This is a genomic window from Ruegeria sp. BE9 (assembly GCF_056538765.1).
Window position 1 is genome coordinate 1 of the sequence record NZ_JBQFTS010000011.1, and the last position, 55612, is coordinate 55612.

At 54.4% G+C, this 55612-nt stretch carries 61 protein-coding genes and 1 tRNA gene (1 of these 62 cut by a window edge); 38 read left to right on the forward strand and 24 right to left on the reverse strand.

Annotated features, from left to right (window positions below):
- The first annotated feature begins 233 nt into the window (after window positions 1-233).
- The 4 genes from ACR0EO_RS20620 to ACR0EO_RS20635 all read left to right on the forward strand — a co-directional run bounded on the left by ACR0EO_RS20620 (window position 234) and on the right by ACR0EO_RS20635 (window position 3122).
- Entirely contained in the window at window positions 234-1844 is a 1611-nt protein-coding gene (locus ACR0EO_RS20620; protein ID WP_480692754.1) for an FAD-dependent oxidoreductase, read from the forward strand.
- A gap of 5 nt (window positions 1845-1849) precedes the next feature.
- Window positions 1850-2047 carry a DUF2783 domain-containing protein gene (locus ACR0EO_RS20625; RefSeq protein WP_480692756.1) on the forward strand — a complete coding sequence of 66 codons (198 nt, stop codon included), beginning with the start codon at window positions 1850-1852 and terminating at the stop codon, window positions 2045-2047.
- Between the two features lie 4 nt (window positions 2048-2051).
- Entirely contained in the window at window positions 2052-2690 is a 639-nt protein-coding gene (gene maiA, locus ACR0EO_RS20630; RefSeq protein WP_480692757.1) for a maleylacetoacetate isomerase, read from the forward strand.
- Window positions 2691-2777: 87 nt separating this feature from the next.
- Window positions 2778-3122, forward strand: a complete 345-nt coding sequence (locus ACR0EO_RS20635) for a DOPA 4,5-dioxygenase family protein (RefSeq protein WP_480692759.1) — start codon at window positions 2778-2780, stop codon at window positions 3120-3122.
- A gap of 26 nt (window positions 3123-3148) precedes the next feature.
- On the opposite strand, the gene ACR0EO_RS20640 is transcribed toward ACR0EO_RS20635, so the two are convergent.
- From ACR0EO_RS20640 to ACR0EO_RS20650, 3 genes are all read right to left on the reverse strand, one after another.
- Window positions 3149-3529 carry a hypothetical protein gene (locus ACR0EO_RS20640; protein ID WP_480692761.1) on the reverse strand — a complete coding sequence of 127 codons (381 nt, stop codon included), beginning with the start codon at window positions 3527-3529 and terminating at the stop codon, window positions 3149-3151.
- 164 nt (window positions 3530-3693) lie between these two features.
- On the reverse strand, window positions 3694-4281 hold the full coding sequence (locus ACR0EO_RS20645; RefSeq protein WP_480692763.1) for a class I SAM-dependent methyltransferase: 588 nt from the start codon (window positions 4279-4281) through the stop codon (window positions 3694-3696).
- Window positions 4282-4448: 167 nt separating this feature from the next.
- Entirely contained in the window at window positions 4449-6077 is a 1629-nt protein-coding gene (locus tag ACR0EO_RS20650; RefSeq protein WP_480692764.1) for an acyl-CoA synthetase, read from the reverse strand.
- 223 nt (window positions 6078-6300) lie between these two features.
- Here ACR0EO_RS20650 and ACR0EO_RS20655 point away from each other — a divergent pair, with 223 nt between their 5' ends.
- Complete coding sequence (locus ACR0EO_RS20655; RefSeq protein WP_480692765.1) at window positions 6301-7692, forward strand: aminotransferase family protein; 1392 nt, start codon at window positions 6301-6303, stop codon at window positions 7690-7692.
- A gap of 104 nt (window positions 7693-7796) precedes the next feature.
- Here ACR0EO_RS20655 and ACR0EO_RS20660 read toward each other — a convergent pair whose 3' ends face one another.
- Window positions 7797-8480, reverse strand: coding sequence for a sulfotransferase family 2 domain-containing protein (locus ACR0EO_RS20660; protein ID WP_480692767.1), 684 nt, complete (start codon window positions 8478-8480; stop codon window positions 7797-7799).
- 282 nt (window positions 8481-8762) lie between these two features.
- Here ACR0EO_RS20660 and ACR0EO_RS20665 point away from each other — a divergent pair, with 282 nt between their 5' ends.
- On the forward strand, window positions 8763-9533 hold the full coding sequence (locus ACR0EO_RS20665) for a hypothetical protein (RefSeq protein WP_480692769.1): 771 nt from the start codon (window positions 8763-8765) through the stop codon (window positions 9531-9533).
- A gap of 74 nt (window positions 9534-9607) precedes the next feature.
- On the opposite strand, the gene rplT is transcribed toward ACR0EO_RS20665, so the two are convergent.
- From rplT to pyk, 5 genes are all read right to left on the reverse strand, one after another.
- Window positions 9608-9973 carry a 50S ribosomal protein L20 gene (rplT, locus tag ACR0EO_RS20670; protein WP_008756009.1) on the reverse strand — a complete coding sequence of 122 codons (366 nt, stop codon included), beginning with the start codon at window positions 9971-9973 and terminating at the stop codon, window positions 9608-9610.
- A 14-nt stretch (window positions 9974-9987) separates the two neighbouring features.
- Window positions 9988-10188, reverse strand: a complete 201-nt coding sequence (gene rpmI / locus ACR0EO_RS20675) for a 50S ribosomal protein L35 (RefSeq protein WP_010443552.1) — start codon at window positions 10186-10188, stop codon at window positions 9988-9990.
- 181 nt (window positions 10189-10369) lie between these two features.
- Window positions 10370-11920, reverse strand: a complete 1551-nt coding sequence (locus ACR0EO_RS20680; protein ID WP_480692770.1) for an alanine/glycine:cation symporter family protein — start codon at window positions 11918-11920, stop codon at window positions 10370-10372.
- Between the two features lie 14 nt (window positions 11921-11934).
- Window positions 11935-12372: a universal stress protein gene (locus tag ACR0EO_RS20685; RefSeq protein WP_480692772.1), complete on the reverse strand. Its 438-nt coding sequence runs from the start codon at window positions 12370-12372 to the stop codon at window positions 11935-11937.
- Window positions 12373-12618: 246 nt separating this feature from the next.
- Window positions 12619-14064 (reverse strand): pyruvate kinase, encoded by a 1446-nt coding sequence (gene pyk, locus ACR0EO_RS20690; protein WP_480692773.1) that lies wholly within the window; start codon window positions 14062-14064, stop codon window positions 12619-12621.
- 118 nt (window positions 14065-14182) lie between these two features.
- Between pyk and ACR0EO_RS20695 the strand changes: the two genes are divergently transcribed.
- The 3 genes from ACR0EO_RS20695 to ACR0EO_RS20705 all read left to right on the forward strand — a co-directional run bounded on the left by ACR0EO_RS20695 (window position 14183) and on the right by ACR0EO_RS20705 (window position 15607).
- Window positions 14183-14920, forward strand: a complete 738-nt coding sequence (locus ACR0EO_RS20695; RefSeq protein WP_480692775.1) for an N-formylglutamate amidohydrolase — start codon at window positions 14183-14185, stop codon at window positions 14918-14920.
- Between the two features lie 59 nt (window positions 14921-14979).
- Window positions 14980-15219 (forward strand): DUF6868 family protein, encoded by a 240-nt coding sequence (locus ACR0EO_RS20700; protein WP_480692776.1) that lies wholly within the window; start codon window positions 14980-14982, stop codon window positions 15217-15219.
- 73 nt (window positions 15220-15292) lie between these two features.
- On the forward strand, window positions 15293-15607 hold the full coding sequence (locus ACR0EO_RS20705) for a DUF1244 domain-containing protein (protein ID WP_480655916.1): 315 nt from the start codon (window positions 15293-15295) through the stop codon (window positions 15605-15607).
- A gap of 44 nt (window positions 15608-15651) precedes the next feature.
- Here the strand turns inward: ACR0EO_RS20705 and ACR0EO_RS20710 are convergent, their stop codons facing one another.
- The 3 genes from ACR0EO_RS20710 to dgcN all read right to left on the reverse strand — a co-directional run bounded on the left by ACR0EO_RS20710 (window position 15652) and on the right by dgcN (window position 18561).
- Window positions 15652-16512, reverse strand: coding sequence for a D-amino-acid transaminase (locus ACR0EO_RS20710; protein WP_480692778.1), 861 nt, complete (start codon window positions 16510-16512; stop codon window positions 15652-15654).
- A gap of 11 nt (window positions 16513-16523) precedes the next feature.
- Window positions 16524-17489, reverse strand: coding sequence for an N-acetyl-D-Glu racemase DgcA (gene dgcA, locus ACR0EO_RS20715; protein WP_480692780.1), 966 nt, complete (start codon window positions 17487-17489; stop codon window positions 16524-16526).
- A gap of 70 nt (window positions 17490-17559) precedes the next feature.
- Window positions 17560-18561, reverse strand: a complete 1002-nt coding sequence (gene dgcN / locus ACR0EO_RS20720) for an N-acetyltransferase DgcN (RefSeq protein ID WP_480692782.1) — start codon at window positions 18559-18561, stop codon at window positions 17560-17562.
- Window positions 18562-18856: 295 nt separating this feature from the next.
- On the opposite strand from dgcN, the gene ACR0EO_RS20725 reads away from it, so the two are divergent.
- Entirely contained in the window at window positions 18857-19819 is a 963-nt protein-coding gene (locus ACR0EO_RS20725; protein WP_480692784.1) for an L-malyl-CoA/beta-methylmalyl-CoA lyase, read from the forward strand.
- A gap of 32 nt (window positions 19820-19851) precedes the next feature.
- Here ACR0EO_RS20725 and ACR0EO_RS20730 read toward each other — a convergent pair whose 3' ends face one another.
- Both ACR0EO_RS20730 and ACR0EO_RS20735 read right to left on the reverse strand, forming a co-directional pair.
- A complete protein-coding gene (locus ACR0EO_RS20730) occupies window positions 19852-20427 on the reverse strand; it encodes a PA14 domain-containing protein (protein WP_480692786.1) in 576 nt (191 codons plus the stop codon).
- 121 nt (window positions 20428-20548) lie between these two features.
- Window positions 20549-21001, reverse strand: coding sequence for an Lrp/AsnC family transcriptional regulator (locus ACR0EO_RS20735; protein ID WP_480692787.1), 453 nt, complete (start codon window positions 20999-21001; stop codon window positions 20549-20551).
- A gap of 72 nt (window positions 21002-21073) precedes the next feature.
- Between ACR0EO_RS20735 and ACR0EO_RS20740 the strand changes: the two genes are divergently transcribed.
- Entirely contained in the window at window positions 21074-21670 is a 597-nt protein-coding gene (locus ACR0EO_RS20740) for a LysE family translocator (RefSeq protein WP_480692789.1), read from the forward strand.
- 1 nt (window position 21671) lies between these two features.
- On the opposite strand, the gene ACR0EO_RS20745 is transcribed toward ACR0EO_RS20740, so the two are convergent.
- Window positions 21672-22505: an AraC family transcriptional regulator gene (locus ACR0EO_RS20745; protein ID WP_480692791.1), complete on the reverse strand. Its 834-nt coding sequence runs from the start codon at window positions 22503-22505 to the stop codon at window positions 21672-21674.
- Window positions 22506-22628: 123 nt separating this feature from the next.
- On the opposite strand from ACR0EO_RS20745, the gene ACR0EO_RS20750 reads away from it, so the two are divergent.
- Window positions 22629-23591: an acetyl-CoA carboxylase carboxyltransferase subunit alpha gene (locus ACR0EO_RS20750; RefSeq protein WP_480692793.1), complete on the forward strand. Its 963-nt coding sequence runs from the start codon at window positions 22629-22631 to the stop codon at window positions 23589-23591.
- A 3-nt stretch (window positions 23592-23594) separates the two neighbouring features.
- Here the strand turns inward: ACR0EO_RS20750 and ACR0EO_RS20755 are convergent, their stop codons facing one another.
- From ACR0EO_RS20755 to ACR0EO_RS20765, 3 genes are all read right to left on the reverse strand, one after another.
- The gene (locus tag ACR0EO_RS20755) at window positions 23595-24722 is read right to left on the reverse strand and encodes a lytic murein transglycosylase (protein WP_480692794.1); all 1128 of its coding nucleotides are present in this window, start codon (window positions 24720-24722) and stop codon (window positions 23595-23597) included.
- 111 nt (window positions 24723-24833) lie between these two features.
- On the reverse strand, window positions 24834-25481 hold the full coding sequence (locus ACR0EO_RS20760) for a GntR family transcriptional regulator (RefSeq protein WP_480692795.1): 648 nt from the start codon (window positions 25479-25481) through the stop codon (window positions 24834-24836).
- 30 nt (window positions 25482-25511) lie between these two features.
- The gene (locus ACR0EO_RS20765; protein ID WP_480692797.1) at window positions 25512-26207 is read right to left on the reverse strand and encodes a M48 family metallopeptidase; all 696 of its coding nucleotides are present in this window, start codon (window positions 26205-26207) and stop codon (window positions 25512-25514) included.
- 100 nt (window positions 26208-26307) lie between these two features.
- Between ACR0EO_RS20765 and ACR0EO_RS20770 the strand changes: the two genes are divergently transcribed.
- From ACR0EO_RS20770 to ACR0EO_RS20780, 3 genes are all read left to right on the forward strand, one after another.
- Window positions 26308-26634 (forward strand): TIGR02300 family protein, encoded by a 327-nt coding sequence (locus ACR0EO_RS20770; RefSeq protein WP_480692798.1) that lies wholly within the window; start codon window positions 26308-26310, stop codon window positions 26632-26634.
- A 142-nt stretch (window positions 26635-26776) separates the two neighbouring features.
- Window positions 26777-26852, forward strand: a tRNA-Ala gene (locus ACR0EO_RS20775).
- A gap of 100 nt (window positions 26853-26952) precedes the next feature.
- Complete coding sequence (locus tag ACR0EO_RS20780) at window positions 26953-28698, forward strand: DUF6538 domain-containing protein (protein ID WP_480692799.1); 1746 nt, start codon at window positions 26953-26955, stop codon at window positions 28696-28698.
- Window positions 28699-28873: 175 nt separating this feature from the next.
- Here the strand turns inward: ACR0EO_RS20780 and ACR0EO_RS20785 are convergent, their stop codons facing one another.
- Window positions 28874-29035: a hypothetical protein gene (locus ACR0EO_RS20785; protein ID WP_480692800.1), complete on the reverse strand. Its 162-nt coding sequence runs from the start codon at window positions 29033-29035 to the stop codon at window positions 28874-28876.
- Window positions 29036-29245: 210 nt separating this feature from the next.
- Between ACR0EO_RS20785 and ACR0EO_RS20790 the strand changes: the two genes are divergently transcribed.
- From ACR0EO_RS20790 to ACR0EO_RS20845, 12 genes are all read left to right on the forward strand, one after another.
- Entirely contained in the window at window positions 29246-29911 is a 666-nt protein-coding gene (locus tag ACR0EO_RS20790) for a recombinase family protein (protein ID WP_480692801.1), read from the forward strand.
- Window positions 29912-30153: 242 nt separating this feature from the next.
- A complete protein-coding gene (locus tag ACR0EO_RS20795) occupies window positions 30154-30393 on the forward strand; it encodes a hypothetical protein (protein ID WP_480692802.1) in 240 nt (79 codons plus the stop codon).
- Window positions 30390-30605, forward strand: a complete 216-nt coding sequence (locus tag ACR0EO_RS20800; RefSeq protein ID WP_480692803.1) for a hypothetical protein — start codon at window positions 30390-30392, stop codon at window positions 30603-30605. The genes ACR0EO_RS20795 and ACR0EO_RS20800 overlap by 4 nt, the downstream gene beginning before the upstream one ends.
- 657 nt (window positions 30606-31262) lie before the next feature.
- The gene (locus ACR0EO_RS20805; RefSeq protein WP_480692805.1) at window positions 31263-32207 is read left to right on the forward strand and encodes a hypothetical protein; all 945 of its coding nucleotides are present in this window, start codon (window positions 31263-31265) and stop codon (window positions 32205-32207) included.
- Window positions 32208-32218: 11 nt separating this feature from the next.
- Complete coding sequence (locus tag ACR0EO_RS20810) at window positions 32219-32893, forward strand: hypothetical protein (RefSeq protein ID WP_480692807.1); 675 nt, start codon at window positions 32219-32221, stop codon at window positions 32891-32893.
- A gap of 28 nt (window positions 32894-32921) precedes the next feature.
- Window positions 32922-33686, forward strand: a complete 765-nt coding sequence (locus ACR0EO_RS20815; RefSeq protein WP_480692809.1) for a hypothetical protein — start codon at window positions 32922-32924, stop codon at window positions 33684-33686.
- Between the two features lie 12 nt (window positions 33687-33698).
- On the forward strand, window positions 33699-34016 hold the full coding sequence (locus tag ACR0EO_RS20820; RefSeq protein WP_480692811.1) for a hypothetical protein: 318 nt from the start codon (window positions 33699-33701) through the stop codon (window positions 34014-34016).
- Window positions 33910-34425, forward strand: coding sequence for a peptidoglycan recognition protein family protein (locus tag ACR0EO_RS20825; protein ID WP_480692812.1), 516 nt, complete (start codon window positions 33910-33912; stop codon window positions 34423-34425). Before ACR0EO_RS20820 ends, ACR0EO_RS20825 begins: the two co-directional genes overlap by 107 nt.
- Before the next feature lie 153 nt (window positions 34426-34578).
- The gene (locus ACR0EO_RS20830; RefSeq protein ID WP_480692814.1) at window positions 34579-34992 is read left to right on the forward strand and encodes a hypothetical protein; all 414 of its coding nucleotides are present in this window, start codon (window positions 34579-34581) and stop codon (window positions 34990-34992) included.
- Window positions 34993-35016: 24 nt separating this feature from the next.
- On the forward strand, window positions 35017-35298 hold the full coding sequence (locus ACR0EO_RS20835; RefSeq protein ID WP_480692816.1) for a hypothetical protein: 282 nt from the start codon (window positions 35017-35019) through the stop codon (window positions 35296-35298).
- A gap of 297 nt (window positions 35299-35595) precedes the next feature.
- Entirely contained in the window at window positions 35596-35967 is a 372-nt protein-coding gene (locus ACR0EO_RS20840) for a cupin domain-containing protein (protein WP_480692817.1), read from the forward strand.
- Between the two features lie 321 nt (window positions 35968-36288).
- On the forward strand, window positions 36289-37197 hold the full coding sequence (locus tag ACR0EO_RS20845; RefSeq protein ID WP_480692819.1) for a COG3904 family protein: 909 nt from the start codon (window positions 36289-36291) through the stop codon (window positions 37195-37197).
- A 191-nt stretch (window positions 37198-37388) separates the two neighbouring features.
- Here ACR0EO_RS20845 and ACR0EO_RS20850 read toward each other — a convergent pair whose 3' ends face one another.
- The 3 genes from ACR0EO_RS20850 to ACR0EO_RS20860 form a co-directional block, all read right to left on the reverse strand.
- Window positions 37389-39422 (reverse strand): GIY-YIG nuclease family protein, encoded by a 2034-nt coding sequence (locus tag ACR0EO_RS20850; RefSeq protein WP_480692821.1) that lies wholly within the window; start codon window positions 39420-39422, stop codon window positions 37389-37391.
- A gap of 663 nt (window positions 39423-40085) precedes the next feature.
- Window positions 40086-41123, reverse strand: coding sequence for a sulfotransferase domain-containing protein (locus ACR0EO_RS20855; RefSeq protein WP_480692822.1), 1038 nt, complete (start codon window positions 41121-41123; stop codon window positions 40086-40088).
- 635 nt (window positions 41124-41758) lie between these two features.
- A complete protein-coding gene (locus ACR0EO_RS20860; protein WP_480692824.1) occupies window positions 41759-43162 on the reverse strand; it encodes a multicopper oxidase family protein in 1404 nt (467 codons plus the stop codon).
- Between the two features lie 651 nt (window positions 43163-43813).
- On the opposite strand from ACR0EO_RS20860, the gene ACR0EO_RS20865 reads away from it, so the two are divergent.
- The 5 genes from ACR0EO_RS20865 to ACR0EO_RS20885 all read left to right on the forward strand — a co-directional run bounded on the left by ACR0EO_RS20865 (window position 43814) and on the right by ACR0EO_RS20885 (window position 48133).
- Window positions 43814-44245, forward strand: a complete 432-nt coding sequence (locus ACR0EO_RS20865) for a c-type cytochrome (protein WP_480692826.1) — start codon at window positions 43814-43816, stop codon at window positions 44243-44245.
- A 10-nt stretch (window positions 44246-44255) separates the two neighbouring features.
- Window positions 44256-44597: a copper resistance CopC family protein gene (locus ACR0EO_RS20870; protein ID WP_480692828.1), complete on the forward strand. Its 342-nt coding sequence runs from the start codon at window positions 44256-44258 to the stop codon at window positions 44595-44597.
- Between the two features lie 2 nt (window positions 44598-44599).
- Window positions 44600-45466: a copper resistance D family protein gene (locus ACR0EO_RS20875; RefSeq protein ID WP_480692830.1), complete on the forward strand. Its 867-nt coding sequence runs from the start codon at window positions 44600-44602 to the stop codon at window positions 45464-45466.
- An 11-nt stretch (window positions 45467-45477) separates the two neighbouring features.
- Window positions 45478-45912: a c-type cytochrome gene (locus ACR0EO_RS20880; RefSeq protein WP_480692831.1), complete on the forward strand. Its 435-nt coding sequence runs from the start codon at window positions 45478-45480 to the stop codon at window positions 45910-45912.
- A 310-nt stretch (window positions 45913-46222) separates the two neighbouring features.
- Window positions 46223-48133: a DUF3604 domain-containing protein gene (locus tag ACR0EO_RS20885; RefSeq protein WP_480692832.1), complete on the forward strand. Its 1911-nt coding sequence runs from the start codon at window positions 46223-46225 to the stop codon at window positions 48131-48133.
- Window positions 48134-48327: 194 nt separating this feature from the next.
- On the opposite strand, the gene ACR0EO_RS20890 is transcribed toward ACR0EO_RS20885, so the two are convergent.
- Window positions 48328-49350, reverse strand: coding sequence for a helix-turn-helix domain-containing protein (locus ACR0EO_RS20890; protein WP_480692833.1), 1023 nt, complete (start codon window positions 49348-49350; stop codon window positions 48328-48330).
- A 142-nt stretch (window positions 49351-49492) separates the two neighbouring features.
- Here ACR0EO_RS20890 and ACR0EO_RS20895 point away from each other — a divergent pair, with 142 nt between their 5' ends.
- Genes ACR0EO_RS20895 through ACR0EO_RS20920 form a run of 6 tightly spaced genes read left to right on the forward strand, consistent with a single transcriptional unit; the run spans window position 49493 to window position 54050 of the window.
- Entirely contained in the window at window positions 49493-50887 is a 1395-nt protein-coding gene (locus tag ACR0EO_RS20895; RefSeq protein WP_480692834.1) for an amidohydrolase family protein, read from the forward strand.
- Window positions 50888-50912: 25 nt separating this feature from the next.
- Window positions 50913-51677 carry a DUF3299 domain-containing protein gene (locus tag ACR0EO_RS20900; protein ID WP_480692835.1) on the forward strand — a complete coding sequence of 255 codons (765 nt, stop codon included), beginning with the start codon at window positions 50913-50915 and terminating at the stop codon, window positions 51675-51677.
- Window positions 51674-52855: a carbohydrate porin gene (locus ACR0EO_RS20905; protein ID WP_480692837.1), complete on the forward strand. Its 1182-nt coding sequence runs from the start codon at window positions 51674-51676 to the stop codon at window positions 52853-52855. The genes ACR0EO_RS20900 and ACR0EO_RS20905 overlap by 4 nt, the downstream gene beginning before the upstream one ends.
- Entirely contained in the window at window positions 52845-53534 is a 690-nt protein-coding gene (locus tag ACR0EO_RS20910; protein WP_480692839.1) for a membrane dipeptidase, read from the forward strand. The genes ACR0EO_RS20905 and ACR0EO_RS20910 overlap by 11 nt, the downstream gene beginning before the upstream one ends.
- On the forward strand, window positions 53535-53801 hold the full coding sequence (locus ACR0EO_RS20915) for a hypothetical protein (protein WP_480692840.1): 267 nt from the start codon (window positions 53535-53537) through the stop codon (window positions 53799-53801).
- A 3-nt stretch (window positions 53802-53804) separates the two neighbouring features.
- Complete coding sequence (locus ACR0EO_RS20920; protein WP_480692842.1) at window positions 53805-54050, forward strand: hypothetical protein; 246 nt, start codon at window positions 53805-53807, stop codon at window positions 54048-54050.
- 301 nt (window positions 54051-54351) lie between these two features.
- Here the strand turns inward: ACR0EO_RS20920 and ACR0EO_RS20925 are convergent, their stop codons facing one another.
- On the reverse strand, window positions 54352-55612 hold the 3' portion of the coding sequence (locus tag ACR0EO_RS20925) for a DEAD/DEAH box helicase (protein WP_480692843.1). 782 nt of this gene lie beyond the right edge of the window; the window shows 1261 of its 2043 coding nt (coding positions 783-2043); its start codon lies off the right edge, out of view; the stop codon is at window positions 54352-54354.

The following is a 55612-nucleotide window of genomic DNA, read 5'->3' on the forward strand; positions in this document are numbered from 1 at the left end:
CGTCGCCCGCGCCTATGACGAGGCCCGTGGCATCGACACCCCCCGCATCTGGACCGCACAACGCGATCTCCAAATGTGGGAAGACCTGCAAAGTTGAGGAAATACCGCCCCATTTGATCCAGATCGTTTTTCCCACGGAAAATCGATGAAACCATTGGGCAAGACCGTCGGCGCACTCGTGCCGGCGGACGCGACCTTTGCGCCATCGGCGCCAAAGCTTCGGGGGAAAGCCCATGAACAAGATTTTCGAAGTTCCACTCTATGCCTATGAGCGCAGCCCGGATCAGGATGCCGCAATACCGGTACGCCACAAGGTCATCGTGATCGGTGCCGGGCCGGTCGGTCTGGCTGCCGCGATCGATCTGGCGCAACAAGGGATCGAGGTTGTCGTTTTGGATGACAATGACAAGGTCAGCTTTGGCAGCCGTGCCATATGCTTTTCCCAGCGCACATTGGAAATCGCCGACCGTCTGGGCGCAGGAAAACCGATGCTGGACAGAGGCGTTCTGTGGGATGCCGGCAAAGTCTATTTCGACAACCGGCAGGTCTATGAGTTCAATCTGCAGCCGGACAGCGGTTATGCAAACCCAGCCTTCATCAATCTTCAGCAATACTACGTCGAAGATGCTCTGATGGCACGTGTACGAGAATTACAGGCTGAGGGTGCCCCGATCGAAGTCCGCGGCCGCAACAAGGTCGAGGCCATCGGCACCCATGACACACATGTCACGCTAGAAGTTGAAACACCCGAAGGCCCTTATAACATCGAGGGTGAGTGGCTGATCGCTTGTGACGGCGCAAGCTCTCCTGCCCGCCGCATGCTGGGCTTGGAGTTCGAGGGGCGCGTATTCGAGGACAACTTCCTGATCGCCGATGTCGTGATGGAGGCGGATTTCCCTTCCGAACGCTGGTTCTGGTTCGATCCACCTTTCAATCGCGGGCAATCCGCCCTGCTGCACAAACAACCCGACAATGTCTGGCGCATTGACCTGCAACTTGGCTGGGACATCGACAAAGAGCGCGAAAAACGGCCCGAAAACGTGATCCCGCGCCTCAAGGAAATGTTGGGCGCGGATGTTGAGTTCGCTCTTGAATGGGTATCGATTTATACCTTCCAATGCCGCCGGATGGATCGTTTCCGCTATGGGCGGGTGCTTTTTGCCGGAGACAGCGCCCATCAGGTCAGCCCATTTGGGGCACGTGGGGCCAACTCAGGAATACAAGACACGGATAACCTGTGCTGGAAACTCAAGCTTGTAATCGAAGGAAAGGCGCCAGAGCTGCTGCTGGACAATTACAGCTTTGAGCGTGTGCAGGCCGCTGATGAAAACATCCGCATGTCTACTCGATCAACTGATTTCATTACTCCTAAGTCCCGCATGTCACGGCTGTTGCGGGATGCTGTACTTGATCTCAGCGAGCACTTCGAATTCGCGCGCCCAATGGTCAATTCCGGACGACTGAGCACACCCTGTACGTACGAAGGATCTTCGTTGAGTTCGGCGGATGCTCTGAACGGGCCCGAAATGACACGCCCAGGATCCGCCTGCCCGGATGCGCCACTTGGCGATGAATTCCTGTTACCCAAACTGGCAGGTAAGTTCACCCTGCTAACCATCGATGCGGACGCCCCAGATTTGATCGAAGAAAGCGGGATCGAAGCCTCACGTCTCGCCCTCTCGGTCAAGGACGACCTGACACTGGAACTCAAGCGGCGTTATCTGGGCGACGCAGACAGTGCAGTGTATCTGATCCGCCCCGACCAACACGTTGCAGCACGACGCGATAGCTTCGAAGAAAACGCTTTCCGGCAGGCGATCCGCCGGGCAACAGGTAAGGAGTAAGCAAAATGGCCGATCTGATCCTCACCCCCAATCTCGATAACGCCGATGATTTCTATGCCGGCCTGCTGAATGCTCATGAAGGGTTGGAGCAAGCCGAAAGCGATGCGCTGAACGCACGGCTCCTGCTTGTACTGGCGAACCATATTGGTGACTCCAACGTACTGGCACAGGCCCTGGACGCAGCTGCGCTAAGGGAAGGCTGACTGTATGAGTGATGTGATCCTGTATGACTATTGGGGATCATCAGCCAGTTATCGGGTCCGCATAGCATTGAACATCGCAGGCATCGCTTATCGTGCCATTTCAGTCGATCTGAGGGCCGGAGAGCAGGGTTCAGGTACGCATCTTGCCCGCAACCCCCAAGGCCTCGTGCCTGTGCTGGAAATTGACGGACTTCAACTGACGCAATCGTTGGCAATTATCGAATACCTAGACCAAACGCGGGGTCTGGGGCTTTTCCCATCTGACCCGGCACTCCGCGCGCAGGCAACTGCCCTTGCTCAGTCTATTGCCGTAGATGTGCATCCGATTTGCAACCTGTCTGTAGCTCAATACGCATCTACGCTGGCCGGGAACACTGAGGGAATGCCCGGCGATTGGATGCGTCACTTCATACGACCGGGGCTACTGGCTTTCGAGACACTGCTTGGCAAGTTCGAACAGGCCCCCTTTTGTACTGGGATTCGACCCGGCATAGCCGACCTGTGCCTGATGCCCCAGATGTACAATGCCCGACGGTGGGATGTTGACCTGTCTGACCTGCCCCGTGTGTTAGGGGTCGAAGCCGCTTGCGCTGAGCATCCAGCTTTTATCGCCGCGCATCCTGACAAGCACTCCCCGTCGTGAACACGCGCACAGGCGATGTGTGCAGGCATGAATAGGAAGCGCTGCCCATAGACCTTATAGTCTTCTCAAAGGCTGTAGGAGGCTTCCATGCCCAAAATCACTGGCTATCACGCCCATGTCTATTTTGATGCTGACACGCAGGACACCGCGAAAGAAGTCTGCGAAGAAGCCGTCCGCCTGTTCTCCGTCGAGATGGGTCGTATGCATGCCAAAAACGTTGGTCCTCACCCACGTTGGAGCTGCCAACTTGCCTTCACCCCGGCCGTTTTCGAACAGGTGTTTCCCTGGTTAATGCTGAACCGGCAGGGCCTGACCATCTTCACGCACCCAGAAACCGGCGATCATCTTGCAGACCACCGGGACCGCGCCGTCTGGATGGGGGAGATGCTGGATCTTGATCTATCCATTTTCGATCGTGCCGAACCTAAGTAATCCTAGCATATAGTTGAATTACTACACTACGAGCGTATTCTAGTAGCTGGCCAATTGAAGGTTTCTTCTGGATGGTAGGCTTTAACAGAAACAGTGATTTTGGAGACGCCTGCAACTATTGCCGTGCACATCCTGTGTCTGCCGTCATCCAAAGATATCCGGTTTGCTCTACCGATATTGACACTTGGAAGGTCACCAGTTGGCACAAACCCACCGCGGTACTTGAAGTCAGAGAACAGCTTTTCCAGAAATTCTAAACGTTTTGATATCTGTGCTTCGTTTTCATATCGTTTGACGTTGCCGTGGTTGCGAATGAACTGCAGCCACTCGGTATCGTCCCACGCCAAGCCGTCATGAAAGTGACGTTTTAACGAATCCAGAAAAGCATAGTTGTCCATGCTAACCATGCCAATTTCCGCTTCATCCGGTTGTTCGTATTTTGATGACCAGAATAGCCGTCGATCTATTGGAATGTCCCAATCTCCGACCTTTTCAAGGAAAGACCTCCTTGGCTGGGATACGAAAAACTCTGGATACTGAACGTATTTTATGGCTTGCGGAGAAATCTCAATTACTGAGGATTTTTTTTTAAGTTGAACAAAACCCTTATGGGTTCTTTCTTACTACACTTTAGTCGGTGTAGTGAGTGAACACTCCAGTCATCCCCCAACACCCGCGAGAACATCTGTTTGTGCCATTCGATGCTGGAATCGACATCCAAGTCTTCAAACTCAGGGCGCGGTTGGCCCTGATCTGTATAACGTGCGGCACGGGTGCTGCCCTCGACAAATATCTGGGAGGTCTTTTCACTGCAAGCTAGCAGCGTGTCCTCCATTTCTTCCGGCCCTTTCAAGGCATAAATTCGGTGCAGAACACTTAGAAGCAGGACCGCGTCCCATTTCCCCTTGGAGTTCAGAAACTCTCTGGAAACTGCCAAATTATGGAAAGACGAATTTTTGTGCGCGTTTGAAATCGAGGAGTTGTATTCCTTCTTGGCGATTTCCAGCCCGACGGTTTCATGGCCGTTTTCAGCTAAGTACCTGCTGGTCTCTCCATTATTTGAACCGACATCAAGCAACAGAAGGTTTGGGCCAAGTTCCTCAAGGATAATGCTGTTCCTCAAATCGAAACTCATGTGGTTTTTATTAAAGTTCAGCATTTGGAGGGCCGTTCCTTCGTATCGATTTCAAGCCGCACTATCGTGTGTTTGATCGCCATTGACAACAACCCACAGAGGTCGTTCGGACACGCCACTGCGTGCGTGGAAAATTTACCACGCATCGGCTAAACGACGTGTCCATTACAAACCCAATCCTTCACACAAAACTAGCCCAGCTCGCGTGCCTGATCGCGTAGTTTGAATTTTTGGATCTTGCCTGTTGAGGTCTTCGGCAAGGCTCCGAACACCACAGTTTTGGGTGCTTTGAAATGGGCCATGTTGTCCCGACAAAACGAGATTATGTCCGCTTCGGTTGCCTGTACTTCCGGCTTGAGTTCGACAAAGGCACAAGGTGTTTCGCCCCATTTCTCATCGGGTCGCGCGACCACAGCGGCCTCCATCACTGCGGGGTGTTTGTAGAGGATATCCTCAACTTCGACAGATGAGATATTCTCGCCACCCGAGATGATGATGTCCTTGGAACGGTCCTTTAGCGCGATATAGCCGTCCGGGTGCATGACCCCCAGATCGCCCGAAGCGAACCAACCACCTCGGAATGCTTTGTCCGAGGCCTCGGCGTTTTTCAGATAGCCTTTCATGACGACGTTGCCTTGCATGAAAATCTCGCCCATGGTCTCGCCATCTGCGGGCACAGGCTCCAGAGTATCCGGATCAGCAACCATGAGCCCTGACAACGCCGTGTAGGGAACGCCCTGACGGACCTTAAGCGCCGCGCGTTCCTCGGCCCCTTTACTGTTCCACTCGTCTTTCCACGCACACACAACTGAAGGGCCGTAGGTTTCGGTCAGTCCATAAACATGGGTTACTTCGACACCCATGCCTTCCATCTTTTCGATCACGGCAGCTGGCGGTGGAGCTCCTGCGGTCATCACCTTGATCTCATGATCGAAGTCTTTCAGGTGATCCGGTGCGTTCGCCAGCATGTTCAAAACAATCGGCGCACCGCAGAAATGAGTAACCTTTTCATCGCGGAAGGCTGCATAGATCGGCTCGTCCCGCACCGCCCGCAGGCAGACCGAAACCCCGGCATTGGCCGCAATCGCCCAAGGGAAACACCAGCCGTTGCAGTGGAACATCGGCAAGGTCCACAGGTAGACCGAATGCTTAGGCATGTCCCAATCGAGCAAGTCTGATTGCGCATTCAGCGTCGCGCCCCGGTGGTGGTACACGACCCCTTTCGGGTTGCCAGTGGTGCCAGAGGTATAGTTCAGCGTGATCGCGTCCCATTCGTCCTCGGGTAAGGACCACGCGAAATCAGGATCGCCCTCAGTCAGCAGCGCATCATAGGTCAGGCTGCCCAGCTTTTCCCCGCCGTCAAAGCTGGGGTCTTCGATGTCGATGACCAGAACGTCATGATCGACCTGTTTCAGAGCTTCTTTCACCACGCCCGAAAACTCGGGATCGACAAGCAACACCTTTGCCTCAGCGTGGTTCAGGATGAACGCGATGATCGGCGCGTCCAACCGCGTGTTGATCGTGTTCAGAACAGCACCCGCCATAGGAACACCAAAATGCGCCTCGTACATTTCCGGGATGTTGGCTGCGATGATCGAGACCGTATCACCCTTGCCGATTCCCCGAGCGGATAACGCTCCAGCCAAACGACGGCATCGGGCATAGGTTTCCGCCCAGCTAAAACGGCGGTCACCGTAAACAACGGAAGGGTAGTCAGGGTAGATTTTAGCAGTACGTTCAATAAAACTCAGCGGCGACAATGGCGTATAGTTCGCACGGTTTTTGTCCAAATGACGCTCGTAGATGTTGGCCCCTGTCATCTGCTGACCCTCCCAGTTCAATTCTCGAGCGACTTGATCACAAAGCGGCCCGTCTAGCAAACCCGTAGAAATACGCCGAAGGCATGGACTGGCGATACGGGATGGTGCAATCTGGCCCTATCTACAGATGGCCTTTCGCGGTGATCTGGGCCATCAAAAGTTCCAAGCCGGGGCGGCAGCGTTCCCGCAACTTGCACATCCAATACTTCTGAAAGGACATGTCATGGACGGCACGTTCAACGAAAACGATCTTTCCCGCGTCGTCGAAGCCGACCGCGCCCACATCTGGCACCACCTGATCCAGCACAAACCCTTTGAAACCAATGATCCCCGCATCATTGTCGAAGGCAAAGGTATGCGCGTTTGGGACCAGAACGGCAAAGAGCATCTGGATGCAGTTTCGGGCGGTGTGTGGACCGTCAACGTAGGCTACGGCCGCGAATCGATCTGTAAGGCCGTGTATGATCAGCTGATGAAGCTGTGTTATTTCGCCAATTCCGCCGGTTCGATCCCAGGGGCGATTTTCGCTGAAAAGCTCATCGAAAAGATGCCGGGCATGAGCCGTGTTTACTACACCAACTCAGGCTCGGAGGCGAACGAGAAGGCGTTCAAGATGGTTCGCCAGATCGCCCACAAAAAGTACGGCGGCAAGAAGACCAAAATCCTGTACCGCGACCGCGACTACCACGGCTCGACCCTGGCAGCGATGTCCGCAGGCGGTCAGGACGAGCGCAACGCACAATACGGCCCCTTCGCACCTGATTTCGTGCGCGTGCCGCATTGCATGGAATACCGCAAGCACGAGCTGGACGGCGCACCTGTCGAGAACTTTGGCGAGTGGGCAGCGGACCAGATCGAAGAGGTCATCCTGCGCGAAGGTCCCGACACCGTCGGCGCCCTATGCCTTGAGCCGGTTACCGCTGGCGGCGGCGTGATCGAAGCACCCGAGGGCTATTGGCAGCGCGTGCAGGAAATCTGCAAGAAGTACGACATACTGCTGCATATCGACGAGGTCGTCTGCGGTGTTGGCCGCACGGGTACATGGTTCGGCTACCAGCAATATGGTGTGAAGCCAGACTTCGTAACCATGGCTAAGGGTGTTGCCTCAGGCTATGCGGCGATTGCCTGCATGGTCACCACCGAGGAAGTCTTTGAGATGTTCAAAGACGATGCGGCTGACCCCATGAACTATTTCCGCGACATCTCGACCTTTGGTGGTTGCACCGCCGGTCCAGCGGCCGCAATCGAGAACATGCGCATCATCGAAGACGAAAACCTGCTGGGCAATTGTGCGTCCATGGGTGATCGCATGATGGGTAACCTGCAAGCGTTGATGGAAAAGCACAAAGTCATCGGCGACGTACGCGGCAAGGGCCTGTTCCTGGGCGCTGAACTGGTTGCGGACCGCGGCAGCAAGGAGCCGGTAGACGAAAAGCTGGCACAAGCGGTTGTGGCCGATTGTATGGCGCAGGGCGTGATCATTGGTGTCACCAACCGCTCAGTCCCAAGTCGCAACAACACACTTTGCTTCTCGCCCGCTCTGATTGCGACAGCAGACGATATCGATCAGATTACAGATGCGGTCGATGGCGCGCTGGGACGTGTGTTCGGGTAAACCGACCTCACCCTGAAAGAATGAAACCGGCACGAAGAGTGCCGGTTTTTTTGTACCGCTTGTCAAAGCTACATTTTGGTCAGTAGCTGTTTCGGGCAGAACCCTTACAAACTGACTTCCGGGATACGCGCATCTCTTGGATCTTCGGAATAGTCAAAGTTATCGAAAACCCAACTCATAGAGCGCTTCACTGCTTCGATCGACTTGTCGTCATAAAAGTCCGCGACCGGTACATCCCCCCATTTTCGGATGCCCTTATTAAATTCGGGCAAAGGCTCAAGGGGCTTGTCAAAACCTAACTTGTTAGCAATGCGTGACAGGTCATCGGCAAGGCATTCGTATCGAATTGCGTCCTGTGCGACGAACTCGTCACCAATCTTAACAATATCAGAATCCGTCGCGTATCGAGGCCGGACGCAAAACCGCCGGAAGGCAGTCCTGACCTCGTCAAAACTGTCGGACCTGACGATTTCATCCTCGCGCCGCAACCAAAAGAAGTGGGATACAACACGGTCAAAAGGGTTTCGGACAGCCGTAAATCGGAAATACGAATTCCACTTTTCCTCTCCCAACCGGCGACGCACACGAACAGCAGGAATGTGCGGTCTCCACCCGTCCGGGGCCGGTCCACGGGCCACACCTTCGCCATAGCGCTTTTCCGAAAGGTCCAAAGGAAGATCATCGTCAAGTTTAGTGCAAAACGGGAATAACGCGCGTTCAATACTTGTCCCGGCCGTTTTCCGGGATTTCAAAAAGACGAACTTGTACTTGTTGCTGATGGCAACCATTTTTCACCTACTCAAAACGTCTTTGGTTCTTCAATCAGTTTCGCACGACAGGGCGTATGCCGAACTGGTTACCTGATCTTTCAGAACGGACTTTTAACGAGAAACCCGTGCGTTTCCAGCCTTACCTTTCAGCCAAAGTAGCAGGTGTTGTTTTCGGACAAACTGGGCCCACCAAAAGCTGATGCACGCATCTGTGCTAAGAGCGCGAAGGACACCCCCTTCCGACTTGACGACCGTCCGCAGAAAGATAACCGTGTGATCATATTCGCGACGAGACCAAGAATGAAAACGCTATTATGTGTTGGTGACTCACATTCCCGATTGATCGGAACAAAACCAGCGGGGTCGCGTTTCAGATATGGACGGGTCAGCCCTATCGTAATCGATGGGTTCGACACAGCCAATGTGATCAGCATTAAGGGAGCAACCGCCGCAGGTTTTTACCCCAAGAATGGCCGCCAGTCCTCATTTTCCCGAGCTGCGCGGGCAATCCGAAAACTTGATCCCGATGTTGTGTGTTTTGGGTTTGGGCAGGTGGATGCAGAACTCAGTTGCTATTTCATTGCGCTCAGGGACCAGATCTCACTGGATGAAGCCGTCGCAACCCGAGTGAAGGCACTGGGCCGCTATATCGAAGCATGCCGCGATGCGGCGGGGAACCGGCGGATCATTATCAAAGGCTTGAACACTGCTACCCTGCAGGACCGAAAAGCCCTAAGCAGGACGCTGCACCGTCGTATACGCACTGTTCTGGAAATACCTCGCGGACAATTCAAGCAGAAGGCCGAAGACCTCGGCATCACAGTAGAGCGGCATTGGAAAATCAACACCGATATCTGTGAGGGGTTGCGGAAGGCCTCAATGGCGCAAGGCCTCGCCTATTTCGATCTGCGCGAAGAAACTGGACTGCCTGACAAGCCCGGGCTTTCAAAACCTGAATTTTGCGTGGGCGGCAACGATGTGCACTTGCGCCAAACACCCGAGGTTGAGGATCAGTTTTCCAAAGCTCTGGCGCGAGTGGCCCAACACAACGTGGCCGGATCTGCAATCTGATCCTGAAGACCTGAAATGAAAAAGGGCCGTCCCTGTAAGGAACGGCCCTTCATTCACTGTCTCTCGAAAGAGGATCAGGCAGCCAGAGCGGCCTGAGCTTTGGCGACGATCGCGCCGAACGCTTCCGGTTCGTGCACGGCCAGGTCGGCCAAAACTTTGCGGTCCACTTCGATACCGGCCAGATTCAGGCCGTTGATGAAGCGGGAATATGTCAGTGCTTCGTCGTGCGAGCGAACAGCAGCGTTGATACGCTGGATCCACAGCGCGCGGAAGTTACGCTTACGGTTCTTACGGTCGCGGGTTGCATACTGGTTGGCCTTGTCTACGGCCTGACGGGCAACCTTGAAGGTGCTCTTGCGGCGGCCATAGTAACCTTTGGCGGCCTTGATAACCTTCTTGTGACGGGCGTGAGTTACGGTTCCACCTTTAACGCGGGACATCTCTTAATCTCCTCTTAGCGGTCGTAGGGCATGTAGCCCTTGACGATCTTGGCGTCGGGGGCGGACAGGGTGGTGTTGCCACGGGCGTCGCGGATGAACTTTTTGGTCCGCTTGATCATGCCGTGCCGTTTGCCGGCCTGGCCAGCAAGGACCTTACCGGTCGCAGTCACCTTAAAGCGCTTTTTGGCGCTCGACTTGGTCTTCATCTTAGGCATTTCCGTCTCCTTTCAGGGTTCGGTACTAAACGCGACTCGGCATGCCATCTCGGCCGGTCACGCGATCAGAAGCGCCGTTTACGCAAGTTCGATCATACTGGCAAGGGGGTTTTGACCAGAATCTGCGCTTTTCGCAGGGTGGTCAGGCACCGGGGCGGCTTAACCGCCCCGGCTGTATGGTTCAATGGCCAAACTTGCGGATTTCGCCGCTCTTCAGCCGTTCTGCGTAGGACGCCAGTTCCTGGCGCACCACTTTCATCAAGAAGTACAGCGCAAAGACGTTCACAACCGCCATCGCAAAGATCGCTGCATCCGAGAAATCGATGACTGGACCAAGATTGGCCGCCGCACCGATGACAACGAAGATGCAGAAGATGACCTTGAAGACCAGCTCTTTGGTCTGACCTTCACCGAACAGATAGGTCCAGGCCTTCAGGCCGTAATAGGACCAGCTAATCATGGTTGAGAAGGCAAACAACACCACTGCGATAGCAAGCACATATGGGAACCAGCTAAAGGCACTTCCGAAGGCTGCCGAGGTCAGGCTGACACCAGAGTTGCCGTCAACAGTGGCAATCGCGTTTCCTGCTTCGTTCAGCATGTAGTTGCCGGTGTTTGGATCAACGATCAGCTGCTGGGTGATGATGATCACCAACGCAGTCATTGTACAGATCACAACGGTATCGATGAACGGCTCAAGCAGAGACACGAAGCCTTCTGTGATCGGCTCACTGGTCCGTACCGCCGAGTGCGCGATCGCGGCGGAACCAACGCCCGCCTCGTTCGAAAACGCCGCACGTCGGAAACCTTGGATCAGCGCACCAACCATACCGCCAGCAACACCAAGTCCGGTGAACGCACCTGCGAAGATTTGCCCGAAAGCCCATCCGATCTGATCTGCGTGCATGAGGATGATAACCAGAGCGGCCAGCACGTACATTACACCCATGAACGGCACGACCTTTTCAGTGACGCGCGCGATGGATTTCAGGCCACCAACGATCACCGCAAATACGATACCCGCAAAGACCAACCCTGTGATCCAACCCGGATACTCGCCCACGATTCCAGCAATCTGCTGGTGCGCCTGGTTGGCCTGGAACATATTGCCGCCGCCCAGCGCGCCAAGGATACAGAAGATCGAGAACAAAACTGCCAGGATTTTTCCGCCCGGCAGACCCAATTCAGCAAAGCCTTTCGACATGTAATACATCGGCCCACCTGAAACGGTGCCGTCTTCGTATTCGTTGCGGTATTTCACGCCCAGCGTACATTCAGTGAATTTCGACGCCATGCCCAGCAGACCTGCGACAATCATCCAGAAGGTCGCACCAGGGCCACCGATACCGATAGCAACCGCCACACCAGCGATGTTACCCAACCCGACAGTACCCGAAAGCGCTGTGGCCAGAGCTTGGAAGTGGCTGACTTCACCTGCATCATTAGGGTCAGAGTAATCACCCTTTACGAGGCTGATCGCATGACCAAAAAAGCGCAGCTGCACAAAAGCGAAGTACAACGTAAAGACCGTCGCAGCGACAACCAGCCACCCAACGATCCAAGGGAAGCCAGTTCCAGGGAACGGTGCAAAGATGAAGCTGACAAAAGGACCGGTAAAGTCAGCAAATGCCTGGTTGATCTTTTCGTCCAGCCCTGCAGCCTCTTGCGCCATCGCCGGAGCGGCGATCAGGCTGGCAACTGCGGAAAAACCCAGATTTCTTGAGATACTCATTTCCGTGTCTCCCCTCAGTTCACAACCGTGACAGGCACGTCGGCATGCATGACCAGATTCTGGGTCGAACTACCAAAGAGCCGTTTTTTGAAACCATCGGCCGAAGCCCGACCAACGATGATCTGCGTGCCACCGTTCTCAACGGTGATAGCATTCAACGTCTCAGCCACATCTCCGTGCCGCACGATACCGTGCGCCGTAAATCCAGCCGCGTTCAGCGCCTCAACGGTCGGAGTGACGATCCGGTTCGTAGCCAGTTCGACTTCTTCCTCGCGCCGTTTGTGCCGCAGAGCGTTTTCTTCAGGTGTTTGAAAAGTGAAAGGCGACCATTCGATGACATAAACCACCAACAACTCACATGAACCAATCCGCTCGGCCAAATCTTTGGCAAAAGCGATGGCACGTTCGCCGGTTTCTGTCCCGTCCAGTCCAATGACAATTTTAGTTGTCATGACGTTCCTCCATTATTTTTTGATTGTGCCGGGGCCCGTGCCCCCGGCAGGGCAGCCGGAACCTGGAACTTTCTGAGTAGACTACCCTTGCGCCCAAGTATCCGAGAAAAACACTGAAAAACAGAGAGGTTTTTGCGAGATACAACCAGGAAGAGGCTTTCGCGTTGAAAATAAACAAAAAAAACCGCCTATTTTTTAGGCGGTTCGAAAAGTATCACATTGATGTGTAGGGGTAGCACACCAAACTCAACCCGGGTCAGTGTTATAAATCAATCGCTCGTCACATGGCGCAATACGCAGGATATTGGTTGTTCCGGGTACGTTGAAAGGTACACCGGCAGTGACTACAATCTGGTCGGTCTCCGCCGCAAATCCGCCAGAGCGCGCCGCACGAGCCGCGTTCACCACGGCGCCTTTGAACCGCTCTAGTTCGGGTGTCATCACACAGTGACATCCCCAGGTCAGGCAAAGACGCCGCGCGGTTCCAGTAGCTGGGGTCATCGCGATAATCGGCACACCGGGACGCTCGCGTGCAGTCAACAGAGCCGTGGTACCGCTCTGTGTGAAACAGCAAATTGCCTTGATGTCGGTCTTTTCTGCGATCTCACGAGCAGCGGCTACGATCCCGTCGGCAATCGTGGTGCCCTTGGCGCTGCGTGACGATGCGATGATCTGGTCATATGTCGGGTCAGCTTCAACCTCGATGGCGACCTTATTCATGGTTTGGACCGCCTCGATCGGGTACGAGCCCGCTGCAGATTCAGCACTAAGCATAATCGCATCCGTGCCCTCATAGATAGCAGTGGCCACGTCGGAAACTTCGGCGCGGGTCGGCATCGGGCTTTCGATCATGCTTTCCAGCATTTGGGTTGCCACGATCACCGGCTTGGCTGCACTCCGGCATTTCCGCACCAATCGCTTCTGGATCGGCGGCACGGCGGAGACTGGCAGTTCGACCCCCAAGTCCCCCCGTGCGACCATAATGCCATCCGAGGCATCAAGAATGTCGTCGAATGCTTCTACCGCGGCAGGCTTTTCGATCTTGGACAGGATCGAAGCACGCCCATCTGCCAGAGCGCGGGCTTCGAAAACATCCTTGGCGCGTTGAACAAAGCTCAACGCCAACCAATCCACACCCAACTGGCAAACAAATTCCAGATCATCCCGATCCTTCGCCGACAGCGCTGCCAGCGGTAGCACAACGTCAGGCACATTCACGCCTTTACGGTTCGAGATGGTTCCACCTACCTCAACCGTACAGGTGGCGAAGTCCTGACCGCAGTCCTGAACGATCAGGCGTATCTTACCGTCGTTGACCAGCAGTCGGGCACCCGGCTCGAGCGCTGCAAAGATCTCGGGATGCGGCAGGCAAACGCGGCCTGCATCGCCGGGTGCTGGGTCAAGGTCCAACCGAAAGGCTGCTCCTTCTTCTAGTTCTTCCGCATCATTTGCGAAAACACCGACGCGCAGTTTCGGGCCTTGAAGGTCCGCCAGAATGGCAATCGGACTGTCCAGATCCTTTTCCACCTGCCGAATGATCCTATGCCTCTCACGAATCTCGTCATGGCTGCCGTGGCTCATGTTCAAACGGAAGACATCTGCCCCGGCCTCGTGCAGCGCTCGGATCATGTCATAGTCATTAGACGCCGGCCCCAGCGTCGCCACGATTTTTACTTTTCTCAGGCGTCGCATTGGTCTTGCTCTCCTCACGTCCCAAATGTTACCGCAAACATTGCTTGGAACTGCTTATTGCGCAATTCCCTTTTCTAAGCAACTGCCCTACACCTGCGACAAACTAGATGACAGGCTTATGACGTATTCTCCGTTTTTTATCCACGGCGCGGATCGCCCGTCCCGCTGGCTGATCACATGTGACCACGCAACCAATACGGTGCCCCCCGAAATCAACGGTGGAGACCTCGGGCTACCGCGTGAGGATATGGAACGTCACATTGCCTATGATGTCGGCGCCTATGAGGTGTCAAAACATCTGGGTGAAATTCTGAATGCCCCTGTTATTGCGGCGAATTTCTCGCGCCTCGTCATTGATCCAAACCGGGGTGAGGATGACCCCACCCTGCTGATGAAGCTCTATGATGGATCGATTATCCCAGGCAATCGCCACGCCGACACCGTTGAGCGGGATCGGCGCCTTAACATGTGTTATCGCCCCTATCACGAGGCGCTTGAGCGTATGGCCGGGCTGCCGCATGCGGTGATCGTATCGATGCATTCGTTCACCCGCCAATTGCGGGGAAGGGAGCCGCGCCCTTGGCATATTGGGGTCTTGCACACGCCTGACGAACGATTCTCTCGCCCATTGATCAACCGCCTTGAGGCAGAAGGTGATTTGTGTGTCGGCGTCAACGAACCTTATACCGGCGTATTACCCGGTGACGCGATTGACCGACACTGCACAGCTCATGGCCGTCCGAACGCTCTGATTGAATTGCGCAACGATCTGATAGCCGACCACGCCGGACAACGTGCCTGGGCCGAGCGGATGGCCGTCGTGTTACAGGACGCGCTGGCTGACAGCGGCCTTTGAGCGCACGTCATTGTTAGAAAAGCCCCTGACCCCCATATAATATTGGAAAGGAGGCGACCATGACTCAGGAGTTTCTGACGGCCGTCTTCGGCTGGATGGCCGTACTAAATATTGCGGTCTTATTGTTCACCACTGTGATGATTTTGCTGCTACAGGACTGGATCGCAGGCATTCACGGTAGAATGTTCCAGATGGAGCGCCCAGCCGTCAAACGGGCCTATTTTCGGTACCTTGCGAACTACAAGATTCTGACACTGATCTTCTGCATCACGCCTTGGCTGGCTTTGAAACTGGCCTGACACGCTGTTTGTTGAAACATTGCAGTTGGACCGTTAGTTCAAGAACAACGATACTGTCATCCGGAGCCAGACCATGGACAAGCAAACCGAAATCGAACTTCAGGCCGCCGCGTTCCGTCGGCTGCAAAAGCACCTGATGGAAGACCGCACCGATGTTCAGAACATCGACATGATGAATCTGGCCGGGTTCTGCCGTAACTGCCTGTCGCGCTGGTATCAGGAAGCAGCTAATGAAAAAGGCATCGAGATGGGCAAGGACGAAGCCCGTCAGATTTTCTATGGCATGACCATGGATGAGTGGAAGGCGAATTATCAGACTGAGGCCAGCCCTGAAAAACAGGCCGCTTTCGAAGTCGCCTTCGAAGAGAATGTAACGAAAAAGGGCTGATACCCGGAATCAAAAAGGCCCGCCAGATCGGCGGGCCTTTTTAGTTAGATCGCTGCCTTGCGGCTTTCGTCCAGATAGATTTCGCGAAGGCGCTTGGCGATTGGACCCGGGGTACCGTCGCCCAGCGCGACACCGTCGATCTCAACCACAGGCATCACGAACGCACTTGCCGAAGTGGTGAAAGCCTCATCCGCCTCTTTCGCCTCGTCAATTGTGAACAAACGCTCTTCAACTTCCATCTGCGCCTCTGCCGCCATGCGCAGCACGGCCTTACGGGTGATGCCGTGCAGAATGTCATTGGACAGCGGGCGAGTGACGATCTTACCGTTCTTGACGAAATAGGCGTTGTTGCTGGTGCCTTCCGTGACATAGCCGTCCTCGACCATCCACGCATCATCGCAGCCCGCTTTCTTGGCCATCATCTTGCCCATCGACGGGTAGAGCAACTGCACGGTCTTGATGTCGCGACGACCCCAACGGATATCCTCAATCGAGATGATCTTGGCGCCCTTCTTGGCCGCAGGGCTGTCGGCCAGACCCGGCTTGTTCTGAGTGAACAGCACGAGGCTGGGTTTCGTATCGGCGGACGGAAACACGAAATCGCGGTCACCATCCGAGCCACGGCTGACTTGCAGATAGATCAGACCTTCTTCGATGCCGTTCAGCTCCACCAGCTTGCGGTGGATGTCCAGCAGCTCTTCCTTGGTGCAGGGCTCGGCCATCTCCAACTCGTCCAGCGACCGCTTGAGACGCACTGCGTGGCCTTCGAAATCGATCAACTTGCCGTCCAGAACGCTGGTGACTTCGTAAACGGCGTCCGCGAACAGGAAACCACGGTCAAAGATGGACACCTTGGCCTCGGTCTCGGGCAGGTATTCGCCATTTACGTAAACGGTGCGGGTCATATGTTGTCTCCTCAGCCCCAAAGTGCTGCCACTGGCGGGTGCACTCCGGCATCATCAAATTTCAGCGGGTTGTCGCGGTCTTCGGCCAACAGAAGCGGGCCGTCAAGGTCCGTTACCATCGCACCCTGCGCCAACAACGTGGCTGGGGCCATCGCCAGAGAGCTTCCGACCATGCAACCAACCATGACTTTGTAGCCTTCCGCCAACGCGGCTTCGCGCAATGCCAGAGCCTCGGTCAGGCCACCCGTTTTATCCAGCTTGATGTTCACCACATCGTACTTGCCTTTGAGGGCAGGCAGGCTGGCCCGGTCATGGCAGGATTCATCGGCACAGACGGGTACCGGACGGTCCATTCCAATTAGAGCCTCATCTTCCCCGGCAGGTAGAGGCTGCTCGACCAATTCAACACCCAGTCGCACCAGATGCGGGGCAAGATCGGCGTAGACCTCAGCTGACCAACCTTCGTTGGCATCGACAATAATCTTGGACTTCGGCGCACCAGCGCGCACGGCCTCTAACCGGGGCATGTCGTCAGGCGTGCCCAGCTTGATCTTCAGCAGCGGGCGATGTGCGTTTTCAGCGGCTTGCGCCTGCATCGCTTCGGGCGTTGCCAGAGACAAAGTGTATGCAGTGATCTCGGGCCCCGGCACTGGCAATCCAGCCAGTTCCCAAGCCCGCTTGCCCGCACGCTTGCACTCCAAGTCCCACAGCGCGCAGTCCACAGCGTTTCGCGCAGCTCCGGCAGGCAACAGGTCCATTAGCGACTGGCGGGTGAACTCGGCAGGCAGGCCAGCAATCTCGGCCTCAACCGACTCGAGCGTCTCATCATAGCGCGCATAGGGAACACATTCGCCCCAGCCCTGATGGGTTCCATCCGAAATCCGAACCGTCAGCACCTTTGCCTCGGTCCGCGACCCGCGCGAGATGGTAAACACCTGCGCCAGTCGAAACACATCACGAGAGACTTCTACCTGCACGCAAACGCTCCTTCATTTCTTATAAAAAACACCAAGGGCAGAGCCCCCTGCCCCCGGCGCGTTGTTCAGATCACATCGCGGCCAGCGCGTCCACCAGCTTGCCCGAGCCAAAGCGGAACGGATCGGTTGCGGGCAGACCCATGTCGGCCTCGATCTTAGCCAGATATGCAGTGGCGTCTTCTTCGGACATGTGCTGCGTGTTAACTGAAACGCCGACAACCTGACAGTCAGGGTTTGCGACCTTGGCTAACGCCAGCGCTGTGTCCCGCAGGGCTTCCAGCGTGGGCTGCTGATAGGTGGGCAGGCCGCGCATATGCTCGCGCGTCGGTTCGTGCGACAAGATCAAAGCATCAGGCTGACCGCCGTGAATCAGCGCCATGGTCACACCAGAATAAGACACGTGGAACAACGAGCCCTGCCCTTCGATCAGATCCCAGTGGTCCTCATCATTGTCGGGTGTCAGCCATTCGATCGACCCAGCCATGAAATCAGCAATAACTGCGTCCAGTGGAACACCGTCACCTGTGATCAGGATGCCCGTTTGACCTGTCGCGCGGAAGGTGGACTTCATACCGCGCTTGCGCATTTCGGCATCCATTGCCATCGCGGTGTACATCTTGCCCACCGAACAATCAGTGCCGACCGCAAGACAGCGCTTACCTTTGCGCTTGATGCCGTTGGCAATTGGATAGTCAACTTCGGGCACACGAACGTCGTGCAGTTTCTGGCCTGTTGCTTCGGCAACCGCCACCAGATCAGGTTCATCGCGCAATAGGTTGTGCAACCCCGACGCCAGATCGAAACCTTCCTCCAGCGCCATAACCAGAACCTTTTTCCACTCCTGGCTAATGACACCACCGCGGTTGGCAACGCCGATGACCAGAGTCTTAGCCCCAGCCTCTTTCGCCTCGGTCAGCGACATGTCGGTCAGACCAAGATCGGCCTTGCAGCCCTCCATCCGGTACTGACCTACGGCGTTTTCCGGACGCCAGTCTTTAATGCCAACTGCCACTTTGGCCGCCAATTGGTCGGGCGCATCGCCCAAAAACAGCAGGTACGGTGTCTCGATCATTGCGGTGCACTCCTTTGATTCTGACGCAGGCTAAGGGACGTCCTTAACGAGTGTTTCTCGTTTTCCTCCGGCTTTACTCATTTGAGTGAGAGATTTTTGCGTGATTGCCGAAACCTGCGCACATTTCTTCTAAGTTTTCCTATCGATTATTATTTAATCACCAGTCATATCCCGCTTCACGGTGAATGCTGCGTCTGCATTGCCGCAGCTGCACAAAGCCACTTGCGAAGCATCGCGCAATTTAATACCCCATAACGCAAGAAAATCGTAATTTCCTTTCTCGCACGAGGTCCAAATGAGCTTTCGCATTCAACCCGCCGCCCCCGCGCGCCCAAACCGTTGCCAGCTGTTCGGGCCGGGTTCTAACACTAAACTGTTTCCCAAAATGGCCGCGTCAGCAGCAGATGTGATCAATCTGGACCTCGAGGACTCGGTTGCGCCGTCCGACAAGGATGTAGCCCGTGCGAATGTCATCGAGGCGCTGAACACCGTTGACTGGGGCAACAAGTACATGTCGGTGCGGATCAACGGGCTGGACACGCCTTATTGGTATCGCGACGTTGTTGATGTGATGGAACAGGCTGGCAACCGTCTGGATCAGATCATGATCCCCAAGGTCGGTTGCGCTGCGGACGTCTATGCCGTGGACGCTCTGGTCACTGCTATCGAGCGCGCCAAAGGCCGTACCAAGCCAATCAGCTTCGAGGTCATCATCGAATCCGCCGCTGGCATCGCGCATGTAGAAGAGATCGCTGCTTCCTCCCCCAGGATGCAAGCGATGAGCCTTGGCGCTGCAGACTTTGCGGCATCCATGGGCATGCAGACCACCGGAATCGGCGGAACTCAGGAAAACTACTACATGCTGCGTGAGGGCGAAAAGCACTGGTCCGATCCGTGGCACTGGGCACAGGCGGCGATTGTCGCAGCTTGTCGCACACATGGAGTGCTGCCGGTGGACGGACCGTTCGGCGACTTCTCGGATGACGAGGGCTATATCGCTCAAGCCAAACGCTCGGCCACGCTGGGCATGGTGGGTAAATGGGCAATCCACCCAAAACAGATCGCGCTAGCCAATCAGGTATTTACCCCGTCGGACGAGGCTGTATCCGAAGCCCGCGAAATCTTGGCCGCGATGGAACAGGCCAAGGCAAATGGCGAAGGCGCCACTGTTTACAAGGGGCGACTGGTCGATATCGCTTCGATCAAACAGGCCGAAGTGATCGTGGCCCAAGCCGAACTGATCGCCGCGAACGGATAACCAAAAAAGGCGCCCTGCAGGGCGCCTTTTTCCTACCGGCCGAAGACGTTGTTTGGTGTCCAGGTGATACGCTCACCCTGTTTACCTGACTTCATCATCAGGCAGGACGTCCCCAATTTTTGGAAGTAAGTGATCTTAAGCGGATACCATCCGGCCTGAGGTACTTCGACCTCGGTACGTTGATTGGCCTCGCATCCCTGAATGCCCCGGACATATCCAATCTGCTGGCCACCGACCCATGCATCTATCCCGTCATTCGACCACGTTTCCAACTCATAGATCCCGGGTGTGTCGAACCGCATGTAGCCGGTTATCTCAGCGGCCACGTTATAGGGGTCGCTGAATGTCAGTACGGGTTCGCCTTTGTATGTGTCGGCGTAGTCCAGACCGCGAAGCGGCTGGCCTGGCTTGGCCTTCGACAACATTTGCTGCGCCTGGCCTAAATCGCGGATTTTCCGCTGCGTGCCATTTCCAACATATTTGACGTTCAAGCCCGCTTTCGGGTTGGGTTGAGGGTTTGCTGGCTGCAGTTTCAGCGGCGCAGCCGTGGCGACGCCGGTAATCAATGCCATAATTGCTGCAAGCGTTCCGGTCCGAACGAGTTTCATAGTCATCTCCCTGAGCTTGGACCGATCAGGGGTTATTTCCCCTCTTCTAGATCGGGTGCTTTGCACGACTCTAAGACCAGAGATTTTACCCTGCAAGGCAGTTAAGAACCACCTTGCCTAATCAAGCCCGCATATCTTTGGGAGACCCCATCACCACGTAAGACGTGATCGAGGTCACGTGCGGCAGAGTTCCCAACACTTCGGTGTGTAAGGTTTTGTAGGCCGGAAGGTCAGCGCATTCTACGCGCAACAGGTATTCAATCGTTCCGGTGATGTTGTGGCATTCAACAACTTCGGGGGTCCGCTGCAAGGCGCGTTCGAACCCTTCCTGAGCAGCCTTGGTGTGCTCACCCAGACCAACGCCGATATAGGCAACAAACCCAACGCCCATCGCGGCCGGGTTCAATACTGCACGATATCCAGAGATCACGCCCCCGCGCTCAAGCTCCTGCACTCGGCGCAGACAAGCCGACGGGGAAAGACCCACGCGTTCGGCGAGCTCCAAGTTACTGATGCGACCGTCACGTGATAACTCACGCAATATGTGTTGGTTTATCTGATCTATCTTCGCCATTAGTTGCAAAACTACTGCCAAAACGCATCAAAACGCAATTTCATTTGTTCTTTTTGCAGCAATTATCCCGACATGACCTATGAGATCCTTTTTGCCCTGATCACCTTTGCGTTCGTCTCTTCGATAACACCGGGACCGAACAACCTGATGCTGATGGCTTCGGGAGCAAATTTTGGGTTTCGCCGAACAATTCCACACATGCTGGGCATAGGCCTGGGATTTACTTTTATGGTACTGCTGGTCGGAACGGGATTGGTTCAGGTTTTTGATGCCTATCCGGTCAGCTACTCCGTGCTGAAAGTCGCGTCTGTTGCCTACTTGCTGTACCTCGCCTGGAAAATTGCACACGCTGCACCAGCCAAGGGTGAAACTGCAACCGGAACCCCAATGACCTTTTTTCAGGCTGCCGCGTTTCAGTGGGTGAACCCCAAGGCTTGGGCCATGGCGTTGACGGCGACGACCGCTTACACGCCCGACCACACAGTAGAGGCTATCCTGATCGTTGCGCTAATCTTCGGTGCGGTAAACCTGCCATCGGTCAGCACCTGGACTGTTCTGGGACAACAAATGGCGCGGATCCTCACGAACCCGCGCCGACTGGTTTTTTTCAACTGGACTATGGCCGCGCTGCTCATCGCCTCGCTCTATCCCGTCCTTTGGCCGCACTAAGTTACTTTAGCGGTAGGCAGATCTCGGTCAGCAAGTCTTCGGGGGCGGTCTCTCGCGGATCGTTGAGATAGATCTCATAGCAGGGCCGGTCTGCAGGTTCTTCACCCGATTCTGGCAACCAGTTTCCAAACAGAGTGTGATAAGCCGCAGCAAGTCCCGAATATGGCCCTTTGAACGTCAGAACAGCGGTTTTCCCGCCGGGGATGTTCAGGCTTTCAATACCTTCAGGCGTGGCATCACCCCGAATTTCGGCCCCTGCATAGCTTCGCAAGTCGTCTTCGGGCACATCATCTGGGCTGTCCAAATAAACTCCGATCGCCGGTCCAACCTGAGACCAAAGCTGCCGGGACTCGCAAAGTGCGCCAAAGGCTTCAAAGCTTTTGCCGATCTCGGCATAAGCCCCTTTGTGCGGCAGAGCGACGACACGGCGGGCGGGTTCTGTTCGCGTGGTAATAGGATGCATTGGATATTCTCCGGTTTTGAAATGAGGATTAGCAGGCAGAAACTGTCCAGCCCTGCGAAACGCGGCAGGGCTGCTGCCGTAGACCTCGGAAAAGGCCCTCGAAAAGGAATTCAGGTTTGGATAACCGATTTCTGCAGCAACTCGTGCTACCGGCTTGTCCGACTGCACCAGCCAGCAAGCCGCTCGGTGCAATCGGATACGGCGCACGGCTTGCGCGCAGGTTTCGCCCGTCAGGGCCCGAAACACGCGATGCCAGTGAAACCGCGACATCGCGGCCACATCTGCCAGTGCGTCCAGCGACAAGTCCCCATCAGGGTGATCGTGAATATAGGACAACACGCGCAGAATGCGGTCTTCATAACTGGCAGCCATCGGCATCCATCCTTTTGTTTCTGCCTGTCCGAGGTTGCATATTCTGCATCCACAAATCTTGCTGAGTTGCATCCCGGGCAACCTCAGGTCATATAGCAGAGAACTTCCGCGTTGAGAGGCGTCATGACCCAGTATCTGGATTTCGAAAAACCGCTGGCCGAGATCGAAGGCAAAGCCGAGGAACTGCGCGCGTTGGCCCGTGCCAACGAAGAGATGGACGTGGCCGAAGAAGCCGCCGCGCTGGATGCCAAAGCTGCCAAGCTGCTGGACGAGCTTTACGGCGACCTGACACCATGGCGAAAATGCCAGGTGGCGCGTCACCCTGAACGCCCCCACTGCAAAGACTACGTCGAAGCACTGTTCACCGAGTTCACTCCGCTGGCGGGCGACCGGAACTTTGCTGACGATTTGGCCGTTATTGGCGGCCTTGCCCGCTTTAACGATCAACCGGTTATGGTAATCGGCCATGAAAAGGGCTCGGACACCAAATCGCGGATCGAACGTAACTTTGGTATGGCGCGCCCCGAAGGTTACCGCAAAGCAGTACGCTTGATGGAGATGGCCGGTCGATTTGGATTGCCTGTGATTACCTTGATCGATACGGCAGGCGCATACCCAGGCAAGGGTGCGGAAGAACGCGGTCAATCCGAAGCCATCGCCCGTTCAACCGAGATGTGCCTCAAGATCGGCGTGCCATTGGTTTCGGTCATCATTGGCGAAGGCGGATCGGGCGGTGCTGTCGCGTTCGCCACCGCAAACCGCGTCGCAATGCTGGAGCATTCGGTCTATTCAGTGATTTCACCTGAAGGCTGCGCCTCGATCCTGTGGAAGGATGCTGAGAAAATGCGCGAAGCGGCCGAGGCCCTGCGTCTGACCGCGCAAGACCTGAATAAATTGGGCGTCTGTGACCGCATCATCTCAGAACCCAAGGGCGGGGCCCATCGGGATCGCGAAGCAACCGTGGAATCCGTGCGCGCGGCTATCGCCGCTATGCTGCAAGAGTTGGACGGCAAGGACGCGGCGGCCCTTATCAAGGACCGCCGGCAGAAATTCCTGGATATCGGTTCAAAAGGGCTGGCGGCGTAACCGTCAGCCACCCAAGCTGCGCAACAAAGCCACCGAAGGCTCTCCGGTCACCGGAACACCGCTGGCGCGCTGATAGGCGCTGATGGCTGACTTGGTGTTGTTGCCGATAACTCCGTCTGCGCCCTGTGTATCATAACCAGCTGCCGTCAGACGGCGCTGTAGCTCTTTGCGATCGTCCAACGTCAAACCCGTCGCATCCGGCCCGAAAGAGGCCTGAAACGGCGCCCCGCCTGCGATGCGGTCCGCAAGGTGCCCAACGCCAATCGCGTAGCTGTCTGAGTTGTTATAGCGCTTAATAACCTGAAAGTTCCGGAACACTGCGATACGGGGTCCTGGCACCTGCGGCTGCAGCACCGCAACCGGGGTACCCGATACCGTTCCAACTTCGCCGCCCCAAGGCTGTCCACGAACCCAACCCGCACGAGCAAGGTAAGCGGCCGTCGAAGCCAAGGAGTCTGTTGGGTCCTCGGACCAAATGTCACGCCGCCCGTCCCCGGTAAAATCCACCGCATATGCAAGGTAGGATGTTGGGATGAATTGGGTGTGCCCCATCGCCCCGGCCCAGCTGCCGGTCATGTTGTCAGGGGTCGTGTCGCCATTTTGCAAGATTTTTAGCGCTGCGATCAGCTGGCTTTCAAAGAATTGCCCACGCCGCCCATCATAGGCCAGGGTCGAAAGCGCAGAAACCACGGGCACATCCCCTCGGCGGGCGCCATAGCGGCTTTCCAATCCCCAAACAGCAACGACAACCTCTTTGTCCACGCCATACTTAGCTTCGATCTGCGATAGCGTCCCAGCGTGACGTACCAGCATCTGCTTACCGGTGCTGATCCGTTCGTCCGAGGTTGCAATCGCCAGATAGTCCTCGAGAGAGCGCTTGAACTCGACCTGGTTACGATCCCGCTCGATGACGCCGGGCAAATATCCCGCCCCCTGAAAGGCCCGGTTGATCGTGGCCTGCGAAATTCCTTGCGATGCGGCGCGTCCTTTAAAACCAGCGACCCATGCGTCCCAACCCGCATTTGGGACTGCCTGCATCCGTGAAGCGGGCGTGCTGGACGGCACGCCTCCGGAACACGCAGCCAACATGGTGGAACCAAGGCCCAGGGAAAAAATCCGTCGATTGATCATGTCTGAAATCTGCTCTTGTTGTGGTTTGGTTCAGAGTAACCCAGACCCAATCCGCAAGCCAGAACGACGAAGCCAATCCGAAACAACGTGGCGCGCTCGGCGACAAGCCGCCTAACTTACCAACATCCGCAAGCCCTGCGTCACATCCGAGCGAACCGCCAGACGCAAGCCTGGTTCATCCCCCGCCTGCAATGCCGCGATGATAAGCTTGTGATAATGCGGCGGTTCTGTCCGGCGCAGGCGGCCGTAGAGGGCCCGCATAGTGGGGCCAAGCTGTAACCAGACTGTTTCCGCGATTGCCAGCATTGCCGGGGCCTGCGCTCGCAGGTAGAGCGTGCGATGAAATTCCAGATTGGTCCGAATGTACCCAACGGCATCGCGTTTGGTCACCATTTCAGCCACGTTCATATTGATGGTCTGCAACCGGTCAATGAGCGCAATATGAGCACGCGGCAAGGCCCGGCTGGCCAATTCGACTTCGAGCAAGGCGCGCAGAGCGGCCAACTCCTCGATCCGGTCATTGGTCAGTTCCGGCGTCGAAACGCGGCCCGACGATGACAGGAACAATGCACCCTCGGCGGCTAAGCGTCGAACGGCTTCGCGCGCCGGGGTCATCGAAACTCCAAATTCTTTACCGATCCCGCGAAGGGTTAGTGCCTGCCCCGGCGCCATTTCACCGTGCATAATACGCGACCGCAAAGCGCGATAGACGCGATCATGCGTGGCAGTCTGAGAGTCTGAGGAGCGAGAACTTAACATTACCCCATGTGATCACAAACTGTACTGGGGTCAACTCGTCGGAGCTTCAAATCGATATTGATGAAGCTGCGCCCCGTTGTCGCGCAACCAGCGCCGCTGGTGCTTGTAGTCACCAAAAATCCGTTCAACCTGAGCCCAAAATGCCGAGGAATGGTTCATCTCGGCCAGATGCGCTACCTCGTGCGCGGCGACATAGTGCAGGATTTCTGGCGGGGCCAGGATCAGCCGCCATGAGAACATTAATCCGCCTGCTGAGCTACACGATCCCCAACGGGAACGGGTGTCCCGAATGGTCAAGCTGGAGTATGGGCGACCCAGCATAGCCGCATAATCATCGCACGCGCCGGTCAAACGATCCCGCGCCAGTTCCTTTAGGAATCGCCCTAAACGTCGCGCTTCGGCGCCTTCGGGCACAGCGATTTCATCACCTTGCAACAAAACGCGCCGACCTTCCGCAGGCACAATGCGACGCTCCTCTCCTTCGATCGGTATTGTCTGACCGAATTGCACAACTGCCGGGTCGGGTCGCCCCTGCAAATGCCCCCGTATCCAATCTTCCTTGGTGCGCGCAAAGCTCAACGCTTCGGACTCAGGTACGTTTTGCGGATAGGTTAGCGTCACGCGGCCATCCAGTTGCGAAACCCGCAGACTGATCCGCCGCGCCCGCGCTGACTTGCGCAACGTCAGCGGCACCGGAGGCGTCCCGGGCAGTGCGTGATCTCCCATATGCCTGTTTCTCCTGCGCAAAGGCTTTGACAGTGCCAGCCGCATGTGGCACGTGACCTGAATCATTATTACGACTCACCTGATATCAAGGGGATTTGACATGCCCAAGGAAGAATGGGGCGTAAAGCGCGTTTGCCCGACAACCGGTAAGCGGTTTTATGACCTGAACAAGGACCCGATCATCAGCCCCTATACCGGCGAGATCGTGGAGCTTGAAGCCGGCAAAAGCCGGATGATCGCTGCGGATGCAGAAGATGCAGCCTCAGCCAAAGCACGCAAAGGTGCTTCGGAAGAGGATCTTGTTCTGGATGATGACGACAACGTCGATGTCGAACTGGACGATGATCTGCTGGACGATGATGACGACGAAAATGATAACGTCTCGCTTGACGATATCACCGACATGTCGTCGGAAGACGAGAACTAAGACCGGTCCGAGGCGGCCCCGTGCCGCCTCATGCCACCTCGGACGAGGGCAGTAAACTTTTTGGCGATTTCCATTCTTTTGGACTTGCACTCGCCGCCACCGTCTCATAAACGTCCGTCCACTGCTTCGGCAGTACCTAGATGGGGCCTTAGCTCAGTTGGGAGAGCGCTTGCATGGCATGCAAGAGGTCAGGGGTTCGACTCCCCTAGGCTCCACCAAATTTCCATGATATGCTTTGAACTCAATAACTTCATGGTTTTCAATGGTTTTCCCAAGGGCCTGTTACATTGAGGTGTTACAGTGAGGACTCTTGAGAAGATGCCTGGACACCCCCGTCTGTATCGCCGTGGATCGACCTACTATCACCGTGCTGCCGTCCCGAAGGACCTTGCTGACTCGTATGGTAAGGTCGAAGAAACCTTCTCTTTGCGCACCAAAAACAGGGCTGAGGCACTCGTTAGGGTCCGTATCGAAGCAGCCCGAGTTGATCGCCTGTTTGAGGAACACCGGAGATCGCTAATCAGGCAGCAAGAGAAGGATGCCGAGGCCCCTCTGGAAGAACTCACCCCCATCCAGATAGCTCGGGCAAAGCAAGCCTACCTGCATCACCTCTTGGATGAAGACGAAGAGGTCCGTCTAGCGGGCTTCGAGGACCCCGACGATCCAGACGAACCCATCGCCTATGAACCGCGCCCAACCTTTGAGGAATGGCAACAGCTCAACCAAGACATGAACGAAGTCAATCGAGCCAACCTCGCTCGGGGCAAACGCGATGAGTTCTTCCGGTCTGAGGCCGAAGAGGTTCTCACGTGGGACGGTATCGACTTGAAACTGGCCGAGGGTTCCCCAAGTTGGCCGAGGTTGATCAGGGCGCTCCAAGAGGCGTCTGTGGAGGCTTACGAGGTCACCAAGGAACGAGATGTTGGCCAACCCGTACCTACCCCGCCTTACCCCGAAGTAGCCCCGAACGACACAGATAGTCGCGCACAAGCACATCTTCTGTCCGACGCCGTAACGAGTTGGGAAGCAGAGAAGGCGCGAGGTGCATGGTCACCCAAGGTGCGTGACGATCACTTGGCATGGATGGCCGCGTTCAAGGAGATCGCAGGCGACAAGGCCCTCTCTCAATACAACAAGGACGATGCTCGACGTTTCAAGGCGGTCCTGCTCAAGCTACCGGCGAACTGGAAGAAGAAACCCGAGGTCAGAAACCTCTCGATCCTAGAGGCCGCTGATAAGGCCGCTGAGACGGGTATGCCGCCGATGAGCAGTGCTACACTGAACAAAGCGTTGCGCCGGGTCGGTGCCTTCTGGAATTGGGCAGAGGCGCACCATGACGGGATCAGAACCGGGTTGTTCAAAGGTTTGACGATCAAGGAAACGGTCAACGCTCGCGAGCAAAGGGACCCGTTCAGCCCAGACCAGTTGACCAAGCTGTTCAATAGCCCCCTCTACACGGGTTGCCGGTCTGAGCGTTTCTGCGCAGAACCGGGAGATCATTCCTTGCGTGGTACCGCACGGTACTGGTTGCCGCTCCTCGGGTTGTTCACGGGGGCGAGGCTCAACGAACTCTGCCAGTTGACCGTCAAGGATGTACGCGAAGATGACGGGATCACGTTCTTGGACATCACGGACGAAGCCGAAGATCAGAAGATCAAGTCGGCAAGCGGTAGGCGTCGGATTCCTGTTCATGGGAAACTTATTGAACTCGGGTTCCTCGAGTTCGTTGATGAGCAGCGCGATGCGGATGAGCATCAGCTTTTTCCTGAGCTTAAGGTGGATGCCTCGGGGTACCGCTCGGGAGAGTTCTCGAAGTTCTTTAGCCGATACCTCGAGCGCATCGGGGTGAAGACAGATAAGACGTCATTTCATTCCTTCCGTCACAACTTTGAGGATGCTTGTCGCAATGGTGGCGTTCTCCCACACATCATGAACGCGATACAGGGTCACGCCGAACAAGGCATGGCTGGACGCTATGGTGATGGGGTCTACCGGTTGGATATGCTAAGAGAGGCAATACACCGCGTTAGTTATTCGGAACTAACCACGGAGCAATTCAGATAACCCTAAGGTACCCTCAGGTTGGTTGCCAGGTCGGATTTTGGGTCAAAAATCTGAGTGGGTAATGAATACGTGATCCTTCCCACGATACCCCCCGTACTCCCCTCAGTACACCGGGGTATTCTTGCGGGGGTACCCGCCCCGTTTCACTTCCCTGAACACTGCTGGCACCGCCACCTCAAGCCTCCCGGTAGCTACGCCCGAGCTTGAAACCCACGCCCAAAGCGCACCCAGCACTCACCAACGCTGTATAGCCCGCGCCCATTTGCCCGGACGAATAGAGGCACACCAACCCGACTATCGCCATCAACCAAGCCTGTACTTTGTCTGAATTATCCATCGCAGTATTTTTCCCCCAATCGCTGAATAGGCTGACTACTTTTTAGGTCCTCAGCCGCATCAACGTCGCAAGCTAATTTGGCGTTTGTATGTCCGTATGTCGGGAAACCTCATTGCTCTTAAGCGAGAGTGTAACACTCACAACCTTCCTTGATGATTGTAACGACACCGCCTATCTGCTTGAATTGAGCCATCAGAGGAAGGCAAATCAATGAAGCAGTACGTCACCTATCGACGAGTATCTACGACCGAACAAGGGCGTTCTGGGCTAGGCCTAGAGGCCCAGACAAGGGACATAGACTTGTTCCTGGCTAACTACTCTGACGAAACCTTCGAGGTCATAGGGGAGTTCACTGACGTACTGAGCGGGGCAGATAATGAGCGCCCGGAGCTAACCAAGGCGATCACCCTAGCAAAGCTGGCAGGGGCCGAGTTGCTGGTTGCCAAGTTGGACCGCCTGTCACGCAAGGTATCCTTCATTGCAACGCTGATGGACGACACGAAGTTGTCCTTGCGTGTCGCCTCGATGCCCCATGCCGACAAGTTCCAGCTACACGTCTATGCGGCTTTGGCGGAACAGGAACGCGAGTTCATATCCAAGCGAACCAAGGCGGCACTTCAGGCCGCTAAGGCTCGAGGTCAGAAGCTCGGTGGTATGCGTGATGCTACGATGAAGCGGAACGAAGTTGTGAAGGCCAACGCTGCCGCAAGGGCTGAGAAGGTGCGGGGCCTTGTGTTGCCCCTGAGAGACGCAGGTAGGTCACTACGGGAGATCGCTGCGGAGCTTGATAAGGCTGGCGTGGCGACTGCGCGGGGTGGTGCTTGGAGTGCCGCTCAGGTGAAACGGATCATCGAGAGATTGGAGGTGAACTCTTAGATTTCAGGGGCGTTCGCGGCTCAATTCATCCCGTATTGGGCGTGTTCTTGTCCTTTCCTAGGTGGTGGTCTGTACATGTAAACCAAGGGTAGTCTCGCCCTCTTTCTCGGCTGGAAAATACATACGATATCGCAAGGGTAAGGATGCCTTAACTATATGAAAATAAACAATTAAATTGTTGACTTCAGCGAGTCTCGGCTCGTAGGTGTCCGTATCGCATTTACGAAAAAGGAAGCGACGGTATGGACAACCAAACACGCAATGACCTCGAACAGGTTCAGGACATCCTCGAACAACGTGTTCATGAACTTACATACGGCGACGACTACGGCTTTCACGCCGACCCGCTTCCGAAACTCAAAGGCAACTTCTGGAAACGCTTGCCGCTCACGTTCCTCTTGATGGTCACCAAAGGTATCCTCATGACCAGCAACAAGACCGAAAAGTCAGATGCCCGCCCGCCTGAGGCATTGCGCGTATGAGCAGCACCCGCCGCAAGTTGGACTTAAAACACTTCTCTTCCACGCCCGAAGTTCAAGCGTTCGCGTTCGATGCTGCAATCCACATGACGCAGAAAAGTGTGATGGATAAAGTGGAGCGCGATGGTCTTGTGGGTGATGAAGAGTACAGGGATTTGCAGCGGAAGATCGACGACCTACTTACTGTCGCTCGATACATGGGGTTGCCGCAGTAGGGCATGAGGCTTGGGCAATAACTGCTGACTTCTGAATGACCTTAAAACGTCTCGGCTGGTGATCTGCTGGCCGGGACCGGACTGTCAGAAACCCAATGAAACAAGGGGTTCTGAATTACTGGCCCCTTATGAGAGACAGAAACGACAGATATACCTCTAGTGTATCACTCTAGGTATCCCGTCAGGTTCACCCCCTGCATCTCCTCTGTGTAGATGATCGATGATGGTCATTTGACGGTCGATGACACGCTCGGTACACCTCGTTGTAAATCAATGGGTTGGAATTACTGCACCCTTATGAGAACAGATACAAAGAGATATACCTATAGTTACACGATCAGGTTCCTCTCAAGGCTTCACAGTTCTCTGTCAGTGTTCGTCAGGTGAATGATCATCACCGACAACCATCAATCCTAATCCCTATACCGCATCGATCTTGGTCCTTGGTCGATGCTGGTTCAGGTCCCACACAGTTCCCCCAAGGTACACCCTGCGTGTATCGAGTGGTCGAGCTAGTGGGGCCTATTACCGTTCCACCCCGTCCGTGTTGCATTTGTCAGCTTGACGCATGGGCGGGTTGATGGGGGTCTCTGTTCCTTGGTGACTGTTTCGCAGAGACCCCCGAATATTCCCAACGTACAACTTAGCGAGGCCACCATGATCACTTGTGCCTCTGCTAAATGCGACAACTCACTACCAGCCTACGAGTTCAGACAAAGACCACCGCAGCGATGGGGTCTGTGTTCCCGGTGCCAGTCGGTCGTAAGGAACCGTGGTGTTCCACTTGGTGGCTTCGTCGCCGGTGATGCGGTCAACAAAGTTGCCCGGTCTGTCTTAAAGCACTTCAACCCGACACGCTACGAGATCACCAAGGCCGTTAAGTTTGCCCGAGGTACACGCCATCGGGTCGGTGAGTGGGATGATCGTCCAGCTTACAGAATGACCGTGTTGCGATACGGCAGAGCAAGAGAACGGTTGCAGCATCTATTGGTCGGTAGACGGTATGAACCGAACGCCTCGGTTATCGTCAGGGCATTCGTACACTACACCTTGGCTCGGGAGTTCGTCGGAACGGGACACAGGTACAACGTCTACCTCGCCGGTTCGACGTTCATGGGTCGTCAAGGTCTATGTGTCCCGCCTGGTCGCAAGGAAGCGGTTTTAACCGGTGATGTTCGATATTCCAAATACCGTCTGAGTTATGCCGATTTCGCCATTGTCGGTACACACACCCTCCGCGCTGCTGAGCGACTCGGTCTGCATCGAACCGACAGAGACCTAACCGCATTCGTTGTGGCGGCGTACGGTCGCCTCCTTGCCTCTGGTGATGCACATCCACCGGTCTCAGTACCGCTGCGCTCAATGCGTACCGACTTCCTCGGAGATAGCCTGTTCGACCACGTCTTACCGAGGTCCTCAGAGATACCCTCGAGATACCACAAGTTGATCCGTAGATCCTCAGGGCTGATCGCTGGTCATTGGCCCGAAGGCATCGACTCGCTCTCCGATCTGACACCCCGACCGACACCATCGCCCAAACCCAACGCAGTACTGAAAGCACCCCCAATGCCAGACCCAAGCTGGCTGCTTGCGAAGACATAAGGACCGTCGCGATGCCCAGATTGAAACCCAAGAAGCCACCCCGGCAGATGTACCTCAAGACCTGCAACGCCTGCGGCGAAGCACATGAAACTCACAAGCCAAAAGCGTCGAGATGTACCCGGTGCATCTCTGAGAACCGCAGGATTACCTACAAGTTCTGCATCTCCTGTAGTGTGAGGTTCCCCGCTCCATTCGGCGATGAATACAACTGTCTATCCTGTGCCGAAGTTCATGGAATTGGGCAGGCCGAACTCACCCCCGAACAACGCGAGATCATCAAAGCAGAAGAGACACTCGCTCGATGGAAGAACAAGGTCGAGGCACTCGAGGCAACGCTCGATGAACGCAGCAGCGCAAAACCCCGAGGGACACGAAAGATGAGCAACAAAGTAAAGGAAAGCGCCGTCGGCGTAGCATGGCTCGAGCTTGTAAGCCGCGATGGGCAGGTCTCATCTCTATCCCAACTCCACGAGCGCGAGATCGACGAGGAAACCAAACTGCATCTGGTTATGGCGTTCACCCGCCTCCGGCTAAAAGGCTACGCGCTGGACGCACTGGCTCAACTATGCCCCGTCCACCTGATGTCTCTCGATGAGGACAAGGCGATCACTGGTCTGCCCCTAATCGAAAACTCACACCCACCAACACCGCAAGAGTTGGCCGAGATCGAACTCGGTCTTCGATAACCAACCCATTCCAAAGGACACAAGAAACATGGTTGAAAGAGTAACCCTCGGTGGCGGCGATGCCACCGCACAAACAATGCCATCCTCCAAATCATACGCTTCGAGCGCAGACTACGTGAGCGGGGGCGTCACCGTCCGCGACACCAAGAACACGCAGCGCGATGTTCACTCACAGGGCGATCTCAGAGACAGCGACGTGATCAACGTACAAGGGATGTCAATGAAGGTCGCCCAGGCTAAAGAACTAGGATTGCTCGACGCCGTCTTTGATGAAGGGCTGTCGATTGGCGCGGCTCAAAGGGCAGCGCAGGAACATAGTTCTGCGGTAGTCGAAACGCCCGAAGAACCCAAAGGCAGCGACACGGGTCATGATGAGTTTGACAATGTCATCGACGGGCTGAACTCTTCGCTTGATGACAGCATCATGACGATGGAAGAAGCCCAGACGTATGAAACAGCGTTCGGTCAGATTGCTATGTCCGGTATGTCCGTCGATGAGGTTACTGAAACCATGCGCGGTTTGGCTGATGGGTCGGTATCGGAGCTAGACGTGGATGGTAGCACTCGCGCCATGTTCGCGAATGTTCAAAGCACAATTACCGAGGCCGCAACCCAGAGCGCAATGCAGGAACTTGGGCAAGATGGCTTCGACTTCCTGAAACAGGCATCAGACACGCATACTGGTGTTGATCGTTGCGTTCGCCAGTTTGCTCTGGACCGCGCGGCGGGCCGTGCCGACGGGATCACCTGGACCGAGTTCGCTCGGCACATCCGTGAACAACTTGGTCACTGACGTTGGTCACCCATGAATGACGACTTAGCCGACATGGTTTGGGACACAGACGTCGCTCTGGTTCTGAACCGTATGCAACCCCGTGCCTGCGCTGACCCGGACTACTTTTACGCGACCGTCGATCTGATTGAAGAGGGTCGTTCACCAACTGGGACCCGGCAGTTGACGCTCAGTGAACTCGAAGCATGGGCAGAGCGTGTGAAGACAGGACCAAGCACCAATGTTGAACATCAAGAGAGCCGATACGTTCCTGCGAACATCGTTGTTCGCCACGTTGCCCCGCGAGAAAACCACGGGTCTGATGGTCAGGTACACCCACCATCCACCTGATCCACGCATCGACGCGACAATCATCGACGCCGAACACGCCAAGACTGGTCGCTTCGGCATTGGCTGGCACTACTTGGTACAAGTCGATGGCACGATTGAACTCTGTAGACACCCCCTGACGCGTGGCGCAGTCGGTCGAGAGAACTTCACCATAAGCCATATCCAGATTGGCGTAGTGGGGGGCCGAGACCGGGAGACCGGTAAGTTCTCCGAGACCCTCACGACTGCCCAGCGTGACGCACTTGAAGCCCTCTATCAGAAACTCGCGGATACACTCGGTGTACCTCTCGAGATCGACGAAAGCCTCGAGAAGTTCTCCTTTGTCCAGCACGAGCAAAACGAAGCTGCCGACTCTGAACTCGAAGAAACCCTCGACCGCAACGAAGCGATGACGCTAGGCGTCCACTAACGCCACCAACATCCCCCCCCTCGATCCCCAAAAACACCTCCCGTGATCCATTGATTTCATTGGCTTTTTTGAGGCCAAAATCGACCCTCCTCAGGGGTCGGTAGGGAAGTGCTGTTTTAGGAATTTTGAGGCTTCCGAAAAGGACCCCTCCAAATGGCCAACGCCATCACAATAGGTGACGCCAAGCGTCACTACCAAAAATACACTCCGCTGCACGGCAGAACCCGCCAACACAAGGCAGACCTTGAGGTAATCTCCAAGGCAGCCGCCCCGATGACCAAGGCTGAGACCCTTATCGGCAAACGCCGTGATGAGGTGATCGACTGGAGGATCGAAGAAATGCTCACGCGTCTCCAAGGACGCCGCACCCGGCATCGTTACGACCAATCCGCAGTGATCGCCCTCGAGCATCTGACCGACGAGCCCTTCGATCCCAACACACAGTTGCCGATCTGGCGAGACATGTTGCGCCGGTCGAAGGGAATAACCCTGCCTAAAGACGAGTTCTATCGGGATGCCCGGTCGATCTTCCAGCAGTTCCCATTGTTCAACCCGGCGGCTCAGTGACGCCGCAAAATCTAAGGACCCGACATGACAACAAAGACCAACCCCACAGTGGGGCCATTAACCGACGATACTGAAAGCTGGAAGCGCACACTGTCTGTACTCTCGGGTATCCGTCAGATGCGCCGAGAGATGTGCGAAGAAGCTGACCAAATCACAGCCGCGCATCCCAACCAGATGATCAAACCCGGCCACGGGGAACGTGCTGATATCGTATCTGTTTTAGATGAGGGCTACGCATCGATGGTAAACGACATTCGCCGAATTGCCCGCAGTTGCGGTTTGGCAATGCCGGAAGGTCTGAGATGACGATGGCCAAGATCAAAACCTAAAAGCGTTAGCTGCGGGCGGCTCCGAGGGAAATACCGGGCCGCTGCGACCAACACGACGCGTGTGGCGACTGTGAGCGCACCTGCAGTTCTTCAATTTCCGTATGGCTAGCTTCTCTTCATAATGCTTCCAAGGCCCCATGAGTCCGAAATGGCTGGAAGAGGGCCTTAAAGCTTACATTGAGATAACGCTCATCATTTCTGGCATTCTTCCGAACAGTTGGATATGCCACGGAACTATACTGCTCCAAACAATTGGGGCAAATCGGATTGAGAGATGTGGGACTATAAACTCGGGGATGATGTTGGGCCGTTGGATGAATGGCCCTTAGACAACCCTAAAAGCGAATATCAAATCAAAGTCGGCGATCCTTGCGCGTCAGGCCGCTTGGATGCCGGAGGTCCGGGGCATACGACCCGTACGGGTATCTGGAGGTGTACAAAGGGAGCGTTTGAGTGCACCGAACAGGGGGATGAGCTGATGACCATCCTGTCGGGGAGCTGTCGCTTGATCGATATGGAAAGCGGTAAGGTAAGTGAACTCAAACCAGGAGACAGTCTCTTCGTGCGGGATGGAAGTCGTATGACTTGGGACATTTTCGAGGATGTGACGAAGGTCTTCTTTGGGTACAAGGCCGACGGGTTCTGATGGCCGAAGCCCGGCATGATCGAATTTTGTCAGTTTCCCAATCATAGCTTTGGCCCTACATGAGTGTGGAAGAGCTGTGTGGATAGAACAAGGTACTCGACGCGTGCGAGTTTCCACCCCTAGATACTGCATTTTCTTCTTTAGGGCTAGAACTGGCCCAACAAAATGTCGCCGAAAAGTTGAAACCTAAGCATGTCATGCGTTTGGATGCGACCTAGCGCAAAAGGTTCTTTTTGTCTTTCTATGCCAGACCAATTTGGTTGCAACGTGAACTCGGCTGTGATCCAACTTCCGAAGACAACCGCAACCTGATGATCCTAGATGACTAAGTATCTCCTCTATCTTTTTCTTTCCGTTTCCTTTTCGTCTGGTTTTGCCGCCGCTGAAGAGCACCTGGATTACCAACCATTTTTTTATAACGAGGACGATCTATCTACAATCTATCTGGATGGTAGGATTGATAAACTGTCACTTTGGAAGTTCTCCAACCTATTGGATATGACACCTGATGCGACCACTATCGCACTCTCCAGTCCTGGGGGTGACGTTTACTCAGCACTTATCTTAGCTAAGCACATTGATAGAATGGGTTTACACACTGTCGTTATGGGGCCGGACAGCTGCTACTCAGCATGTGCTTTTCTTTACTTTGCAGGTGTCAATCGCACAGCAAAAGGGAAAGTCGGAGTGCACCAAATTTCGTCTGAGTCGCCGGACTTGAACTCTGGGCAGGTGGCTTTGGCTGACATTATTGAGCTTATGGAGAGCTTCTCTGTTTCCAATGATGTTATTCTTGAAATGCTTAGAACCGCTCCAGAAGACATGCATGTTTATGATGCTGCTGAATTGGAGATGCTTGGTCTAACTGGCCCCCGCCCAAAATACGCTGGTAAGGACAAAGTCACACCATCCAACGTGCAAGCTCAAGTGGTAAATCTTCCCGATCTTACTGACGGAAATTATTCTGGGGACAGTCCTTATGGAGGTACCATCAGTCTCGAAATTGATGGAAAATTTGGGACGATGACTGCGGTTTCGCCCGGTTGCTCAGGGCAATTACATGGTTTCGTAAGAAGACTGAAAGAGAAAGTGGGGATTGCAGCCGCACACTGTTTTTTGTCAATCGAAAACGGTCAATCAGGAGGATTGGAACTCAGTCAAGGTCCGGGTTGCACCTATTACCATGGGTTCAATTGCAGCCTCGAAGGAACTGTTAGAAGGGATGACTGAACTACCTCCTTTTGCGGGGCATGCTCTGGATTGCGCGAGGTACTCGGGTGGGCGCTAAAGGTACTTGGAGACATCTGCGGCCAAATCTCGGTTGAGACGCACAGGGTACTGCAGCTAAGTACAACCGCTAGCCTGAAAGTGGTCATTCAGGAGAGTTCGCTTAGCGTCTGCTTAGTGCACAAATCAGACCTTTATCTTACACCTCCGTAGTCTTCAGCGACCTGTTTGACAGTTTCTAGGAATTTCGACACTTCGACTTTGAACATCTCTGAATGTCCGTGAGAAGTTAGAACTTCAGAGCCGTCATACGAATGCTCTTTAAACATACGTTTGATGAGTGTTTCGGCATCTCTGGCATTATAGCCAACTTCGAAGTCCCAAACGGCCAAGGTGTCGTATTCAGCTTTCTCTGTCCTAAAACGTACTTCCACGCTGGTGTTAGAAATGCCGATTTTGGGTATGTACCCAAGAGGTGTATGAACACCAATTACGTACAAAATCCCCGGCTCTTTTCCTCTAAAGCCGCCCCCTTCTTGGTAATCAAGGTGAGCCAAAACCTCCTGGAGAATTCCAAGGTCACGAGCTTTGTTGGCAATTGAGCCGTGCTCACGAAAGAACTCAGACCTGGTCTTGACCTTCCTACCAGTTTCCCAAACCTCTTCTTCTGTCAGGTCACGGTAGAACTCTATCCAGTGACTACCAACTTTATCTAAGAGACCGAGCCTGTGAGCTGCTGAGTGCTCTTTAGGAAACTCAAGCCTGTGTTGGATTTTAGTTTCGCACAACTCAGCTGAAACTTTGATGTCAGAAAACCCTTCATCAGTTTCATAGTATCCCTTCGGTTTGCTGACAGAATAGTCCCAACCACAGAGATCAGCAACTTCAGGAATTAGGCCTAATTTGTAGATGCCGCTATGATGAGCTCCGAACTTTTCTCTAAAGTCAGAGACAGAGCTGCACTTCATTGCTGACTCTAGAGCTGCATTAAAACCTTCCTCGGTCTCGTAGTAGCCTTCTCTAGTCCTTCTGTCTAAATGGCCAGCGATTTCTTTATAGTAAGGCTCTTTAACTATCGCAGTGTAGATGTCGTAGTGCGCTTCTCTAAAGTCAGTGAGATTGTCAAACTTTGCTATGGCTTCGATAGCTTCTTGTTTTCCGTTTTGAGACTTCCACCACCCCATGGGTCTTTGAACTTGTTCCCAATAAAGGTCTGCCAACTCTTGGAGATATCCGCCTATGAACGCTCCACTATGAGCTGCTGGAAACTTAGCTTTAAACTCAGAGTTTGTGTTGACAGTCTTAGCTGAATCATGAGCTTCTTGAATGCCTTCAGAAGAAGTCCAGTAGCCATTAGGTTTCTGACGCCTGGAAAGATGAGGCCCAAGCTCGTCAATTAAGCCCCTAGCTTTCGCAGCCATGTAAGCTTGGTTGGATTGATCTCTGAACTCGAAGTACTCATCGTACTTGGCAGCCTCGTCGATCATCTCTTGCCTGCCTTCAGGAGTGTCCCAATAGCCAACCGGTCTTTGCATCATGGTCATATGAGCAGTGATTTCTGCGTAGTAGCCATGCTCTCTAGCCCCATTTGAAGCATTAGGATGATTTTTGGTAAACTGGCTAGGATGCTCGTAGCGAGCGGCTAGCTCTTTTGCTTCTTGGTAGCCTTCCTCAGACTTCCAATAGCCTTTTATTCTCTGGGCTCTGAGGTGAGATGTGATTTCGTACCATTCATCCAGCCCAATTTCTTCTATGAGAATTGAGCACATCTGATGGTGAACTTCTTTGCTAAGCTCGGTGACTGAGCCTTCCCAGTCGCGGATAATTGCTTTGGCTTCTTCAATACCTTCTGGAGTTCTCCACTTTGAAGCGTTGACTATTCGTTCAGGCATATGAGCCGTTATTTTGTTGTAGAGATCAGGATTGGCTTTCCAGATAGCATCCACCATTTTGCGGTGTTTTTCTTTAAGCTCACTTTTGGTCTCGCATTGTTGAGCTTTAGCATGGGCTTCTTTGATGCCTTTATCGGTCTTCCAGTAAGAAGGCTTGGACGTCATCTTAGGCATGTGAGCAGTAATTTCGTCAAAATAGCCTAGCTTGACGGCTGCCAAAGCGGCCGGAGCATGAGTTCTACGAAACTTCGTTTTTGAGTCAAATTTAGCAGCCAGAGATCTGGCATATTCTTTACCCTCTGGCGTTTCGTAGTAACCTTTAGGGACTCTTTTCATTTTAGTTATCTTTGTTTGTTGAGATAAGGCGCATAACTAATTCATCGCGCTCTCATTCATTGATGGGGACACGGTCGGAAATTAGCATCCGGTCAATTAGGATGCTTGCGATGAACTGCCAAAGGTTTGTTTTGTTTTGCCCAATTCCCTCTGAGGGTAATTACCAAACCCGCCAGAGTATGACGCCCAGCAATAGATTGATACGAAGAGAAGACCGATTGTGACCCAGTCGTTTTCGTTTCTGCCTTTCACCGGTTCATTTTGGTAGTTGATTATGACTTAGAACCATTTCACAAGTTCATTGTCGTTCATTTGGAATGTTCTTCTGATATAGAAAGCAAGCTCCCCAGCCTCTGTCAGCTTTGTCCGCACAGTGGTCGTAGATGGCGTTCTTTTTCATCGTGCGCTCGGCGGCCATCTAGCTGCGTGGCAGAGGAATTAACTGCGATTTTCACTGGGATGCAAATCGCACCGTGCGTGACTGCCAACAACTGAAAAGTGTTACAGTGGGTTGTTACAGCGCAGGAACTCCCCTACGCTTAAGCTATTGATTTTATTGCAACCTACCACCTCAGGACCGCATCCCTTAGATTCCTCTGCACTAGGCTATTGCAGATGATTAGGACAGAAACCTTACGACATAGAAATCACAGGCTCTGGTTTTCAGACTTCAAATCCCCAGCTCTGCAGTGCCTCTCCCAAAGTCTCATTTAATTTTTGAACTGTGTCAGGTTGAAGCTCAGACATAAATTGACGACTTCGTCCCGAACGCTGATGCTTTGAACTATCAACTTTGTTAGATATCGGGTTCGCTTTCGAGACAATAGCAGCCAAAGTGGCCTCGCTGGGTTCTACCAACAACCATTTAGAGATCGAAAGTGTGAACTCTTCCACGTCTCGCGTGTAATCATCATAACTGAGGAAAAGATGATCTCCAGACGAGCGTCGAATTTCATCATAATCTTTGTAGATGGCTGCATATCGTGGCGCCAGTACATTTACAGAAACTTCATCGATACCAAGTTCCGCCCAATACGCCCGGTTCTTCAGCATTCGCTTACGAGTGGCTGGGTTTTTGGGCAAAGCATGTGACTGTGTAACCGAGTAGTATTGCGAAATCAGAACATCTCGGGGGTCTCTCAGAAAGAAGAGCTTTCGGAAGCGGTCGTCTCCAGGAAACCGAACTGCTTCGCGAAGGGGCACATAGATTTCACCGCGTTGTCGAAAGAAATGATCGTAGTGGTTGCTGAGGGCCTCACTTGGAGAAACAGTAAAATCGAATTCATGTCCGAGCCTCCACATTTCGCTAGCATAATTGAACTGACGGTAAGGTGTTCCTTCAAGCAGTTTGTTGAAAAAGAAGCTCATAAATGACGAGGCACATTTATATGTTGTGAAGAACAAAACTGATTGCGGGGCCTCTCGGAATTCAGCCGCGTTTCTGACACGCTGTTCTCTCTCTGATCGGTTGACCTGTTGCTGTTGTTCCAGCGCTTCGGACTTTTCCTCTCCGCTTGTGGCACGAGCTAGTTCACCGGGTTCGCCGACGGCGTCTGTCTCTTTAACGTCTTGCGGTTGCTCCAGTTCTTTGGATTGTTTATTCGCGTTTTCAATAACAAGAGTATCTCCCGGAACTCCAGTAGAAGGAAGATTGGCCTGGCTACGTTTTCTTATGTTTCGAGCTAAGCGTCTAATGCCCATTCTTTGTGGTCCCTCAATTGACTTATTCCAAGACAAAGAAGATTGATCTCGCCTTCTGAGTACGTGGTTTGTTCAACGGTCTACTTTTGACACATGATCAGTTCGCGCACTACATGAAATCAAAAATACGTATTTGTTTGTTGGTCTTGAGGAGCCTCTTTTGAGCAGTCGTCGATGGCGTTCTTTCTAACTACGCTCTCTAGGCCATACATCTGCGTAGCAGAAGCATACAACTTAAGAAGTGTTACAATTGATTGTTACAGCGCAGGAATTACGCTACACTTAAGCTATTGATTTTATTTTAACCTATCACCTCAGGATCGCATCCCCTAGGCTCCACCAAATCTCACAGATTCATCAAAAAACATGTTTTAGAGCAGTGTGACGTCGAATGAATATTTGTGCGTTATTTTGCTGCCAAGACGCAGCAACTACTGCGCCTGTCGACCGCTTAAGAACGCAAAGAATGCAGATGACATAGCCCTGCCAGAAAATGCTTGAGTGGCATGAAATTGGCACAAAGTCGCAGCCCTTCGGTCTGCTTTTATGTTGGTGCCGGTTTCTCGTTTCACGCGCTTAGTCAATCTTGATCAAGCGACTTCAAGGAATTTGGGCCACCGTAGTCACCTTGGCAATCAGCCGACTTGTACCGTGCCCATCATACCCGACCCCTGATGCTCTAAGACGTGGCAGTGCAGCATCCAATGACCGGGATTGTCCGCTACGAATGCAATCTGTGTGACTTCATTTGGCGCCATAAGGACAGTGTCCCGGATAACACTGGGGCTCCCATCCGGCAAACGCGGGTCAGCGACAAAGAAACTATGTCCGTGCAGATGAATCGGATGCACCCACCGGGTCCGGTTTTCCAGTTTGATTATGTGGGATTTACCGAGAGCCAGATCTAGCAGCGGCGGAGTGGAGTGGATGTCGGCAGGCACAGTCCCGTTTATTGACCAAAAACGACCGGCCTCGACGAGTGCCTGGATGTCCAACATACGCCCATTCATCTTTGCTTCGGTCATGCCACCCATGGCTCCGCCTTCGAAGACCAGACTATGCATTTCAGCGTTCGCCAAATCCGGTTTAGGCACTGGATTGGGGGGAAGAGCTTCAGGCGCCGCTTTGGCGTTTTGGCGAAGAGGATCCGCCTCTGAGACGTTCCAGCCCATGATGGCGCGGGCCTTATCCTCCCCATAGGCTATGTCGAGCACCTCTGCGTAGGCGCCGGGTTCTAGATCGATGTCGACCACAAGGTCAGCCCGCTGCCCGGGGCCGAGCCAGACACCCTCATCACCCAGTCGAAATGGTTCGATGGGATGGCCATCAACTGCGATCAGCCAAGGATCGAGTGGCTTAAAGCGCAAATTGAAAAATTGCGCATTTGCCAAATTAACAAGCCTCAACCGCACACGCTCGCCTGCGCGAACGGGCTCGCCCAATTCTTGCCGACCATTGACAGTGACGACATTTCCGAACCGTCCACCATGGCTTGCATCATGACGGTTGCCAAACGGCGCTATCTGCGCTGCTTCATCAAGACGCCAGTCATCTATGGCCCACACAATTTCACGATCAGCGCCAAGGCGTGCCGCGACGTTTGGAGGTTCTTCGACAATGAGCATGCCGCTGAGCCCACGGCCCACTTGCTCTGAACTGTTAAAGTGTGGGTGGTACCAGAACGTCCCTGCGTCCTCGAGCGGAAGAGTGTAAAGATGGCGACCGCCCGGTGCGACAGGCTCTTGGCTTAGATACGGCACCCCGTCTTGTTCAACTGGGACACGCAGGCCATGCCAGTGAATGGTCGAGGGCTCAGACAAACCATTCTCAAAGTCTACGAGCAATTGATCGCCCTGCTGCGCGCGAATTACAGGACCAGGTACAGACTGGTTGTAGGCCCAGACTTTTGTCTGAGGCAAATCGGTCCCCACTAATTCGACATCAGTCGGCGCAGCTGTAAGCGATACTGACGGCCCAGCCGCAAAAACAGGACCGCGCGAAGTACTGGCCCCAACCAAAGCCCCAAAAGTGGTAGCCAAGAAATGTCTTCGCCTCATACTTCGATACCCTTTCGCCAAACCACCAACATAGATGGAGCAAGACCTAGCATGATGTGGATCGATGCCAAAGATTTGAGGTTGGGTCGGTCAAAACGTTATTACCCAAGCGAACAAACTAGATGTACTGGCGTTGTCATGCATAGTTCTGTGCAGTAGCGTCCGGAATCATGGTCATCAGACAATACTCACTTGCTCTACTCGTCAGCCTTCTGGTCACTCTGACTGGGTTTGGCAGCGCTGCTCACGCGCTATCGAATGGCTGCATCGGCCTTCATTGTGAAACCCACAAGCAATCGGCGGAGCACTCTGCCGTGGCAATGCACGGCGAGCATTTGTCGGCTCCAAGCGACCACAATGACACAGAAAACTCCGAGGTCGGAGAGTGTAACCCCTCTCTGTGCCAAGCAGTTGTTTTACTCTCTCACGATAGCAAAGCCGCGCAGGTCCAAAGTGAGAGTGAACCTGATTTTCAGATTGAATCTCAAGCTAAGCTGACCGAACCAGACAGCCTCTACAGACCCCCTGCAGTTTGAAGCCGCGTAAATCCTCGCGTGCCTGAGTGACCAGCACATGTGTGCTGTTCGCGACGTACCGCAGCTCTACCAGCTTTTACAAAGTCAGGATCAATCCATGAAAAGAAACCACATACTAGTCGGCGTATGTGCCATCGCCGCCGTTGCCGCTTTCATCTCATTTCGCCCCAGCCCGATCAAAGAGGCTGCCCCGCAAAAGACAAATGAAGGCGATGCTCTGGTCGCAATTCAAATGCCAGTTATCGAAGGCAACGCAGCAATCGGCCAGCGTATCTTTGATGCCACCTGTACATCTTGTCACGGGGTCAACGCAGTCGGGGTAGAAGGTGCAGGACCGCCTCTGATCCATAAGATATACGAACCCAGCCACCACGCCGATGAATCCTTTCAGAGGGCAGTTTCTCAGGGTGTAAGAAGCCACCATTGGCAGTTTGGTGACATGCCACCCATCGAAGGCTTGACCCGAGGTGACGTGGCTATGGTGATCGCGTACATTCGTGAAATCCAGCGTGCCAACGGAATAAATTGAGGAAAGCCCAATGAAGAAGATCGTAACGCTTGCACTTATTGCTGCGTTTCCCAGCGGCGTTCTGGCGCATTCGAAGATCGAAGAAACGACACCTGCCGACGGTGCTACTGTAACCGCTGCGCCCGCTGAAATTGGTCTCAATTTCACCAAGGAGATCCGGTTGACGCGGATAGAAATGGCGCATGAGGAGCACTCGGCAGTACGCTTGGATTTGGGCGACCAGACAAGCTTTGGACAGGTGTTTACGATCCCGCTGCCGAGCAATGGAACCGGGACCTACGTGATCGAATGGCGTGGTTTAGGTGAGGACGGTCATGCGATGCAGGGCGAGTTTTCATTCACCGTGGAATAAGCATGCCTGATATCTGGGGAATTGCTGCAATCCTCGCAAAGCTGGTGCTTTACACCGGCTTTGCGGGGTCTACCGGCCTTGTCATCGTCAAGTGCCTCTATTCTGAACTAATCGCACCGATGAGCCTCACCATGAGGCGTCAAGCTGTGGCCTTGGCGTGGCTTGCTCTTGCCGCGACTATATTTGGCTTCATGCTTCGTGGGGCCGCCCTAACAGGCGAAGTGGAAGGCATGGTTGATCCAGAGATGCTCGGCCTACTTTGGCAGACATCCGTCGGCGACATTTTTGTTTATCGGCTTATTGGCGCAGCTTTGATCCTTGTCGGATTGTCGGTTCCTCGCCTTGGCCATTGGATCGCATTGACGGGCGGCACGTTGGCGCTTTGGTCGTTTTCTCAGATCGGACATGTGCCGGAGATCGAGAGCTTTGGCGTCCAACTGCTGCTACTGTTGCACCTAATGTGCGTTGCCTTTTGGGTAGGAATCTTTAGCCCGTTGCGGGGAATGGCTATTAAGCCTGAACACCTGACAGATGCTGCTCTGCTGGGGCATAGGTTTGGGCAAGCCGCTGCACTGATTGTTCCCGCATTGATCTTAGCGGGTCTCTGGATGGCTTGGTTGCTTGTCGGCAATCTCCAAGAGCTCTTTTTCACTGCCTACGGGCAGGCCCTCTTGTTCAAAGTTTTCCTTGTAGGACTACTCATGATCCTCGCCGCGGCGAACAAGTTCAGGTTTGTTCCCGCTATGCAAATGGGAGATACCAAGGCCGCGCAACACCTAGTCCGATCCATCGAAATTGAAGCAATAGTCGTAATGGTGGTGCTGGCAACAACGGCAACACTCACGACCATACTAACGCTTCCGAGTTGAGGTAGGCAGGGATGAAAAAACACCTTTGTGCACTGGCCATATTCAGCTTTGGTACGGGCGCTGTTGCCGATCATGAGCTGATAGACAGAGACTTGACGAACGGGCAGCAACTTTACGCAGATCACTGCGCTTCGTGCCACGGCGCTAATCTGGAAGGGCAACCCAACTGGCAAACACCCGATGAAGACGGGCTCTTGCCTGCGCCACCACATGACGTGACGGGGCACACCTGGCACCATGATAACCAGCTTCTGTTCGACTACACCAAACTTGGCGGGGCAGAGACGCTGGCAACGCGCGGCATAAAAGACTTCAACAGCGGCATGCCTGGTTTCAAGGACACATTGACTGACGACGACATATGGGACGTTCTTGCCTATATCCGTTCCACCTGGCCGGACGATGTTCAGCAAATGCAGGCCAGCCGTAACCTTCCGCACGAGTAGAATTAATTGGGCTAGGGTCAGAGACGGCCAACCCTTTAGGAATTTGGGCGAAACACGTAGGTTTTTGGACTGCCACAGGTCAACCTGATCGTTTCTGCTCCCTCACAAAACCAGCACACTGCGACCGGTACATTTCAGCGCATTTAGGGTTCCTCGGCACCTCCCCTACATTTCACCAAATCAAAAAAAGCCAGCATTGGAAATCAGTTCTCTGGTTCAAATGGCAGGGCTCGTTGGCGACTGTATCTAGCCAACCAATAACTGCCTGCCGTGATGTTGTGATACAGTGCCTTCAAATACGGAGGAAAAATTGTTTCGTTTCGTTTTGCCCATTGCACTTTTCCTAGGAAGTCCGGCCGTCGGTCAGGATGCCATCAACCCTTCAGGGCTTTCGGGTCCTTCTGGGAAACCCTATTCGCCATACGCCGAGCGCGCCTTCCCTACGCAGGTTTATTTCGGCGACACGCATGTCCACACCGGTCTATCCGGAGATGCGGGTGGAGGCGGAACACGGCTCATGCCCCGTGACGCCTATCGGTTTGCGCGCGGCGAGCAGGTGACGTCAAACACCGGCCAACCTGTCAAGCTATCCAGGCCACTCGACTTCTTTATGATCACCGATCACACGGACGCGATGGGTGCTATTACCGACATCATCGGCGGCGCACCCAATATTCTGGCGGACGAGCAAGGCAGGTATTTCCACGAAGAGTTCAATAAAGGTGGAGAAGCAGCTTTGGCCGCGGCACTTGAGCTTACGGCCGCGTTTGCGCAAGGAAAGGTATCTCCTGTTCTGAACTACCAGCCCGGCAATCCGGCGTTTGCCCGCGTCTGGGACGACATAATCGATGCCGCAGAAGAATATAATGATCCGGGGGTGTTCAGCACATTCATCGCCTTCGAGTGGACATCCCTCGTTGCGGGAAACAACTTGCATCGAAACGTGATTTTTCGAGATGGCCCCGAACGCACCCGGCAGATACTTCCGTACACAACAACGCCACCCGTAGGCTCGCCGGACCCTCGCGACCTCTGGAAGTGGCTCGAGAATTATGAGCAAACCACCGGTGGGCGTGCACTTGCCATCCCACACAACGGCAATCTATCGAACGGCTGGATGTTCCCGCTTATGGATGACTTTGCGGATGGCGTCCCCTTGGACCCCACCTATGCAGAAGCAAGACACAGATGGGAACGTTTGTACGAGCCGACCCAGATAAAGGGAGATGGAGAAGCCCATCCGTTCCTTTCACCCGATGACGAGTTTGCGGACTTCGAAACCTGGGATTATGGAAACCTGGACGCCTCGGTGCCGAAAGAGCCGGAAATGTTGCCCGGAGAGTATGTACGTTCTGGGTTACTTCGCGGCCTTTCATTAGAAAAATCCTTGGGGACAAACCCCTTCAAATTCGGGCTGGGGGGAGCAAGCGATACGCATACTGGGCTGACCACCCCGGAAAACGACAATTTCTTCGGAAAGTTCACAGGGTACGAGCCCAGCGCAGAGCGCAGCCAACATGTTAGCAAGACATTCGCTGACGGGGCTGTTGCGTTGCGATCTTCACAATACATAACCGGTGGTTTGACTGCGGTTTGGGCACAAGAGAACTCTCGCAATGCAATTTGGGACGCGATGCATCGGCGCGAAACATACGCGACGACAGGGCCGCGAATGCGCGTTCGTATGTTCGGCGGATACAACTTTAGTCCCGACGATGTCTTACGACGTGACTTGGCATTGGTTGGTTATTCCAAGGGTGTGCCAATGGGCGGTGATCTCGGGTCAGGCGACGGCTCTCCTACCTTTCTTGTTTACGCACTTCGTGATCCGATCGGAGCCAACCTGGATAGAATTCAGATCGTTAAGGGCTGGCTGGACGCCGACGGAGAGCAGCTGGAAAAGGTTTATGACGTAGCTTGGTCAGGCACTCGTGAGCTGGACGCAAACGGCAAGTTGCCAACTGTTGGGTCGACTGTTGACCTCTCGATCCCTTCTTGGACCAACACCATTGGGGCGTCTGAGTTGGGAACGGTTTGGCAAGACCCAGATTTCGACCCATCCGAAAGTGCGTTTTACTATGCCCGTGTCATTGAGATTCCAACGCCCCGCTGGACCGCATATGACAACGTGAAATTCGGATTGGACTTGCCTGATGACGTGCCGCTGACAACACAAGAACGCGCCTACACCTCGCCGATCTGGTACACACCACCGCCATGATCCGGGTAACGCAAGAAGGCTGAAATGCGCTTTGCAGGACCAGCGCCGGCGCCGCCTCTTCCCAGACCTTTTGCGAGAGGCTTATACAGCCGTATAGCCAAAGAGTATTGTTCTGGTTTGTACGTGGACACAGGAATTCAAACGTCCACGGCCAAAGACCGGCCGCTTTGATCAATGCCCCGGGGTTTTGAAACTCAACTCACGTTTCTTCGCCGGTGCCTTTGTTGGAATTCGGTCGGTGTCATACCCGTCTGCCCCCTAAAGAAACGTGTGAAATGGGATTTGTCTGAGTAACCAACCATAAGCCCGATTTCAGCAACTGTCCCTCGGCCGTCTGCCAGGTGCTTTTTGGCGACGTCAACACGCAACCGCTTTATTTCACGGGGTAGAGTAGTCCCCTGCTGCTGAAGCGCCTTGAGGAAACGGTCAGGCTGTATGCCGAGAAGTTCAGCCACGATTTTCGGCCCCAAATCTGCCTCATCAAGTTTGTCGCGCAGGACGGATCTCATCGCGGCAACCACAGTGACTTCTTCGTCTGGACGCGCTGTGATTTTCGGGGCGGCAGCAAAATCGGCCTCTTGGTTCAGAAACAGCCATTCCGCAGGAAAGCTGAGCTGCATTCCGGGGTCGATGCCAAGGCCAACATCAATCCCCTTGTAGCCTATTGGTAAGCCATTGATGTAACGACTCTCCCAGCGAACAACTGACGGGTCCCAAGCACTGCCTACAACGGCTTGCAGAAGCCTTACGTAAATTGCGGCCCCGAAACCCGTGACTTGCACTGGCGGCACCGCGGGTTCCTGCTGTCTTTCGATCCGATATGTTGCTTTGTCTGCGTCAATAATGAGCCTATGCCTCACCGAGCTGGACTCTTGGGGCACAAGTCGAACGAACCGGGCAAAGAACTCAAAAAGCGTACTCGAAGATTGCTGAGCCTGCGCAAAAGGCGGCCAGCCTTTAAGGTCGAAGGTTTCCCCGACATGAAGCCCGAGATACCGATCCTCTGCCAATTCCGAGAAGGCGTTCAAAAGGCCATAGACCAGCTCTGAGTGCACATAGACGTCCGCGTCGGACAACAGCTCTGCTTTTAACCCGACCTGATCCAAAGCCGGCCGTGGGTCAATCTTGCGGTCAGTCAGGTACTTGAGAAATGGTGCAGCTAAAGCCAACCGAATGAACCCTTCGCTTTGCCCCTGTACTGAAGAACTAAAAGGCACAATCGTCTCCTTAGGATCGATCAGCAGCAAAGATAGGGTTGCCACTTTTTCCGTCACATTCGAACATTTCAATGGAAAAGTGGCAACCAAGATGTAGCTTTCCGGGCTAGCGTTGAAATATCTGAATATAACGAGGTTTCTCATGACTGGGTTACGTAGCTCTCTTCTTTCAGCGGCCGCCGGGCTGACGCTTTTGATTTCATTTCCCGCACAGGCGCAGGAGGAAGAAGCACCTCAAACCCTGTTCACCAACGTCCATGTTTTTGACGGCGTCAACGAACAACGCATCGAGAACGCCAACGTTCTGGTTGAAGGCAACCTGATAAAGTCGGTCACGACCGAAGCGATCGATGCGCCAAACGCCACTGTAATTGACGGCGGCGGTCGGACGCTTAGCCCCGGCTTCATAGAACTCCATGCGCACCTTATGTTGATGGGGCCGACCCTGCCGGCCATGGAAGCCAATACCACGTGGGAAGACTTTGCTATTCACGGGGCGCGGATGGCCGAGATGTACTTGATGCAAGGTTTCACGACCGTGCGTGACGCAGGAGGTGCCAATGGCGGTCTTCGCAGGGCAATAGATACGGGGCAAATTGAAGGGCCTCGCTATTACCCCTCTGGAGCCTTCATTGGAACGCGCGGCGGCCACGCTGACTTTGCCAACTTCACTGCTCCGCCAGGTTCTGAGACGAACATGAGCCGCCTGAACTTGGCCCAAGAGGTTAGCGGAGTTGATGACGTGTACAAATACGCGCGCAACAACTTCCGAATGGGTGCAACTCAGTTGAAATTCATGCAGTCCGGCGGCGTTGTTTCGGCTTTCGATCCCTGGCAATTGCTTGCTGGATCACCCGAAGAAATCAAAGCTGCTGTTCAGGTCGCGAACGAGTATGGCAGCTATGTCATGGCGCATTCCTACCGCAAAGAAGCGATCCTGAGTGCACTCGAAGCCGGAGTGATGTCGATCGAACACGGGTTTTCGTTTGATTGCGAAATCGCTGAAGTAATGAATGCCAAAGGCGCATACATCACGACGAACCTCACAGCGTTTGATCCAGGTCTTCTTGATATTCCAGCGGTGGCCAACGTGCCTTCGAGCCTTGCCAAAGCAAAGTCGGCCTCGGCCACTTTTGCCGGGTATATCGACAATATGAAAGAATGCCCTGTGAAACGGGGTTTCCAGACTGATTGTGTTGGGTCTGTGGAAGCCTGCAACATCCAGATTGCTTACGAGAAGCACCTCAACAACGAGTTCTTCGGCCCCCTCACCTCAATGGTGACGCTGACATCGACAGGCGGAGAGGTTGTGGCTCTGTCTGGTGACTTCATGAACCCGTATACAGCTGGGAAACTGGGTGTTATCGAAGAAGGCGCCTATGCTGATATTCTGTTGATCGACGGCAACCCGCTGGAAGACTTTTCCGTAGTTGGCACTGGGGACCAGTGGTTCGGCGCTGATCCAAGGCCCGACAGCCCTGAAACTATCCGGCTGATCATGAAAGACGGTGTGGTATACAAGAACACGCTGGAATAAACGTAAAAGAAGTCTGGGAGCACCAATGCGCCACTGGGTTCACCTTACAGTCGCCGCAGCTTTGTCCATGATCAGCCACGCTGCTATTGCGGCGTCTGTCACTGCACTTGATTGGGCCGATTTGCCAGATCCATCTGTGCAAATCTTCGAAGACCCCTATCGCGATCTAAGCCCGGAGCAATTCGACGATGTCCTTTATGTCGTGCGCCTGCGAGGTAGGTTGCATCAAGATGCTGGCAGCGCTGAAGAACGTCGGAAATGGCAAGAGCTTCTGACCGAAACCGAGGACGCCTTGGCAGCAGACGGTATTGATATCGACTGGCTACTGGACCAACGCCAGGTCGTCACAGAGCGCCGAGAAAAAGCGGGCACAGCCGGAAACCCAAAACTTGACGGCAAGACAATTACGTTGTCGGGTTTTGCGATACCGGCTCCTAACGATCCAGACGGCCAGTCGATTGCGTATTTGGTACCAAAGCGTGGAATGTGCAGCCACATGCCACCTCCGCCGCCCAACCAGATGATCCGGGTGCGGCTGAACGATGACTGGGCGCCCAGCTATTTTCACGAGCCCGTGCGGCTGACCGGGACACTGACCATTGATCCTTCTGACCAAAGCATGTTGGTCGTGGATGGCCTTATGCCCATGCGCGCCACCTTCCAGTTGGACACAGATACTGTCGAAACCCTCGGAACTCAGGGGGATAAGCTTGAGTGGCGCCAAACCACCGCCGATCGCATTCGGGCGGCGGGCAATCGCAAGACCGGCGGAGCGAAGATATCTGAATGATACGCCCTCTGATTACCGCCGTTGTGATCATGTTTTCTTCGGTTGCAGCCTCTGCACAGGGCTTGTCTGGACCCTCTTCTGTTGAGGCCGACCTTGATCCCGGTGACGGTCTGACTGATCCGCAATATCGTTCCGACTTTCCCCGAAACATCGCACCGCGCTGGTTCTCCTGGAAGGATCGTCTGGCCGAAGAGGGATTTCGCTTCAACTTCGATTATCTTGCATTGGGTCAATCCACGAACGCCGATCTGGGAACAGGCGAGGCTGCAAGCGGTATCGCCCGTTTCTACGGGAACTGGCAGGCCACCGAGCGTGGTTCACTGACTTTCAAGATTGAACACCGACACAGCTATACGGATGTTGCCCCTCAGTTCCTTGGCCTAGACGGCGGCGCACTTTCGATAACGGGAACCGCATTCAACGATTCAGGTTTGCTGCTGACCAACCTGTTTTGGACGCAGAGGGCCGAAGATGGTTCATGGACGCTACAAATTGGCCAGATCGATGTAACCGACTTCGTCGATATCTACGGCCTCGTCAGCCCGTACAGCGGATTCCAAAACCTCGCGTTTAACACAAACCCTACCATCAACTCCCCAAACCAGGGGCTTGGAATTGCCGGCGGCCTAAAGCTCAACGACCAGCTCTATGTTGTCGCCAGTGTTGCCGACGCCAATGCGGATCCTTCTGATCCGAACTTTGATGTGTTCAGCGATGGCAATCTTTTTAAGTCCCTCGAACTTGGCTACACGTCCGGTTTCGACCGCATCTACTTTGACAATGTTCATCTAACCCTCTGGCACGCGGATGCCGCCGATGATGGCAGCCGCGCCGAAGATTATGGAGGAGCGTTCTCAGCCGCGTGGTTCGTGAACAACAAATGGATGCCATTCTTTCGCGCTGGAGCCGCCAAGGGTACGGCCGCGCTCTATAAGCGATCAGTTTCAGGCGGCATAGGGTATTACGGTCGCAACACAGATTTGGCTGGGCTGGGTCTGAATTGGGCCGAAGCGCGAGGTGTTGATGGCGATCAAGTCACCGTCGAAGCATTTTACCGATTTTCGATCTCTCCGGGCCTGCAAATCACACCGTCCCTGCAGTTCATTTCCAATCCCCTGTTGAACCCGGATCAGGACAATATAACGCTGCTAGGGTTGAGAACCCGGATTGTTTTCTGACACAGATCGCCCAAGCGAATTTCTGGAAGAAACCGCCAAGAAAACTCTATTTGCGGCCAGCGCTATAGCTCTTGCCATGTCTGGCTTGGTCTATGCCAGTGAAGAAAGCAAAACATGGAATGCGTCGGACGAGACTAAACAATTCGTCCAGAACACAATTGTTCTTGGATTGCTGGCCAGCCCCTATGGTACTGGGTGGACCGAAGATGAGCAGCTTCATACCTACTTTCAGCGTGCCCGAGACAACGATTTTACAGGTCATGAGATGGCTCTTGCAGCAGCGGACATGTCTTTCGATAACCTGCTTCAACAGCACTATCACTTCCGCGCAGCAACGGCCCAGCAGCCAGAAAACTACCTTATTGTTGACAAAACCCGCGATATCGCGGCCGCACCTGCGCAAGGCAAAACGGCCGTCATCTGGAGCAGTCAGACAGCTACGACTCTGAATGGTGACCTTACAAGGATGGCGCTGCACAAGGACTTGGGCATCCAGAGCATGATCATTGCTTACAATGACATCTTTCGAACCGGTTCTGGTCAGCTTGCCGCGTACAATGGGCGTGATATCGGCCTGACGCCTTGGGGGAAGTCGGTGATCGACGAAATGATGCGTTTTGGCATTCTTTTGGACCTCAGCCACACAAGCTCAAAAACGGCCAACCATGCAATGGATTAAATGGATGAGAACTACCCAGGCGTCCTTTATGTCCACAAGCACTCGGTTCCGGCAGGTCTTTACAAGTACGAACCCAAAGCAACTGCGCGAGTTTGTTATCGGCCCATACCCGAGGATATCCCACCCAAACAAGCCGCTGACATGATCGATTACTATTTGAAACTTGTTGGCGTTAACCATGTTGAGATTGCAACGGACGACATGTTCTCACTCGAATTTGTTGTGCAGTGGGCGACTGCAAACGCAAGCATGTACTACGACGGCTGACACATGATTGATGCCTTCAATACGGGCGCCACCGGCAATGGTGAGGTTACCAAAATCCTGGCGGCGATAGCGGACGCCCCTTGGGAACGCGACTATTTCAACAAGGATCTGGAAAAAATCTATGGCGGAAACAAAGTGCGCGTCTACGCGCAAGTCTGGGAAGGCAAGCCACCTGAACAGTTTCTCGGGGAATACCCCCAACCTCTGCGAATGAGGCGAGAGTATCGCGACCTTTTTCCTTCGCGCTGAATAGACAAACCTAGGCGGTGCGAAATCAAACACTGGGCACCTTGGTTTGCTTCCATAATCAATGAAAGACGTGGGCGATTTACCTCGGCAAAGATGGCTTTGGACAATTTACAGGCCTTGGCACCGTTGAGCGTGAACAAAGTTAAAACGCACCCATGCGTCACCAGCGCACAAAATGCGGTAACACCTACACGAAGGGCGCGTCCTTTGGGCGCTTTCGGCCAAGGTCGCCCCCGAAGTTCGGTGCCAGATTAAATCGGTACCGATCGCCGGAAACCTGAACCTCAGCCGTCTTAGAGGATCAAGGCTTGCGCGGTCGTTTGCGCATGGGGCGTGCGTCTGCCCCTTTGTCTGCGCGCACTTTCACCCGGGCAGACGGAGTAGCGGCTTTGCCCCCCTTAGCGCGATCTTTACGCGGACCCATGGGTTTGGACGGGTCCGAAGCCCCCTTGCGTCGTTTGCTTTGGCGGTCCCCTTCGTTCGATTGTTGGCCCTTTGCAGGTTTATCATCGCGCTTGGGTTTTCCGGCTTTCGACTTGTTTGGCTTTTCGTTCCTTTCATTGTCCTTACGGGGTCGCGCTTCGACCGGCTGCACCTTTTTCGGGCGGTCAAACTTCGGACGGTCTTTGTTTGGCTTATCCGAACGGTCCTTTCCACGCGGCTTGTCCGCGCCAGAAGACTCTGCTCGTGGTTTGCGCGGCGCTCCTCGATCAGCGGGTGGGCCTTTGGGGGAGGCATCAAAATCCGGAACCCCTGGCAATTCGGTCAACCGTGCACCTTGCTCCAACTCAAGTTCGGCACCCAATTCGGACTTCATCGCGGCCACGGCCGAAGACAGGACTTCGATAAAAGTTTCCTGATATTGAACCCGGATCGCGCCGATATCGTCTTTGGAAAGACCTGAATTGCGGCACAACATCGGGAGCAACCACCGCGGTTCAGCACGTTGCTTGCGCCCCAACGAAAGCGAAAACCAAGTGCTGGGTCCAAAGTCTCTGGAATCCCGTTGCTTGCGCTCACGAGGCTCGGGCACCCCCCCAAGGATTTCCGGTGCAGAGTTACGCTCCCGGTACATCCGCAGGTAGGCCGCTGCGATCTGATCGGCGCTGCGGTTTTCCAGAATGCGCGCTGCGAAAGCTGCCTCTTCCGCACTGAGCGGCTCATCCCATGCCGGGTCCGAGATTATCCTGTCTTCGTCGCGGGCCAGAACCTCTTCTGCGGATGGTGGGGCTTGCCAATCCGCCTCTAGCTTCGCGAACTTCAATAGCCTCTGCGCTTTAGAACGCTGGCGACCCGGTACGATCAATACCGATGTGCCCTTTCGCCCGGCGCGCCCGGTGCGACCCGACCGGTGTAACAGCGCTTCGGCGTTTGACGGCAAATCCGCGTGAATGACCAGTTCTAGGTTTGGCAGGTCAATGCCCCGCGCAGCGACATCCGTCGCAATACAAACACGTGCGCGTCCATCCCGAAGGGCTTGCAAGGCGTGAGAGCGCTCAGACTGGCTGAGTTCACCAGAGAGTGAAACAACCGAGAAACCGCGATTTGAGAACTTGGCCGTC

Excerpts from the sequence above, each read along its gene's own strand:
- ACR0EO_RS20765 (WP_480692797.1), bottom strand. The coding sequence starts at position 26,207 with ATGGGAGATCACGCACTGCCCGGGACGCCTCCGGTGCCGCTGACGTTG.
- ACR0EO_RS20750 (WP_480692793.1), top strand. The coding sequence starts at position 22,629 with ATGACCCAGTATCTGGATTTCGAAAAACCGCTGGCCGAGATCGAAGGC.
- ACR0EO_RS20620 (WP_480692754.1), top strand. The coding sequence starts at position 234 with ATGAACAAGATTTTCGAAGTTCCACTCTATGCCTATGAGCGCAGCCCG.
- ACR0EO_RS20730 (WP_480692786.1), bottom strand. The coding sequence starts at position 20,427 with ATGAAACTCGTTCGGACCGGAACGCTTGCAGCAATTATGGCATTGATT.
- ACR0EO_RS20725 (WP_480692784.1), top strand. The coding sequence starts at position 18,857 with ATGAGCTTTCGCATTCAACCCGCCGCCCCCGCGCGCCCAAACCGTTGC.
- ACR0EO_RS20625 (WP_480692756.1), top strand. The coding sequence starts at position 1,850 with ATGGCCGATCTGATCCTCACCCCCAATCTCGATAACGCCGATGATTTC.
- ACR0EO_RS20650 (WP_480692764.1), bottom strand. The coding sequence starts at position 6,077 with ATGACAGGGGCCAACATCTACGAGCGTCATTTGGACAAAAACCGTGCG.
- ACR0EO_RS20640 (WP_480692761.1), bottom strand. The coding sequence starts at position 3,529 with ATGGTTAGCATGGACAACTATGCTTTTCTGGATTCGTTAAAACGTCAC.
- rpmI (WP_010443552.1), bottom strand. The coding sequence starts at position 10,188 with ATGCCTAAGATGAAGACCAAGTCGAGCGCCAAAAAGCGCTTTAAGGTG.
- ACR0EO_RS20840 (WP_480692817.1), top strand. The coding sequence starts at position 35,596 with ATGTGGGACTATAAACTCGGGGATGATGTTGGGCCGTTGGATGAATGG.
- ACR0EO_RS20710 (WP_480692778.1), bottom strand. The coding sequence starts at position 16,512 with ATGACCCGCACCGTTTACGTAAATGGCGAATACCTGCCCGAGACCGAG.
- ACR0EO_RS20770 (WP_480692798.1), top strand. The coding sequence starts at position 26,308 with ATGCCCAAGGAAGAATGGGGCGTAAAGCGCGTTTGCCCGACAACCGGT.
- ACR0EO_RS20820 (WP_480692811.1), top strand. The coding sequence starts at position 33,699 with ATGAATGACGACTTAGCCGACATGGTTTGGGACACAGACGTCGCTCTG.
- ACR0EO_RS20645 (WP_480692763.1), bottom strand. The coding sequence starts at position 4,281 with ATGCTGAACTTTAATAAAAACCACATGAGTTTCGATTTGAGGAACAGC.
- dgcN (WP_480692782.1), bottom strand. The coding sequence starts at position 18,561 with ATGATCGAGACACCGTACCTGCTGTTTTTGGGCGATGCGCCCGACCAA.
- maiA (WP_480692757.1), top strand. The coding sequence starts at position 2,052 with ATGAGTGATGTGATCCTGTATGACTATTGGGGATCATCAGCCAGTTAT.
- ACR0EO_RS20895 (WP_480692834.1), top strand. The coding sequence starts at position 49,493 with ATGACTGGGTTACGTAGCTCTCTTCTTTCAGCGGCCGCCGGGCTGACG.
- ACR0EO_RS20735 (WP_480692787.1), bottom strand. The coding sequence starts at position 21,001 with ATGGCGAAGATAGATCAGATAAACCAACACATATTGCGTGAGTTATCA.
- ACR0EO_RS20870 (WP_480692828.1), top strand. The coding sequence starts at position 44,256 with ATGAAGAAGATCGTAACGCTTGCACTTATTGCTGCGTTTCCCAGCGGC.
- pyk (WP_480692773.1), bottom strand. The coding sequence starts at position 14,064 with ATGCGACGCCTGAGAAAAGTAAAAATCGTGGCGACGCTGGGGCCGGCG.
- ACR0EO_RS20695 (WP_480692775.1), top strand. The coding sequence starts at position 14,183 with ATGACGTATTCTCCGTTTTTTATCCACGGCGCGGATCGCCCGTCCCGC.
- ACR0EO_RS20680 (WP_480692770.1), bottom strand. The coding sequence starts at position 11,920 with ATGAGTATCTCAAGAAATCTGGGTTTTTCCGCAGTTGCCAGCCTGATC.
- ACR0EO_RS20740 (WP_480692789.1), top strand. The coding sequence starts at position 21,074 with ATGACCTATGAGATCCTTTTTGCCCTGATCACCTTTGCGTTCGTCTCT.
- rplT (WP_008756009.1), bottom strand. The coding sequence starts at position 9,973 with ATGTCCCGCGTTAAAGGTGGAACCGTAACTCACGCCCGTCACAAGAAG.
- ACR0EO_RS20815 (WP_480692809.1), top strand. The coding sequence starts at position 32,922 with ATGGTTGAAAGAGTAACCCTCGGTGGCGGCGATGCCACCGCACAAACA.
- ACR0EO_RS20900 (WP_480692835.1), top strand. The coding sequence starts at position 50,913 with ATGCGCCACTGGGTTCACCTTACAGTCGCCGCAGCTTTGTCCATGATC.
- ACR0EO_RS20635 (WP_480692759.1), top strand. The coding sequence starts at position 2,778 with ATGCCCAAAATCACTGGCTATCACGCCCATGTCTATTTTGATGCTGAC.
- ACR0EO_RS20780 (WP_480692799.1), top strand. The coding sequence starts at position 26,953 with ATGCCTGGACACCCCCGTCTGTATCGCCGTGGATCGACCTACTATCAC.
- ACR0EO_RS20880 (WP_480692831.1), top strand. The coding sequence starts at position 45,478 with ATGAAAAAACACCTTTGTGCACTGGCCATATTCAGCTTTGGTACGGGC.
- ACR0EO_RS20660 (WP_480692767.1), bottom strand. The coding sequence starts at position 8,480 with ATGGTTGCCATCAGCAACAAGTACAAGTTCGTCTTTTTGAAATCCCGG.
- ACR0EO_RS20665 (WP_480692769.1), top strand. The coding sequence starts at position 8,763 with ATGAAAACGCTATTATGTGTTGGTGACTCACATTCCCGATTGATCGGA.
- ACR0EO_RS20905 (WP_480692837.1), top strand. The coding sequence starts at position 51,674 with ATGATACGCCCTCTGATTACCGCCGTTGTGATCATGTTTTCTTCGGTT.
- ACR0EO_RS20760 (WP_480692795.1), bottom strand. The coding sequence starts at position 25,481 with ATGTTAAGTTCTCGCTCCTCAGACTCTCAGACTGCCACGCATGATCGC.
- ACR0EO_RS20795 (WP_480692802.1), top strand. The coding sequence starts at position 30,154 with ATGGACAACCAAACACGCAATGACCTCGAACAGGTTCAGGACATCCTC.
- ACR0EO_RS20800 (WP_480692803.1), top strand. The coding sequence starts at position 30,390 with ATGAGCAGCACCCGCCGCAAGTTGGACTTAAAACACTTCTCTTCCACG.
- ACR0EO_RS20920 (WP_480692842.1), top strand. The coding sequence starts at position 53,805 with ATGATTGATGCCTTCAATACGGGCGCCACCGGCAATGGTGAGGTTACC.
- ACR0EO_RS20705 (WP_480655916.1), top strand. The coding sequence starts at position 15,293 with ATGGACAAGCAAACCGAAATCGAACTTCAGGCCGCCGCGTTCCGTCGG.
- ACR0EO_RS20850 (WP_480692821.1), bottom strand. The coding sequence starts at position 39,422 with ATGAAAAGAGTCCCTAAAGGTTACTACGAAACGCCAGAGGGTAAAGAA.
- ACR0EO_RS20865 (WP_480692826.1), top strand. The coding sequence starts at position 43,814 with ATGAAAAGAAACCACATACTAGTCGGCGTATGTGCCATCGCCGCCGTT.
- ACR0EO_RS20835 (WP_480692816.1), top strand. The coding sequence starts at position 35,017 with ATGACAACAAAGACCAACCCCACAGTGGGGCCATTAACCGACGATACT.
- ACR0EO_RS20805 (WP_480692805.1), top strand. The coding sequence starts at position 31,263 with ATGATCACTTGTGCCTCTGCTAAATGCGACAACTCACTACCAGCCTAC.
- ACR0EO_RS20755 (WP_480692794.1), bottom strand. The coding sequence starts at position 24,722 with ATGATCAATCGACGGATTTTTTCCCTGGGCCTTGGTTCCACCATGTTG.
- ACR0EO_RS20790 (WP_480692801.1), top strand. The coding sequence starts at position 29,246 with ATGAAGCAGTACGTCACCTATCGACGAGTATCTACGACCGAACAAGGG.
- ACR0EO_RS20655 (WP_480692765.1), top strand. The coding sequence starts at position 6,301 with ATGGACGGCACGTTCAACGAAAACGATCTTTCCCGCGTCGTCGAAGCC.
- ACR0EO_RS20875 (WP_480692830.1), top strand. The coding sequence starts at position 44,600 with ATGCCTGATATCTGGGGAATTGCTGCAATCCTCGCAAAGCTGGTGCTT.
- ACR0EO_RS20915 (WP_480692840.1), top strand. The coding sequence starts at position 53,535 with ATGGATGAGAACTACCCAGGCGTCCTTTATGTCCACAAGCACTCGGTT.
- ACR0EO_RS20830 (WP_480692814.1), top strand. The coding sequence starts at position 34,579 with ATGGCCAACGCCATCACAATAGGTGACGCCAAGCGTCACTACCAAAAA.
- ACR0EO_RS20685 (WP_480692772.1), bottom strand. The coding sequence starts at position 12,372 with ATGACAACTAAAATTGTCATTGGACTGGACGGGACAGAAACCGGCGAA.
- ACR0EO_RS20745 (WP_480692791.1), bottom strand. The coding sequence starts at position 22,505 with ATGGCTGCCAGTTATGAAGACCGCATTCTGCGCGTGTTGTCCTATATT.
- ACR0EO_RS20785 (WP_480692800.1), bottom strand. The coding sequence starts at position 29,035 with ATGGATAATTCAGACAAAGTACAGGCTTGGTTGATGGCGATAGTCGGG.
- ACR0EO_RS20845 (WP_480692819.1), top strand. The coding sequence starts at position 36,289 with ATGACTAAGTATCTCCTCTATCTTTTTCTTTCCGTTTCCTTTTCGTCT.
- ACR0EO_RS20855 (WP_480692822.1), bottom strand. The coding sequence starts at position 41,123 with ATGGGCATTAGACGCTTAGCTCGAAACATAAGAAAACGTAGCCAGGCC.
- ACR0EO_RS20700 (WP_480692776.1), top strand. The coding sequence starts at position 14,980 with ATGACTCAGGAGTTTCTGACGGCCGTCTTCGGCTGGATGGCCGTACTA.
- ACR0EO_RS20810 (WP_480692807.1), top strand. The coding sequence starts at position 32,219 with ATGCCCAGATTGAAACCCAAGAAGCCACCCCGGCAGATGTACCTCAAG.